Source organism: Prevotella heparinolytica (genome assembly GCF_004342845.1).
GTDB lineage: Bacteria > Bacteroidota > Bacteroidia > Bacteroidales > Bacteroidaceae > Bacteroides > Bacteroides heparinolyticus.
This window is the reverse complement of the sequence record NZ_SLXB01000019.1, coordinates 1-57,671: the sequence shown is the minus strand read 5'-3', so window position 1 is coordinate 57,671 and position 57,671 is coordinate 1. Positions and strand designations below refer to the sequence as shown.

Annotated in this window: 50 protein-coding genes (1 of these 50 running past the window's edge); 17 read left to right on the top strand and 33 right to left on the bottom strand. The window is 43.9% G+C overall.

What is annotated here, in order from left to right:
• On the bottom strand, positions 1-313 hold the beginning of the coding sequence (gene mutY, locus EV202_RS10180; protein WP_131926991.1) for an A/G-specific adenine glycosylase. 728 nt of this gene lie to the left of the window's left edge; only the first 313 of its 1,041 coding nucleotides appear in the window; the start codon lies at positions 311-313; its stop codon lies beyond the left edge, outside the window.
• A gap of 157 nt (positions 314-470) precedes the next feature.
• Between mutY and EV202_RS10175 the strand changes: the two genes are divergently transcribed.
• Positions 471-746, top strand: coding sequence for an HU family DNA-binding protein (locus tag EV202_RS10175; protein ID WP_106040605.1), 276 nt, complete (start codon positions 471-473; stop codon positions 744-746).
• Positions 747-980: 234 nt separating this feature from the next.
• A complete protein-coding gene (locus EV202_RS10170) occupies positions 981-2,555 on the top strand; it encodes an Rne/Rng family ribonuclease (RefSeq protein ID WP_131926990.1) in 1,575 nt (524 codons plus the stop codon).
• A gap of 100 nt (positions 2,556-2,655) precedes the next feature.
• Here EV202_RS10170 and EV202_RS10165 read toward each other — a convergent pair whose 3' ends face one another.
• From EV202_RS10165 to EV202_RS10075, 19 genes are all read right to left on the bottom strand, one after another.
• Positions 2,656-4,677: a RagB/SusD family nutrient uptake outer membrane protein gene (locus tag EV202_RS10165; RefSeq protein WP_131926989.1), complete on the bottom strand. Its 2,022-nt coding sequence runs from the start codon at positions 4,675-4,677 to the stop codon at positions 2,656-2,658.
• Between the two features lie 57 nt (positions 4,678-4,734).
• Complete coding sequence (locus tag EV202_RS10160) at positions 4,735-7,932, bottom strand: SusC/RagA family TonB-linked outer membrane protein (protein ID WP_234878282.1); 3,198 nt, start codon at positions 7,930-7,932, stop codon at positions 4,735-4,737.
• Positions 7,933-8,902: 970 nt separating this feature from the next.
• Positions 8,903-9,814, bottom strand: coding sequence for a phosphatase PAP2 family protein (locus EV202_RS10155; RefSeq protein WP_234878281.1), 912 nt, complete (start codon positions 9,812-9,814; stop codon positions 8,903-8,905).
• 23 nt (positions 9,815-9,837) lie between these two features.
• Positions 9,838-10,488, bottom strand: coding sequence for a CDP-alcohol phosphatidyltransferase family protein (locus EV202_RS10150; RefSeq protein ID WP_106068406.1), 651 nt, complete (start codon positions 10,486-10,488; stop codon positions 9,838-9,840).
• Positions 10,478-11,005, bottom strand: coding sequence for a GtrA family protein (locus EV202_RS10145; RefSeq protein ID WP_131926987.1), 528 nt, complete (start codon positions 11,003-11,005; stop codon positions 10,478-10,480). Before EV202_RS10145 ends, EV202_RS10150 begins: the two co-directional genes overlap by 11 nt.
• Complete coding sequence (locus EV202_RS10140) at positions 10,990-11,463, bottom strand: phosphatidylglycerophosphatase A family protein (protein ID WP_106070413.1); 474 nt, start codon at positions 11,461-11,463, stop codon at positions 10,990-10,992. The genes EV202_RS10145 and EV202_RS10140 overlap by 16 nt, the downstream gene beginning before the upstream one ends.
• A 95-nt stretch (positions 11,464-11,558) precedes the next feature.
• On the bottom strand, positions 11,559-12,848 hold the full coding sequence (locus EV202_RS10135) for an inositol-3-phosphate synthase (protein WP_106070412.1): 1,290 nt from the start codon (positions 12,846-12,848) through the stop codon (positions 11,559-11,561).
• 727 nt (positions 12,849-13,575) lie between these two features.
• Positions 13,576-13,926, bottom strand: coding sequence for a 50S ribosomal protein L20 (rplT, locus tag EV202_RS10130; protein WP_087340825.1), 351 nt, complete (start codon positions 13,924-13,926; stop codon positions 13,576-13,578).
• 99 nt (positions 13,927-14,025) lie between these two features.
• Positions 14,026-14,223 (bottom strand): 50S ribosomal protein L35, encoded by a 198-nt coding sequence (gene rpmI, locus EV202_RS10125; RefSeq protein WP_106068404.1) that lies wholly within the window; start codon positions 14,221-14,223, stop codon positions 14,026-14,028.
• 70 nt (positions 14,224-14,293) lie between these two features.
• Positions 14,294-14,881, bottom strand: a complete 588-nt coding sequence (infC, locus tag EV202_RS10120) for a translation initiation factor IF-3 (RefSeq protein WP_106070411.1) — start codon at positions 14,879-14,881, stop codon at positions 14,294-14,296.
• 122 nt (positions 14,882-15,003) lie between these two features.
• Positions 15,004-16,944, bottom strand: coding sequence for a threonine--tRNA ligase (gene thrS / locus EV202_RS10115; protein WP_131926986.1), 1,941 nt, complete (start codon positions 16,942-16,944; stop codon positions 15,004-15,006).
• A gap of 80 nt (positions 16,945-17,024) precedes the next feature.
• Entirely contained in the window at positions 17,025-19,079 is a 2,055-nt protein-coding gene (locus EV202_RS10110) for a tetratricopeptide repeat protein (protein WP_131926985.1), read from the bottom strand.
• A gap of 68 nt (positions 19,080-19,147) precedes the next feature.
• Complete coding sequence (gene def / locus EV202_RS10105; protein WP_131926984.1) at positions 19,148-19,705, bottom strand: peptide deformylase; 558 nt, start codon at positions 19,703-19,705, stop codon at positions 19,148-19,150.
• A gap of 43 nt (positions 19,706-19,748) precedes the next feature.
• A complete protein-coding gene (gene ruvX / locus EV202_RS10100) occupies positions 19,749-20,174 on the bottom strand; it encodes a Holliday junction resolvase RuvX (protein ID WP_131926983.1) in 426 nt (141 codons plus the stop codon).
• Between the two features lie 148 nt (positions 20,175-20,322).
• Positions 20,323-21,075 carry a YjbH domain-containing protein gene (locus EV202_RS10095; RefSeq protein ID WP_131926982.1) on the bottom strand — a complete coding sequence of 251 codons (753 nt, stop codon included), beginning with the start codon at positions 21,073-21,075 and terminating at the stop codon, positions 20,323-20,325.
• Between the two features lie 118 nt (positions 21,076-21,193).
• Positions 21,194-22,330 (bottom strand): OmpA family protein, encoded by a 1,137-nt coding sequence (locus EV202_RS10090; protein ID WP_131926981.1) that lies wholly within the window; start codon positions 22,328-22,330, stop codon positions 21,194-21,196.
• 39 nt (positions 22,331-22,369) lie between these two features.
• Positions 22,370-23,260: a DUF3869 domain-containing protein gene (locus EV202_RS10085; protein WP_131926980.1), complete on the bottom strand. Its 891-nt coding sequence runs from the start codon at positions 23,258-23,260 to the stop codon at positions 22,370-22,372.
• 13 nt (positions 23,261-23,273) lie between these two features.
• Positions 23,274-24,521 (bottom strand): hypothetical protein, encoded by a 1,248-nt coding sequence (locus EV202_RS10080; RefSeq protein WP_131926979.1) that lies wholly within the window; start codon positions 24,519-24,521, stop codon positions 23,274-23,276.
• Positions 24,522-24,771: 250 nt separating this feature from the next.
• Entirely contained in the window at positions 24,772-25,272 is a 501-nt protein-coding gene (locus EV202_RS10075) for an SPOR domain-containing protein (RefSeq protein ID WP_106068396.1), read from the bottom strand.
• Between the two features lie 287 nt (positions 25,273-25,559).
• On the opposite strand from EV202_RS10075, the gene EV202_RS10070 reads away from it, so the two are divergent.
• From EV202_RS10070 to EV202_RS10055, 4 genes are all read left to right on the top strand, one after another.
• Positions 25,560-26,813, top strand: a complete 1,254-nt coding sequence (locus tag EV202_RS10070) for a DEAD/DEAH box helicase (RefSeq protein WP_106068395.1) — start codon at positions 25,560-25,562, stop codon at positions 26,811-26,813.
• A gap of 552 nt (positions 26,814-27,365) precedes the next feature.
• On the top strand, positions 27,366-27,575 hold the full coding sequence (locus tag EV202_RS10065; protein ID WP_106068394.1) for a YtxH domain-containing protein: 210 nt from the start codon (positions 27,366-27,368) through the stop codon (positions 27,573-27,575).
• 21 nt (positions 27,576-27,596) lie between these two features.
• Positions 27,597-27,959 carry a phage holin family protein gene (locus EV202_RS10060; RefSeq protein WP_106068393.1) on the top strand — a complete coding sequence of 121 codons (363 nt, stop codon included), beginning with the start codon at positions 27,597-27,599 and terminating at the stop codon, positions 27,957-27,959.
• Between the two features lie 8 nt (positions 27,960-27,967).
• Positions 27,968-28,228, top strand: a complete 261-nt coding sequence (locus EV202_RS10055) for a hypothetical protein (RefSeq protein WP_106068392.1) — start codon at positions 27,968-27,970, stop codon at positions 28,226-28,228.
• A 49-nt stretch (positions 28,229-28,277) separates the two neighbouring features.
• Here the strand turns inward: EV202_RS10055 and EV202_RS10050 are convergent, their stop codons facing one another.
• Both EV202_RS10050 and EV202_RS10045 read right to left on the bottom strand, forming a co-directional pair.
• Positions 28,278-29,402, bottom strand: coding sequence for an HpaII family restriction endonuclease (locus tag EV202_RS10050; protein WP_106068391.1), 1,125 nt, complete (start codon positions 29,400-29,402; stop codon positions 28,278-28,280).
• A gap of 74 nt (positions 29,403-29,476) precedes the next feature.
• The gene (locus EV202_RS10045) at positions 29,477-30,073 is read right to left on the bottom strand and encodes an IMPACT family protein (RefSeq protein WP_106068390.1); all 597 of its coding nucleotides are present in this window, start codon (positions 30,071-30,073) and stop codon (positions 29,477-29,479) included.
• 193 nt (positions 30,074-30,266) lie between these two features.
• On the opposite strand from EV202_RS10045, the gene EV202_RS10040 reads away from it, so the two are divergent.
• Positions 30,267-31,427: a glycerate kinase gene (locus EV202_RS10040; RefSeq protein WP_131926978.1), complete on the top strand. Its 1,161-nt coding sequence runs from the start codon at positions 30,267-30,269 to the stop codon at positions 31,425-31,427.
• 556 nt (positions 31,428-31,983) lie between these two features.
• Here the strand turns inward: EV202_RS10040 and EV202_RS10035 are convergent.
• The 4 genes from EV202_RS10035 to EV202_RS10020 form a co-directional block, all read right to left on the bottom strand.
• Positions 31,984-33,231: a DUF1015 domain-containing protein gene (locus EV202_RS10035; protein ID WP_131926977.1), complete on the bottom strand. Its 1,248-nt coding sequence runs from the start codon at positions 33,229-33,231 to the stop codon at positions 31,984-31,986.
• A gap of 26 nt (positions 33,232-33,257) precedes the next feature.
• On the bottom strand, positions 33,258-34,178 hold the full coding sequence (locus EV202_RS10030; protein WP_131926976.1) for an NAD(P)-dependent oxidoreductase: 921 nt from the start codon (positions 34,176-34,178) through the stop codon (positions 33,258-33,260).
• Between the two features lie 108 nt (positions 34,179-34,286).
• Complete coding sequence (gene serC, locus EV202_RS10025) at positions 34,287-35,354, bottom strand: 3-phosphoserine/phosphohydroxythreonine transaminase (protein WP_131926975.1); 1,068 nt, start codon at positions 35,352-35,354, stop codon at positions 34,287-34,289.
• Positions 35,355-35,641: 287 nt separating this feature from the next.
• On the bottom strand, positions 35,642-36,970 hold the full coding sequence (locus tag EV202_RS10020; RefSeq protein WP_394364519.1) for a DEAD/DEAH box helicase: 1,329 nt from the start codon (positions 36,968-36,970) through the stop codon (positions 35,642-35,644).
• A 446-nt stretch (positions 36,971-37,416) separates the two neighbouring features.
• On the opposite strand from EV202_RS10020, the gene EV202_RS10015 reads away from it, so the two are divergent.
• A complete protein-coding gene (locus EV202_RS10015) occupies positions 37,417-37,563 on the top strand; it encodes a hypothetical protein (RefSeq protein ID WP_207903442.1) in 147 nt (48 codons plus the stop codon).
• Positions 37,564-37,701: 138 nt separating this feature from the next.
• Here the strand turns inward: EV202_RS10015 and nqrF are convergent, their stop codons facing one another.
• From nqrF to EV202_RS09985, 6 genes are read right to left on the bottom strand one after another with little or no spacing between them, the layout of a single operon-like run.
• The gene (gene nqrF / locus EV202_RS10010; protein ID WP_131926974.1) at positions 37,702-38,970 is read right to left on the bottom strand and encodes an NADH:ubiquinone reductase (Na(+)-transporting) subunit F; all 1,269 of its coding nucleotides are present in this window, start codon (positions 38,968-38,970) and stop codon (positions 37,702-37,704) included.
• A gap of 18 nt (positions 38,971-38,988) precedes the next feature.
• Positions 38,989-39,615, bottom strand: a complete 627-nt coding sequence (nqrE, locus tag EV202_RS10005; RefSeq protein WP_106068383.1) for an NADH:ubiquinone reductase (Na(+)-transporting) subunit E — start codon at positions 39,613-39,615, stop codon at positions 38,989-38,991.
• Positions 39,616-39,670: 55 nt separating this feature from the next.
• On the bottom strand, positions 39,671-40,309 hold the full coding sequence (locus EV202_RS10000) for an NADH:ubiquinone reductase (Na(+)-transporting) subunit D (protein WP_131926973.1): 639 nt from the start codon (positions 40,307-40,309) through the stop codon (positions 39,671-39,673).
• A gap of 4 nt (positions 40,310-40,313) precedes the next feature.
• Positions 40,314-41,006 (bottom strand): Na(+)-translocating NADH-quinone reductase subunit C, encoded by a 693-nt coding sequence (locus EV202_RS09995; RefSeq protein ID WP_106068381.1) that lies wholly within the window; start codon positions 41,004-41,006, stop codon positions 40,314-40,316.
• A gap of 14 nt (positions 41,007-41,020) precedes the next feature.
• Positions 41,021-42,190 carry an NADH:ubiquinone reductase (Na(+)-transporting) subunit B gene (locus EV202_RS09990; protein WP_131926972.1) on the bottom strand — a complete coding sequence of 390 codons (1,170 nt, stop codon included), beginning with the start codon at positions 42,188-42,190 and terminating at the stop codon, positions 41,021-41,023.
• Positions 42,191-42,230: 40 nt separating this feature from the next.
• Positions 42,231-43,580: a Na(+)-translocating NADH-quinone reductase subunit A gene (locus EV202_RS09985; RefSeq protein WP_131926971.1), complete on the bottom strand. Its 1,350-nt coding sequence runs from the start codon at positions 43,578-43,580 to the stop codon at positions 42,231-42,233.
• 335 nt (positions 43,581-43,915) lie between these two features.
• Here EV202_RS09985 and EV202_RS09980 point away from each other — a divergent pair, with 335 nt between their 5' ends.
• Positions 43,916-45,106: a glycosyltransferase family 2 protein gene (locus EV202_RS09980; protein WP_106068378.1), complete on the top strand. Its 1,191-nt coding sequence runs from the start codon at positions 43,916-43,918 to the stop codon at positions 45,104-45,106.
• Positions 45,107-45,122: 16 nt separating this feature from the next.
• The gene (locus EV202_RS09975) at positions 45,123-47,810 is read left to right on the top strand and encodes an ATP-binding protein (protein ID WP_131926970.1); all 2,688 of its coding nucleotides are present in this window, start codon (positions 45,123-45,125) and stop codon (positions 47,808-47,810) included.
• Between the two features lie 743 nt (positions 47,811-48,553).
• Here the strand turns inward: EV202_RS09975 and EV202_RS09970 are convergent.
• Entirely contained in the window at positions 48,554-49,525 is a 972-nt protein-coding gene (locus EV202_RS09970; RefSeq protein WP_106068376.1) for a type I phosphomannose isomerase catalytic subunit, read from the bottom strand.
• A gap of 196 nt (positions 49,526-49,721) precedes the next feature.
• On the opposite strand from EV202_RS09970, the gene EV202_RS09965 reads away from it, so the two are divergent.
• The 7 genes from EV202_RS09965 (at position 49,722) to EV202_RS09940 (ending at position 57,208) form a co-directional block, all read left to right on the top strand.
• Entirely contained in the window at positions 49,722-50,816 is a 1,095-nt protein-coding gene (locus tag EV202_RS09965) for an aldose epimerase family protein (RefSeq protein ID WP_131927000.1), read from the top strand.
• Positions 50,817-50,858: 42 nt separating this feature from the next.
• Complete coding sequence (locus tag EV202_RS09960) at positions 50,859-52,169, top strand: MFS transporter (protein ID WP_106040096.1); 1,311 nt, start codon at positions 50,859-50,861, stop codon at positions 52,167-52,169.
• A 40-nt stretch (positions 52,170-52,209) separates the two neighbouring features.
• The gene (gene galK, locus EV202_RS09955; RefSeq protein WP_106068375.1) at positions 52,210-53,364 is read left to right on the top strand and encodes a galactokinase; all 1,155 of its coding nucleotides are present in this window, start codon (positions 52,210-52,212) and stop codon (positions 53,362-53,364) included.
• A 279-nt stretch (positions 53,365-53,643) separates the two neighbouring features.
• Positions 53,644-54,435, top strand: a complete 792-nt coding sequence (locus EV202_RS09950; RefSeq protein ID WP_131926969.1) for a M48 family metallopeptidase — start codon at positions 53,644-53,646, stop codon at positions 54,433-54,435.
• Between the two features lie 76 nt (positions 54,436-54,511).
• On the top strand, positions 54,512-55,195 hold the full coding sequence (locus EV202_RS09945) for a COG1361 family protein (RefSeq protein ID WP_207903441.1): 684 nt from the start codon (positions 54,512-54,514) through the stop codon (positions 55,193-55,195).
• Between the two features lie 185 nt (positions 55,196-55,380).
• Positions 55,381-55,539 carry a hypothetical protein gene (locus tag EV202_RS15075; RefSeq protein ID WP_165899418.1) on the top strand — a complete coding sequence of 53 codons (159 nt, stop codon included), beginning with the start codon at positions 55,381-55,383 and terminating at the stop codon, positions 55,537-55,539.
• A 43-nt stretch (positions 55,540-55,582) separates the two neighbouring features.
• Positions 55,583-57,208, top strand: coding sequence for an RluA family pseudouridine synthase (locus EV202_RS09940; RefSeq protein WP_131926968.1), 1,626 nt, complete (start codon positions 55,583-55,585; stop codon positions 57,206-57,208).
• Positions 57,209-57,671 lie beyond the last annotated feature (463 nt).

Sequence of the window (57,671 nt, the reverse complement as noted above, 5' to 3'; positions counted from 1 at the left end):
GTACATGTTCGTATGTTTTTGGAAATACCCCATTCATACTTTTGGCTGCCGCATGCAAATTTCTCGCACGGGAATAGTAGCCCAGCCCCTGCCAATACTTCATCACCTCATCCTCCGAAGCCGAGGCTAACGCCACTACATCGGGAAAACGATTCACAAAACGAAGAAAATAGTCATACCCTTGCCCCACCCTTGTCTGTTGCAATATGATTTCAGAGATCCATATCACATAAGGATCTGACGTACTCCTCCATGGGAGATGCCGCTTGTTCTCCGCATACCAATTCAATAATATCTCACTAAAAAAAATCATGCAGCAAAATTACTTCATTTTCAACCTAACAAAGCTTAACCCCAAGACTTTTTTAGAAAAATGTCCGAAATATATTTTTTAGAGCCGCTAAAAAGCTATATATTTGCAGTCCAAAAAATTAGGAAAACTATAGTAATAATATTTTTTTTAAAGAAAAATGACTAAAGCTGATATTGTAAACGAAATTACAAAGAACACCGGAATTGATAAGGCCACTGTACTTACAACCGTTGAAGCATTCATGGACGCAGTAAAAGCATCCCTATCTAAAGACGAGAATGTTTATCTCCGCGGGTTTGGTAGTTTTGTAGTGAAGAAGAGAGCGCAGAAAACAGCTCGTAACATCTCTAAAAACACTACCATTATTATTCCGGAACATAATATTCCGGCATTTAAACCTGCAAAAACATTCACTTTATCAGTGAAAAAATAACAAACAATAGTATTAACCCATAAAAATTGAAGCTATGCCAAGCGGAAAGAAGAAAAAAAGACATAAAATGTCTACGCATAAGCGTAAAAAAAGACTAAGAAAGAACAGACATAAAAGCAAAAAGTAATTTTTAGTCTGAAAGACAAAATAAAGAACAAACTTGTGAAGCAAAATGTCTCGCGGGTTTGTTCTTTGTTTAAGTAGTAAATTGAATAATTATAAAAAACAACTATTGTGATAAGCGAACTCGTTGTAGACGTACAGCCCAAAGAAGTATCCATCGCTCTGCTTGAAGACAAACAGTTAGTGGAACTGCAAAGCGAAGGCAGAAGTCTCTCCTTTGCTGTGGGCAACATGTATTTAGGCCGCGTCAAGAAGTTGATGCCCGGACTGAATGCTTGCTTTGTGGATGTAGGCTACGAGAAAGACGCTTTTCTTCATTACCAGGACTTAGGTCCTCAATTTAACTCCATTGCAAAGTACGTAAAGCAAACTTTAAGCAACAAAAAGAAACTAAACCCGATTGCGAAAGCATCCATACTTCCCGATCTTGAAAAGGATGGAACAGTATCCAACACCCTCAACGTAGGACAGGAAGTTGTGGTGCAAATCGTCAAAGAACCTATCTCGACCAAAGGCCCACGTCTAACTTCCGAATTGTCTTTTGCCGGAAGATATCTTGTGCTGATTCCTTTCAACGATAAGGTTTCCGTATCACAAAAAATTAAATCGAGCGAAGAACGTGCCCGCCTCAAGCAACTGCTGATGAGCATCAAACCGAAGAATTTCGGAGTCATCGTCCGCACTGTAGCTGAAGGAAAACGCGTTGCCGAACTTGATGGAGAGCTTAAAGTATTACTTAGACATTGGGAGGAAGCCATCGGCAAGGTACAAAAAGCAACTAAGTACCCTACCCTGATTTACGAAGAAACCAGCCGTGCCGTAGGACTGCTGCGCGACTTGTTTAATCCTTCATTCGAAAACATCTACATCAATGATGAAGCCGTGTTCCATGAAATAAAGGACTACGTAGTTCTCATCGCCCCTGAACGGGCCGGAATCGTAAAACAATATAAAGGGCAACTCCCTATTTACGACAATTTCGGTATCACCAAACAAATCAAGGCATCATTCGGCAAGACTGTTTCGTACAAGAGTGGCGCTTACCTGATTATTGAACATACCGAGGCACTCCATGTAGTAGATGTTAACAGCGGAAACCGCACCAAGAACGCCAACGGACAAGAAGGGAATGCATTAGAGGTAAATCTGGGTGCAGCCGATGAATTGGCCCGCCAGTTAAGGCTGAGAGATATGGGGGGAATCATTGTAGTAGATTTCATTGACATGAATGAAGCCGAAAACCGCCAGAAGCTCTATGAGCGCATGTGTGCCAATATGCAAAAAGACAGAGCACGCCATAACATCTTGCCACTAAGCAAATTCGGGCTGATGCAGATTACACGCCAGCGCGTACGCCCGGCTATGGATGTAAATACGATGGAAACATGCCCTACCTGCTTTGGAAAAGGTTCTATCAAATCATCCATCCTCTTTACAGACACTCTGGAGAATAAAATTGATTATCTGGTCAACAAACTGAAGATTAAGAAGTTCTCGTTACACATCCATCCGTACATTGCCGCCTACGTCAATCAGGGAATCGTTTCCTTGAAGCGAAAATGGCAAATGAAGTACGGATTCGGCATCAAGATTATTCCAAACCAAAAACTTGCGTTTCTGCAATATGTCTTCTATGACCCGCAAGGGGAAGAAATTGACATGAAGGAAGAAATTGAAATCAAATAAAAAAGAACGGCGGAAAGCATTAAAATCTCCGCTGTTCTTTTTTATTTGATATCAATTCAAAATATATGGAGAAACCAGCGCTCCTCCATATATCAGAGTGTTACTCTACGGAAACTGCTCCCTCACCGCTTACTTTTGGCCATCCCGGATTTTGATAAACCACCGATGTGTTCAAATCGGTTTTATCTCCGCCGGCCGTTTGACGGAATGTACTTTGCGGCAATGGGCTGAGGTAGTGTGCGGGTGTAAAGTTATAACCATTGAATACTGAATTGTTCACCTTACTGTTTTGATACGGGCGCATATAAACACCGCTTATGCTCTCAGAGGAAATGTTACCTTTGCCTCCTTCCACATCAACCAAAACCAAGTCTCTTCCTTCCTTATCAGTCAGTTTTCCCTGGTAAATACTTCCCCAGTAGCGCATACCCTCAATGTGGTAGTTTTTCACTTGATCGCATGCTCTCCAACGTTTCAAGTCGGCCCAGCGCATTCCTTCACCGATAAACTCGTTACGGCGTTCGCGGCGGATGTTATAGAGCGTGGCATCTATCAGTTGTCCGTGCGAATAAGCCCCAAAGTCACCTTTGGCTTCTTCGTTCATATCGGTAGCCGCAATGGTGGCTTGATAGTCTTCACTCACCTTTGCACGACGGCGAAGAGCTTTCCAATATTTGTCGGCAGTGGCATCCACGTTCTTGTTCTTTTCATAGCAAGCCTCCATATAGTTCAGCAGAGCTTCCGTACCACGGAAGATGATGCTTCCGGTAGTACCTTTGTGGTGCAATGTCTGCATGTAGTCATTGTAATGCTTGCCTTTCTTGAGGGCGAAACCTGTCACCATACGGGTCTCGTTGTTGCCTTTCACAATCCATGTGAAATCAACCTTGTTCTCTGTTCCATCGGCATTGTAATTGTCGATGTCGCCGTCTTTCTTTGTGAAGAGGCGAATGCGCGAATCACGGTTTTGCAGCGTTTTGGCTATGCCTTGTTTTTCCCATTCCACATCGTAACCCGATGCGGCTGCATATATGGGCAATCCGTTTTTCATAAGGAACGAATTGACCAGTCCGCGTGTCCATCCCGAACCACCTCCGTTGTTTTGCAACTGCATCTGAATGTTATGAGTCACCTGTTGGGATTCATTATAAGCGCGCCACATCAACACTTCGCTATACCCGTTCATATCTACGTCGCAGAACATGGTATAGTAAGGATTCAGACTGTTGAATTTTCCATCCATTCCTTCGGGGGTGTCGGTATTTTCAACCAGATTATCTACCAGTTTGTCACCGATAATCTTAGCCGAAGTCATCGCCTCCGTCAAGAAATAGTTTATTTCACTATCGATGTCGAATCCTTGCAAATCGGCACTATTGCCCGGCCAGCCTTTACCTCCCGGAACAAAAGCCGTTCCTTTGTGATGCTTCAACCATGTGCCTTCGTAGAGTGCCACACGCGAACGGAACAATTGGGCAGCGGCTTTAGTGATTCGGTTCTTACCACCGGGCCCCGTTTCAGACAGGAATTCAATTGCTTTGTCCAAATCAGACAGAATGAAACGCGCCACTTTGTGACGAGGTTGACGCGCAGACGCCTTTACCAGCGTCTCCTCCACGTCTTCCAAAGCAGTTTCTATGATCGGACAGTCGCCAATGGCCTGTAACTTATCGAAGTAGGCGTATGCACGCAACATGTACATTTCACCAATATAATGACGAATATTCGCTTCGGAACCGGATATTTTTTTGGCCTCGTATCTGGGCAGTACCTGATCGAAGAAATAGTTACAATCGCGTATCTGGAAGAAGTTCCAAGGTTGTTCCTTTTTCTTGGGGTCGGTAGTAGAAGGCACTTTCCACTCGCCCGGTACCCAGCGGGTAGAGTAATCTACGGATGCTTGGTTGTCCGTAGCATTGTCATTGCCGAAGACACTGATGCCGTAACTTCCGGGTTCGATACTCGTGAAATTATACAGATTGATGGCATAAGCCGCAAGATCAGCCTCTGCGGTGAAATAAGCATTGGGCGTGACCGAACTTTCGGGCATTTTGTCCAGAAAATCATTGCATGCGGTGAGTGAAGCACCCAGCAAAAGTATAGATAGATATTTTATTTTCATAATTTTATGATTTTGCTAATTAATAACGGGTTAATAAGTGAGTTCCTGTTTTTCCGTTTAGAAAGTGACGCTCAAACCTAACGACACGGTCTTAGCCAACGGATAAGTCTTACCGAACCCCCAGCCGGAGGCATCAATCAATTCCGGATCAGCCAGTTTCGTAAAATCGGTAATGGTCAGCAGGTTCTCACCCGATACAAACACGCGGAGATTTTCCACATAGAACTTCTTGGTAACCTCTTTAGGCAGTGTATATCCCAAAGTAACGTTCTTCAGACGTCCGTATGCGGCATTCTGCAGATACCTGGTCTGTACATGCTGGTTTTTGCTACTGCCCCATGCCACACGAGGATAATAGCTGTCGATATTCTGTCCCAACGGGTCGTTGGCATCCGGACGGAAATAATCCAAATGTTCTTTGAATCCCAAAGCCTGCCATTTGTTTACGCTTCCTCCCCAGAATACAGCATCGTTTTGTCCGATTGCGTAATCGCGCTTCAATGTGCCTTGGAAGAAAAGTTTCAAGTCAAATCCTTTGTAAGCTGCATCTATATTCAAACCGAAATTATATCGCGGATTGGAGTTACCGATGATACGATAGTCACCGGACTTATCTGCTCTATCTTCTCCTTTGTTCACTTTGCCATCTCCATCCAGGTCGGCATACATGATGTCGTCGGCTCCCCAATTACTGCCCAAAGAGCTTTGGTCTACCTTGGCCAAATGAGCATTCATCTCTTCGTCTGTTTTAGCAATACCTACAGTGGTATATCCCCAAATATCGCCTAAGTGTGCACCTTTGTAATATTTCAAGTTCAGGGCTTTCGAATCATTGGGATATTTATCTATCACTACTTCATTGTCGCTTAATGACAGAGTGACACCATAGCTCAAATCGTTAATCCGATCTCTCCAGCTTATCTGCAAGTCCCATCCTTTGGATGTCATATCCAAATTGTTCACCTTAGGGGCGTTAGCTCCAAGTACATCGGGCAATTCGGGTGCAGGACCTACCATGTCGTAAGTTTTACGCTGGAAGTAGCCGAACGAACCGGTCAGGCGGTTATTGAAAGCTCCCCAGTCCAGACCGATTTCCCATGTACGGCTCTTCTCCCATGTAAGCAGAGTAGATACAAGGGCAGGTTGCCAAGATTTATTAGGCTTAACACCGTTCACTAACCAGTTGCTATCTTTTGCCTTGTAACCGATGGTGGGATAGAACGGATACCAGTTTTCCGTATTTTGATTGCCCAATTGTCCCCACGAAGCACGTAACTTCAGCATATTTACAGTTCCTGACAGGTTTTCCCAGAATTTTTCTTGTGCAATGTTCCATCCGAGAGAGAAAGAGGGGAACCAATTCCAGCGATTGGCGCGTAGGAAACGTGACGAACCATCGTAGCGCAAATTGGCTTCAAACAAATAGCGTCCTTTGTAGTCGTAATTCAAGCGTCCGAAAAATCCGGCTGTAGCCCAGCTTTGGTATTCTCCTTTCACGCGGGCATTATCGCTGGTAGTATCCAGTGTGGGCAATCCGGAAAGGATACCGTCTTGTTGAGCCGTCACAGAGCGTTGGCGCAACCATTCGCTTTGGAAGCCGACCATGATTTTAGCATTGTGGTCGCCAAAAGAACGACTGTATTCGGTGAAGATGTTCGGGTTGAAATAATTGCTCTTATAAGTATACTCTTTCACACTCGACACGCCATTAAAGGCCACGTAAGGATTCTTATCCACATCATAAGCATTAACGGTGAGCCAGTCTGTATGCTGATTCTCGTTAATGATACGGTAATTCAGTTCGGCATTGACAATCCAACCTTTCATGGGAGTAAGTTGCAAACTGAGCTGTTGTGCCAAGACATCGTACTGCCTGTTGTATTTACCTCCGTCTTTCAGCAGCCCGACGAATGACTCGGGAACATAGTATCCATTAGGATCGGTCACCGGAACGATGGGCCAATAGCGACAGACATTATGATAAAACAAACCTCCATCGGTGCCGATGTTCGAAGGATTTTCAAAGTCCGTGCGGGTAAAGCGGATGCTGTATCCCATCTTCAGCCAATCGGCAAGGCCGGCATTGATTTTGCCCGTCACGCCATAGCGTTGTTTATTTTCGTCTCCATGACGCAGGATGCCCTCTTGAGCCAGATAATTGGCAGAGAAATAGTATTGCATGTTCTCGCTGCCACCGTTGACACTCAAGGTGTGTTCTTGTGAAAAGCTGTTGCCGAAATGTTCTTTCAACCAGTCGGTATTGGCCACCGGAAGCAAATCCATCGCGTCCCACACTTCCCAACGGTTGTTTTTATTGGCATACATCTTAGGAATGCTTGGATCGCTTTGCGCTTTCTTCATGAGTGCAAGTTTATTATCCGAGAACCAGATACCGTTTCCGGAATTTACGCTCGCCGCATTCATATAATTGGCCCAAGTATAGGAATCCATCATCTCAGGCATATTCAACGGAGAGTTGAAGCGGAAACTGTTGTTGTAATTGATGGAAGTTTTACCGGCACGTCCACTCTTGGTTGTCACCAGAATTACGCCTCCCGCTGCACGCGAACCGTAGATAGACGAGGCTGAAGCGTCTTTCAAGACGGAAATGTTTTCGATATCTTGTGGATTCAACATGTTCAAGTCTCCCTCCATACCGTCAATCAAAACCAAAGGAGAAACTGAAGAACCTTCGCCGATAGTACCTGTACCACGAATATTGAATTGTTTGTCCGAGTTCAAGGCACCGCCTTGTTTCCCTACGGAAAAATTCATACCCGGAACCGCACCCTGCAAAGCGTCGACAACCGAATTGACCGGACGTGAAGCAAGCGTTTTGGAATCCACCGTAGATACGGATCCTGTAAGGTTCACCTTTTTCTGTGTACCGAAGCCCACTACCACCACTTCTTCCAGCATTTTGCTGTCATCTTTCAAGATAATGTTCAATGGTGTTCCCGTCCATCTGACTTCCTGTGTCTGATAACCGACGAATGAGATTTGAATAATACTTCCTTGAGGAACATTTCTGAGTGAAAAATCGCCGTCGATACCGGTAATCGTTCCGTTGGAAGTTCCTTTGACTAAGACAGAAGCACCAATAATGGTTTCGCCTGTGCTGTCTTTTACAATACCGGTACATGTGCCGTTTTGTTGAACGACTTCATAACCTGCCGCATTTGCAGCAAACGAGGGTTGAACTCCCCCACACCAAAGAGAGAGAATCACCCCCCCCAATTTTAGATTTCTTAACACAACTGATTGGTTTTTGATTATCTTATCAAGGTTAACTCGACTTAAAGCAATCCGCAAAGAGTCTGAAACAAGAAACATGGCCTTTACAAAACCTCAATAAAAAATAAAATTAACGACACAAAGATAGAGTTTTTTTAAGCAAGCACAAACAGCAGGGGGTATTATTAATCATTTTGTCATAAATAAAGCCATTTCCCACAATTTTCCAGGAAAATCTTCCATTACATCCGGATTGAAATAATAAGAACTTTTAATATAATTATTCATTCAAGCCCGACAATCATCCGACATTGGAAAATCCTGCCAAAACCATCGTTTAAAAAGACTTCGATAAGCCGAAAAAAAAGACAAAGTCAGGTCGCTCTCATATCGAGGATGTCTCAGTCCTATACTTAGGGAGTCTCAGTAGTATACTATCTGAATTCGGGGCAGGTAGTTCCTTTTGCTAAAAATGAGGGGCTGCATTCTGTTATCGGACGGATATTTCCTGAATGCACCGGTTTACGGCGATTAGGCAGAAGAGGGCCTTTTACGCCGACCATCCTCCCCCTGTCTGACAGCTGCAATCCTTTGTCGTGACAGAGGCAAGTGTCCAAGCCGACAGACACTTGTGTTTGACGTGACAGACACAAGTGTTTGAGCCGTCAGAGGCAAGTGTCTGATAGGTCAAGGATAAACGATTGATAATCAAAGGTAATTTACTTTAAAACACAGGCCGCCGGGTGAGGTTATCGACCTGCTTCTTATCCCGAACCCGGGTAGTATACTTAAGTACCCCCTCGTCAGAAGGTCTTCTGAAGGGGGGGGAGGACTCTACTTCCGTCCTCTTCACCGAAGATTGCCTTGCGATAATAAATCATTATTACATTATCAGCATCCACCGCCAAGTCACGGATTCAAGTTTATAAAGGTTGCTCAAGCGAACGAGCGGAGTTATGAAAAGAAAATCTTTTGGAAATCGACACGTAAACTATCTGCCGATATAACGGGCATATCTCTCAAAGAAGCGTCTGAAAACCTCCCATCTCATCAACCCTTTTTCAAAGAGCAGAATGCCCAACATGGCACAGAGAATGCCCAGCAACACATCAATCAGGTAATGATGGCCTGAATAGACTGCCGTCCACCAGATACCGACCATGATGACGGCAAATAAAGCTATCAACCATTTTCTGCAATGATTGATAATAGAATAGACCAGAGTCACCACCATATAGGCTGCATGAAGCGAAGGCACTGCCGCAAAAACATTCGCATTCCGTCCATAGATGGAATCGAAGACAGCACACCCCAATAATTCGTCAAAGCGTCTCAAGCCGGCTACATTGCCCGGAGTGTCGAGCACAGGCTCAAAGCCATAATTCATAACATACCAAGGAGGAGCTGCCGGATGGATGTAGTACCCTGCAAAACCAATCAGATTGACCAACAGGAATGCCAATGCAAAACGCAGATACACGCTGCGGTATCCCTTTAAATACAACCATAGTCCGAAAGCTATGGGAACAGGTACCCAGCACAGATAGAATATTCCGGCAAAAAAGTCTGCCGCCGGACAATGGTTCAAAGCAAAATATTCGCAAGGAATAAGAGTAACACCGCCAAAGGATAAACCGAATAGGGATTTTTCGGCTTCATACAAACCTTTTATATCAATCGGACTGACCATATAGTTGGGATACACGCGCATCCAATCATACGAAATGCCGAATATAAAGAAAGGCAATAAGGCCACAACCAACTTACGAGAAGCCTTTCCTGCAAGGAACAGGACAAAAAACACGACTGTCATCAGGAGATGCTCCGGACGGAGTCCGATACAGAGCGCCGTCAGTATCAAGAAAAGCATTGTTACGACAACAGCCGGAACACTCTCTCTCATCAAAGAGAGGCATTTATTACCCATCACTTTCCTTGCAGCAGTTTGTAACAATGTGCCAAACGGGCAAATGCCGTAACATTTGCCAACAATGCAATCACCGCCATCGGCACAATCAATATCAGCATCGGGTCGAACGATGTACAATCGTCAAAAATGCCGCAGAAGATGGCTCCGAATGCAGTCAATACTACACGCTCAGGACGTTGCATAAAGCCGACCTTGCATTCCAGTCCCAGTCCTTCGGCACGGGCACGCACATAACTCACCATCAGCGAGCCGACCAAAGCAACAAACGTAATGATGGAGCCCCACAAATAGCCTTGCAGTACCAAATAGTAGAAGATACCGAATAGCGTCACAAGTTCGCTGTATCGGTCGAGCACCGAATCATATAATGCCCCAAAAGTAGAACTCATATTGCCTACGCGCGCCACACGCCCGTCCATCATATCAAACAACCCGGCAAAAAGCACAATGCCTCCTCCCCAGCCCACATAGGCAAGTTCACCGCCCTCATACACCCCTGCATATACAAACAAGGCCGCCGCCATGATGTTCAGCACCAATCCGGCAGTTGTAATGAAATTAGGCGTAATCCCTACCCTAATCATGCCACGCACTATCGGATTAATGATTTTGTAAATCAACTGTTGTAAATAGTCTCTATAATTCATATTCGTCTTTTTTATTCTCCAATCGATGTTTCAAGAAATCCCTAAGGCTATAATTCCGGTAAACAAAAACTCGTTGCAAATGATAATTCCAGAAGAAAGACACCAGTACTGCAACTATTATCTTTGACAAGATAAACACATTATCAACATAATAGCCAAGCAATCCGTTTACCCATGTCATGCCGGTGAGCCATTCTGTCAGAGCAAATGTTCCCCACGTATTGAGTACGATGCTACCTCCCCAAACAAAGAGGTATTTCAGGGCGACATGCGATTTCTTCACATTTCTCGCATGGAACACCCAGCTATAATTGACAGCACAATTCACAACGCCTCCTACCACCGAGCCTGTAAAAGTGGCATAAAGATAAAAAAGGCCAAATGCTTTTACTAAAAGAATGGTTATCAGAAAATCCAAGAAACTTGCAAGCTGCGCCGACAACTGAGCCTTAAAGAAAACCCAGACAACACGACGCCATACAACTCTTTTGTTTCTTTCTTTCATCCTATTACCCATCTCGCTGCAATCAGAACGATAAACCCATAAACGCCGGCCAAAATATCATCCATCATTACCCCCACTCCACCGGAAAGCTTTTCCATACGTCTGATTCCTAACGGCTTAAAAATATCGAATAAACGAAACAGTATAAACGCTCCCAATGCATACCACACATGTCCGGCAGGTGCGGCAAGCAGGGTAATCCACACGCCTACCATCTCATCGACCACCACACGCGAAGGATCTTCTCCCCAATATGCCTCCAAAGAGTCGGCAGCCCATATACCGGCAAGTGTAAACACTAAAATTAGAATTACTGTCAGCCATAACAAGCAAGCACTCGAAACCAAATATGACAAACCGAACCAGACAAGAGTAGCCAACAAAGCCCCCATAGTGCCCGGCGCTACAGGAGAAAAGCCGAAACCGAATCCCGAACCTACGATAACAGAAAGAAAGGAAGGTTTTTTCATACCATCATAATATATCAGAGCAACAAAAAATAAGATGGCAGAATGGTAAGATAAATCCGAAAGTCCTACCATTCCACCACTCTTATCATCCGTTCTTAATCCAAATAACTCGGCGCGGTTTCACCCACCATGTTTCGGAGTGTTTCTTTCACCATACGCCATTGCCGGAATAAATCATGTACAGGCTGATGTTCGAAGTCGTGCATCGGACTCTTACAGAAGAATGACAGCCAAGTCTGAATGCCGTACATACCTGCACGCATGGCCAAATCACTGAAGATAACCAAATCCAGTGCAATAGGAGCTGCCAGAATGGAATCCCGACACAGGAAGTTTACTTTGATTTCCATCGGATACCCCATCCAGCCGAAAATGTCGATATTATCCCAAGCCTCTTTGTTATCCTTGCGGGGAGGATAATAGTTGATACGCACCTTATGATATATATCGCCGTACAAATCAGGAAACTTCTCCGGTTCAAAGATGTTGTCGATAACCGACAGTTTGCTGACTTCTTTTGTCTTGAAGTTTTCCGGTTGGTCAAGTACCTCGCCGTCGCGATTACCCAATATATTGGTAGAAAACCAACCGCTCACGCCCAACATACGCGTTTTGAACATCGGAGCAAGCACCGTCTTCATCAAAGTCTGCCCGCTTTTGAAGTCCTTACCGGCAATAGGCACATTCATCTTCTTGGCGAACTCCCACATAGCCGGAATATCCACACACAGGTTAGGAGCTCCCATAATGAATGGGGTACCTTCGGCAATAGCGGCATAGGCATAGCACATGCTGGGAGCAATAACTTCAACATGATTCTCTTTCATAGCTTTCTCCAAAGCCGCCAAAGAGTTATGCTCGTCTGTCATAGGAACATAAATCTCCGTACTTGCAGCCCATAACACAACTATGCGTTCACAATTATTGGCCACTTTGAAGTTGCGGATGTCTTCACGCAACTGCTCCACCATGTCCCAGCGAGTATCAGCCTTTTTAATATATGTACCGTTCAGGCGTTTCGCGAAATTATGGTCGAAAGCGGCAGGCATCGGCTTGATGTTTTGCAACTCGTCTCTCACCAAATTCAAGTCTTTCTCCTTCAGAACCTCTGCATACATGGCAGCTTTGTAAACGTTGTCAGGAAAAATATCCCAACCGCCGAAAACGATGTCATTTAAATCAGCCAAAGGCACTATGTCTTTAATCAGTTTCTCACTACCGTCTTGCATGCGCATAGTAGCCATTTGTGTAATTGCACCTATGGGCTTAGCCAATCCCTTCCGAGCAGCTAAAGTTCCGGTAATCATGGTGGTTGAAACCGCACCGCCTACCCCGACCACCAACACGCCAAGACGTCCGGTTGCCGGTTTAATGTTCTCTTTCATTGCCATTGTATTATTTAGAGTTAAAAAAACGTTCAAAAATAGAGCTTTTCACCCAATTAATATTGTTTACTTTATCCGATTTTATGTCCCATTAGTAATATTCAATCAGGATATAATACGACAATTTGAATTTTAATCCGGTTTTATCAATATTCGGTGACTTCCGACAATTCAAATACCATACATAAGTTTAACGCGCCTTCTCCCGAAAATGTTCTCAATAGGGACTTCTGTTTTTTCCTATTTAACGTGAATTCTAAAACAAGGTTTATCCGGAATATGAATCGCCGATAGTTTTTTAGGGATCAGCCATAATAATGACAACAGGGATTGACAATAAAAGGAAAAGGAACGGTAATTTTAGTCAATTGCCGTTCCTTTTTTATAGAAAGCCGCACCGATGATGTGATGAAACTCCGTATGACATGATTTGAGCGTTCGTCCTCTTTGTAATCCACCGACTCAAAGGTTACCCCGAAGGGCGTGGCCCGCCATCAAGAAACGAAACTTGTCTCGGTATTTCATAAAACTTGATGAGTTTCCCGATCCAATCAATGCGGCTATTTTTTTTCATAACAAAGGTAGGAAGTTTCTATTAAAGAAACAAGCAAAAATAAAACTTTGTTTCAAAGCCTTGTCTCTTTCGCCTTTTCAAAATCTGCCGAGAAAGAAAAAGTGCCAACTACCGGATGGTAGTCAGCACCTTGAGTTTATCAGCATAACCGGCTTATGCAGCTTTTACTTTGGCTACAATAGCCTTGAAAGCTTCCGGATGGTTCATCGCTAAATCAGCCAACACCTTGCGGTTGATTTCGATTCCTGCTTTGTGCAAAGCACCCATCAACTTAGAATAAGACATACCTTCCAAACGAGCGGCTGCGTTGATACGTTGAATCCACAAAGCGCGGAAGTTTCTTTTCTTGTTTTTACGGTCACGGAACGCATAAGTCAAACCTTTTTCCCAAGTATTCTTGGCTACGGTCCAAACGTTCTTTCTTGCACCAAAGTAACCTCTGGTTAATTTCAAAATTTTCTTTCTTCTTGCTCTAGAAGCAACATGATTTACTGATCTTGGCATAGTTTTACTTGTTTTTGAATGTCAGCGCCGTTACTTCACGTAACAGTCTTAAAGCTAAAGCATTCGGTTAATAACTTTAATTTCTTTAGTACGCTTTAGTTACTTCATCGCTAAGAGCTCTTTCACTTGATTTACATCTGTCGGACTGACAAGTGTAGAATAGCACAAGTTTCTTTTTTGCTTCTTAGTTTTCTTAGTCAGGATATGACTATGAAAAGCGTGCTTTCTTTTGATTTTACCTGTTCCGGTAAGAGTGAATCTTTTTTTAGCACCGGAGTTAGTCTTGATCTTTGGCATCTTCTTTTAAAACTTTTAAATTATTAAATTATGGCAACGCACTATACCTATGGCGTTACTCATTTCTTCATTACTCTTCTGTTTCTACCGGAGCGGCTGTATCCTCCAGCTTCGAAACCGTCTTCTTCGGTGCAGCAGCCTTTTTCGGTGAAAGCTGAATGGTCATTCGTTTTCCCTCTAAAATAGGCATCTGATCCACCTTTGCATATTCCTCCAAGTCATTAGCAAATCGCAGAAGCAATACTTCTCCTTGCTCTTTAAACAAAATAGAACGTCCTTTAAAGAATACATATGCTTTTACTTTGTCTCCGTCTTCCAGAAAACCCTTGGCATGCTTCAACTTAAAGTTATAATCATGATCATCTGTCTGAGGACCAAATCGGATTTCCTTTACATTGACCTTAACCTGCTTGGCCTTTTGCTCCTTTTGACGTTTTTTTAATTGATACAGAAATTTGGAATAATCGATAATACGACAGACAGGAGGAATTGCATTCGGAGATATTTCCACGAGGTCTGCTTCATGTTCTTCGGCAAGTTTTAAAGCTTGTGCTATCGGGTAGACCTTTGGTTCTATTTCATCGCCCACGATGCGTACTTCTTTGGCGCGGATCTGTTCGTTAATCCGATGTTGCCCTTTTAAGCTGTCATTTTTCATTAAATAACGTTTACTTCCAGTTTGTTTCTTGTTTATTATTCCCAAATTTATGTTTTGTTATTAAGCAAAAGCCACCTTTAAAACATCTATTACATGCTATGCTTTTACAATTGGCGACAAAGTTACCACTTATTTATCATATTTTGAACCTCTTCATTCACTTTTTTTGCAAAATCCTCTATTTTTAGGGTTCCTTTATCCCCTTCTCCTTGCTTACGCACTGCAACTACTCTATTTTCAGCTTCTTTTTCGCCCACAACCAGCATATAAGGAATACGCTTCATCTCATTGTCGCGAATCTTACGACCGATTTTCTCATTACGTTCGTCTACAATAGCACGAATATCATATTTTTTCAGATATTGCTTTATCTCATAAGCGTAATCATTGAATTTCTCACTGATGGGCAAGATAGCCACTTGATCAGGAGTCAACCACAGCGGAAACTTGCCTGCCGTATGTTCAATCAGAACAGCAACAAAACGCTCCATCGAACCAAACGGAGCACGATGCACCATGACGGGACGATGCTTTTGATTGTCTGCACCGGTATATTCCAACTGAAATCGTTCCGGCAAATTGTAGTCCACCTGAATAGTGCCCAATTGCCAGTGACGCCCGATAGCATCCTTCACCATGAAGTCCAGCTTAGGCCCATAGAAAGCCGCTTCACCATATTCAACTCTCGCCTTCAGCCCTTTCTCTTCGCATGCTTCGATGATGGCCTGCTCCGCTTTCTCCCAATTCTCGTCGCTACCGATATACTTTTCGCGATTCACCTTGTCGCGCAAGGAAATCTGCGCTTCAAAATTCTCAAAGTTCATTGACTGGAATACAATGGAAATGATATCCATCACACGAAGGAACTCATCCTTCACCTGATCGGGACGGCAAAAGATATGTGCATCATCCTGCGTAAAACTGCGAACACGTGTCAACCCGTGCAGTTCACCGCTCTGTTCATAACGGCAAACCGTACCAAACTCTGCCAGACGCAAAGGAAGATCCTTATAGGAACGAGGTGTATTCTTATAAATCATACAGTGGTGAGGACAGTTCATCGGCTTCAGGAAATACTCTTCTCCCTCCTCCGGCGTATGGATAGGTTGAAATGAATCCTTGCCATATTTTGCATAATGTCCGGAGGTGATATAAAGTAACTTGTTACCGATGGGTGGACACATAACTTCCTGATAATCATATCGAGCTTGGATACGCCGCAGGAAATCTTGCAAACGGATACGCAGAGCAGTACCTTTCGGCAACCACATCGGCAACCCCTTACCCACCGTATCAGAGAACATGAATAAGTCCATCTCCTTGCCGATTTTACGGTGGTCGCGTTTCTTAGCTTCCTCCAACATAACCAAATATTCATCCAGCATCTTCTTCTTCGGGAATGTGATGCCATAGATGCGAGTCATCATTTTGCGGTCTTCACGACCACGCCAATAAGCACCAGCCACGGAAGTCAATTTTATGGCTTTGATAGGCGCGGTAGTCATCAAGTGAGGGCCACGGCACAAATCGGTAAATGCACCTTGTGTATAAGTCGTGATATGCCCGTCTTCCAGTTCCGAAATCAGCTCGCATTTATAAGTCTCTCCACGGTCACCAAACATCTTCAAAGCATCGTTCTTCGCAATACTCTTTCTGACAACCGCCTCTTTCTTCGCAACCAATTCCGCCATTTTCTTCTCAATAGCCGGAAGGTCGGCCTCCTTAATGGCTGTTTCTCCCGGATCCACATCATAATAGAAACCATTCTCAATGGCAGGGCCTATGCCGAACTGAATTCCGGGATACAATTCCTGCAAAGCTTCGGCCAACAAGTGAGCACTGGTATGCCAAAAAGCATGTTTTCCTTGCTCATCCTCCCATTTATAAAGTACAACTTCAGCGTCTTGCATGACAGGACGCCCCAAATCATAAGTTTCCCCGTTCACACCACATGCCAGTACATCCTGAGCCAACCGTGAACTGATGCTTTCTGCAATTTGCAGCCCCGTTACACCTTCGTTATATTCACGAACAGAGCCGTCTGGAAATGTTATCTTTATCATAATTCTTATGTATATTTCTTTTTTTAGAACGCAAAAATAGCTAATTCTTTTTGATATTCTGTTTTTTTAGCAAAAAAATGTTATTCTCTCACATCCGTAAACCTTTTTATGATATTATAGGCCGATACAATACCCAACTCTCCGGCTTTACTCAAATCGGAAATACCTTGTTTGTTATTGCCTAAGAAGATATGTGTCAATCCACGGTTAAAATACGCTTCGGCAAAATCCGGATTTAGTTCAATCACTTTATCATAATCCACCAAAGCTGCGCGATAATCTTTCAATAAAGAGGAAACATTACCCCTATTATAATAGGCATAAGCAAAGTCGGGAGCCAAACGGATGACATTATCTAAATCGCTCTTCACAATTTCATAATCTACTGCTGTAACTTCTGCCTTCTTCACGTCGGATGTACCGGAAGTGGCCCCTTCGCTCATTGCTGCTTCCGCTTTTCTATATTCCAGTTGCTTGCAACGCACCAAAGCACGCATGAAGTATGCAGGGAAAAAAGTATCGTCCAGCAAAATACTTTTTGTAAAGTCATCAATAGAACTTGTGAAGTCCTGAACAAGATAAAAGTCCAGACCGCGCATAAACCGTTTTTGGGCATTTGTATCATCAGCCACCACATCAGACGTATGGGTATCTATCAAAGCAAAATGATAATTCACCTGTTCTTGCGTCAACGGAGCCTCCATATTAGTGATGCGCAACGGTTTCGGGAAAAGCTTTTCATGATTCAAACCCTCTATGTATTTATGATAATGCACGATGCGTTTTACGTCACTCAGCTTCTCATAATAAGTCAGAGCATACATCGATTCAAGCTTGATTGTTACATTCCTATCTTGCACGCGCCCGCGGTAATCGCTCTTGTAGCGTTGCTCAGCTTCCGAATCATCCGCAATCACTATCTTACGATAGTTCTCCATGTTCCTGTCCGATTTCTTTCGGGTTTTCCCTTTATCCTCATCCGAATCATCAGAAGTATTGTCTGCCGTATCTTTGGCGTCATTGCCCCCCTTCTTGGAAATGATGTTGTTGCGCCTGTCTATCTGCATCTTCATAATCTTGAACTCATCCTGTTCAGCCCCTTTCATATCACCAATCTTTTTGCGGGCTTCCGCACGCTGATAGTAACCTGCCACAAAATTAGGATGTTCCTTTATCACTCTGGAATAGTCACTGACAGCTCCCCGATAATCACCGACCTGCGCACGCAGCACACCTCGGTTGAAAGTTGCCATCATATTATCCGGTTCAATCTTCAACACAAAGTCAAAGTCTTCTATTGCCCGGTTGTCATCGCCCACCTTGGCACGCAGCAAACCACGGTTATAGTGACCGAGGAAATTGTTCGGATCGATGTCCAACGCCAAATCATAATCACTCATGGCTCCCCGCAGGTTATTCTGATGAAAACGCGTCAAAGCACGATTGATGTAATTACCGGCATTTTTTGCACTCAAGCGTATTGCCTGATCCAAATCGGCCTCCGCATCTTTATACTTGGCCTGCTGAATGCGCACGATGGCCCTTGCACCCCATCCATCCGGGTCGTAACGATCCATCTCAATGGCTCTGTCAAAATCACGCAAGGCTTGTATCGTGTCATTCTGCTTCAAAAAGGCTTCCCCTCTCATCAGATAGGCACGGGTATATTTCGGAGCAATTGACAAAAGTTTGTCCAGCTCCTCTTTAGCCGCCTCGTACTCCTTCTTCTGAATGCGGCAAAGAGAAAGGTTATGCCAAAGCACCACATTCTCCGGGTCATACTTGATAGCCGTCTTATAATCTTCGATTGCCTCGTCAAACTTATTCTGCCTGATGCGCGCCAATCCCCTGATTTGGTAAGCGCCTACCACAAAGGGATTTCTCTGAATCGCAGCATCACAATCAGCTTCTGCACCCTGATAATCATCCAGATTTATTTTAGCCAGCCCTCGAAAGAAGTAGGGTTCATACAAATAAGGCTTGGCGTTGATTACCTGATTGAAATATTGAATGGAAAGCACATAATCCTCAAAATACAAAGCATTCCGAGCGATAGTCATTACCCTTTCCGTATTGATCTGCGCATACATCAATGTGGGTAGCAGCAAAATAACCGACAGTATTTTTTTTATCATCTTATTTCATAAACGCTTGTAACGAAGCAAAAATAATATTTTCCGCTTATTTGGCTATATACATCCCTCTATTTCTTTACAGTTTTCACCTTGTAGGTGCAATGTGCCTTACCTTTCAATATGGCATTCAGCTTTCCTTTAATCATCTGTTTGCGAAGCGGAGACAGGTGATCGATAAACATTTTTCCATCCAAATGATCGAACTCATGCTGCATGACCCGAGCCAAATATCCTTCTATCACTTCATCATGTTCTACCAGATTCTCATCCAGATACTTCACACGTATCCGATTAGCGCGCTTCACTGGTTCGTGGACTCCCGGAAGACTTAAACAGCCCTCATCCATAGAAACCTCTTCGCCTGAAACTTCCAAAATATGAGCATTGATATATGCCTTACGAAATCCCTTGTATTCAGGAAAATCATCCGACAACACATCCAAATCAATGGTAACTACCCGGACAGGAAGACCGATTTGCGGTGCAGCAAGCCCCACGCCTTCGGCATTATCCATTGTTTCAAACATATTATCTATCAACTCCTTCAAATTCGGATAGTCCGGAGTTATATCTTCAGCCACCTTTCTTAAAACAGGCTGACCATACACATAAACAGGTAAAATCATTCTCTTAAATCAGTTACAATTTTTTATTAGAAATTCTTTTTCATCATGACAGAGAGAAGCGTCTGTTCTCCAAGTAAGTCTGCAAGATAATGGTTGCACTGATCTCGTCAACCAGGGCCTTATTCTGACGATCTTTCTTTTTCAGCCCTCCTTCGAGCATCGTTCGATGTGCCAATACAGACGTAAAACGTTCGTCTGCATATTCTATTGGTATATCCGGCAGCTTCTTCCTTAAGGAACGCACAAAAGGTTCAATATGTTTCATATTTTCCGAAACCTCATTATTCATTTGTTTGGGAAGGCCTACTAAAATACGCTCCACCGGTTCTTTGGCCACATAATCAAGCAAAAAGGAGAGCAACTGATGCGTAGGCACCGTTGTCAATCCGTTGGCAATCATCTGTAGTGTATCACTCACGGCAATACCTGTACGTTTTCGACCGTAATCTATCGCTATTATTCTACTCATAATGGACTACAAAATTACGATTAAATTTGGATTATGCCTTCAATATTATATTTATATAGGCAAAATGGGAAATCTTTAGGAATTAAAAAACATGCGGATTATGCCACCCTGCATAACCCGCACGTTATTAAAAAGATAATCTTCCCGATTATTTCAAATGAATCTTATAAGCTAATCCACCGCTAAAATAGCGCATTTTCTGCATCTCCACTTGTATATGCAGATGGTTAAATAACAGATAAGAGGCTCCCAAAGCAAAATCTTTGGAATCATATTCTGCTACCAATCGCAACTGAGGATGGAAAGAGGGATTATAAGTGACTCCTAATGCCAGCCCGTTCAGTTTATACTCTTTGCGTTCATTATAAAGATAGGAAAGATGCACACCAATTTCTTCTTTACCAACTACCGGAATATGTGTGGAGGCGGCAATATAGAACCTGCTATAGTAGCCATTCCCTTGGGGAGAAGCTACTTCTCCTCCCCCAGAAGAAGTAAAAGGGTCTGACGTACCCAGTACTACCGAGGGCATATACTTCCAGAACTGCCCCTCCTTCAAAGCTTGCAACCGGATGGAGAAATAACGATCCTGGTTAGTAAATCCACTATATCCATAAGGTGCAAGTCCTAAAGCCTCTGCTTTGACAAGTGTACAAGTATAAGCCACTTCCAAAAAAGGCAATATGGTTACATTCAAGAAATAATTATAAGTATGATAATACCAAGTGGGAGGAGTCAATTCTTTGTTCAAGAAGTTTCCACCGAACATAAAAGTCTTATCTCGCTGCATTTCAGCAGAAGGAGCATGCAAGAGTCCGGTCACCCCATACGTCAATTGTGCAGAAGCAGAACTTACCAGAGAGCAGAAAAGAATAAAAAAGAACAGTTTAAACTTCATCATCACATAAAGATTCAGTCACTATAACAATAAATAATGCACGTGCCGGATTATTCATCAAAAAAAGGCGTCTGACTTCCAGACGCCTTCTATTTTTAGAGTCTCCTAAATCACAAGTATATTATTCCAGAATAACTACACGATTCAAGAAGTTCTTACCGAACATATTTTCAGTACCGCCGAAGCCTACGAGTTCGAGCTGATCTTTATCAACACCTTGAGCAATCAAAGCATCATAAACAGCCTGAGCACGTTTCTCGGACAACTTCTGGTTGAAAGGTGCACTACCGGTAGCCTTATCACAATAACCGGCAACTTTATACTTCTTATCAGGGTTAGCTTTCAGCGTCTTGGCAGCCAACTCAATGTTAACCTTACCATAGTCATCAATCTTAGCGCTACCGATTCTGAAGAAGATTGCACGCGGACCTGCCACTTCAATTTCCTTGGAAACTTCTCTCACTTCCGGTCTCACGTTAGCCAATGCGTTCTTGCAATTAGCCAAGTCGGCCTGTGCTTCTGCCAATTCTCTTCTATATCTGTTGATTTCAGCATTGATGGCATCCTCATCGACGTTAGAAGCAGGAACAAACTTCTTGCCACCGAAAGTATAAGCAAAGCCTAAGTTTACGCGAGCAGTTGCTTCCGCCTTGCGGCAGTCGCTTGCATCACCGAAGATAGAAGGAGTCACCCCAAAACGACCTTCAAGATTGATTGCCCACTTTTTATTGATGTTATATGCCAGTCCCAAACCTGCTGTTGCACCAAAACGAGCCTTCAGTCCGTCTTCGCTATATGCATAAGTTTGTTTGCCTGTACCTTGTTGAATTGAGATTTGCGTATCTACAGCCCTGCCCAAATTCATTGTAGGACCACCAAACAAGTAGAGGTCGAACACACGGTTGGGGTTATAGCCGCCGAAGAGATTGATCAAGTTGAGCATAGCGTCCAGATTCACTTCACCGAACTTTTTCTTGTCTTTTTGGTAGCCACTATCCTGCTTGTCAAGTGTCTGCCAAAAACCACCCACTTGTCCGCGCACACCCCACACCGGAGTGATATACTTGCCAAGTGAAACATTAAAGTTCATCGTCGGAGAATTAAAACCGTCATTGATAACGCTCATTCCCCCAACACCAACTCCTAAGAAAATATTATCCGAAGCCTTCTCGGTATAATATTTTGTTTTTTCTTGTGCACTCACCGTAGCACAAGCGCCTGCTAACAATAAAGAGGCTATTATTAATTTACTTTTCATCTTTCTCTTTAGTTTTAAGATAAATAACTACAACTAAAATTAGTCAGCGATTACAATACCACCACCTGCGTTAGGATCTGTGCCATGACCGTGACCATGACCTGCAGGTGCATGATTGTGACCCGGAATTTGCAAATCAGGGGTAACTGTAGCTGTAGAAGTTGCATAACTTGCCACCTTTGCTGTAGCAAGAACAGTTTCGCCATCTGCTTTTGTTACCGTAGTGGTTTTCTTAACAATCTTATACTCCGTAGTCACAACAGTATAAGTCACACTTACTTTTGTAAGCGAATGAGAGTGAACCGGCACATCTTTCTTCTCAACAAGCGTTTCTTTGTAAGTATCTTGAAGAGCGTTAAAGAAAGTACCAATAGCTGCCACTTCGTTCACATCCGTTGTATTAATATTCTTCTCCAAAATCTTGTTACCGGATTTTTCAAGATACTTCACAGTTGTTGAATACCAATAATCTGTTGTATTGGTTAATTCAGCCGACTTATTAGAAGGCTCTGGTACAGATGTATCTACAACCTGAGAAATCTCAATCTTAGTTTCAGGAGTCTTCTTCTGCAGAATAATAGTCGGAGTCAGAGTGGCAAACTGACCGGCCTGCAATGCAGGAACAGCAACTTTTACATCAGCACTTATTCCGTCATAAGAAACAGAAACAGTTGCAGTAGTAGCGGCCAAAGCCGGATTACCGGTAAAAGTAGAATTCGGATTGTACGAGATTTTAGCAGTCGATGTCACATCCGTAGTAACACCATCCGCAACATAAAGCACTATCGGGCTGATAGTTGCCTGTGCATTGATAGGATCAACTTTTACGTTGAATTCTTCTTTCTCACAAGAAGTAAAAGTTGTAGCCAAAGCTACTACGGCTAACGCAAACATTGCATTTATACCGTTTAAGAATTTAATCTTCTTCATCTCAACAAATAAATTAAAAATTTAACAATTCTGATTTAATAAAATATGGATTAAAACTATTCTGTTCCATTATATTGTCACTTGCCTCCGCTTTATACTGTTTATAATACAAACGTTCATTGCCCGAATTATAAACAAGCCCCATATTAGCAGAAACATTCATACGTGGTATATATCCTCTTCTTCTATACTTGTAGGGAGGTAAAGCCACCTGAAATCGAAAGCCTCCGTTTGCTCTTGCATTCCGGGCTTTCATTACATAAAAGCCAATTGAACAATAACGGAAATGTCTGATCATTTCAAATCTGACGCCTTTTTCTTTCATTAAATACTGTTCGGCTTTCAATGTAAACCGGGTATTAAACTGCTGCCAATAAAACCCACCTCCCAAAGACCATGTAGAAGTCCATGTAGAAGGGTCGTAATGCAATTTAAATCCATCCCAATAACCGATTCCCGTATAGCCTATCCTACCCAGCAAAAAAAAGCGTTCATCACTCAAAGGATGAAAGAATTCGGCATCCATTCCGTATTGATCAGCATTGAAAAAGCCTACCGCCACCTTACCAAACACATTGTACGGTAATCTGAAACTCTGTGAAACGGTGATATGCCCGAAATGAATTTTATCTTCATATTTTCCATACCCATCATTATATATAGGCAATTTTACTTGTGCAGTAAGCTTCATACCTTTCCACATCGAAACTTCAATGGCAGGGCTCAAATTGAACAAGACGTGATAAATCTGCGTAATCACCAAATTCTTGAAAGCCAACTGAGGATATACCAATACATCAATTTTAAACAAAGAACGATTTCTCAACTTCACATTCTTAGCTTCCTTCCATGTGTTACCTAATTCATAGCTGACATTCCAGTCATTACGTTCTACCCGCGACAAAGTATCACCTATAAGAGGATGATAGCTAAGAGATATTTGAGGTATATTATTATTCAGAACAACAATCCTACATTTTTTATTTTCCGGCAAGCCCATATCTTGAATAACATCCACAGCCTTACTTATGCCGACTCCCTGCAAACGATAAGTCGTATTTTGCAGGATATATACACGTTCATCATCATCTTCCGCCCATCCCACATTTTCAAAACCCATTCTAACCAAAGCATTCACAGTTTCCTGTCCCGTCTGGCCATACCCTATCATTGGAAACAAACAGAATAAAAAGAACGTTACATATTGTGCTACTACTTCCGCTTCTAAGCACTTTGCCATACCAGAGTTTATATACCTCATTACTTCAACCTTTTTACATCTGTCACGATGTAAAATACGGTACAAAAATAGGTACATTTTTAATAATACCAAAGCTTTTTATATGAAAAAACAACATTAATGTTGTTTTTTTTGGAAAAGACAAGATGAAAAAGGGGTAATAATCCACTTTTCTAATAGAAAGAAAAAAGGCGGTAGCTTCCCAGCTACCGCCTATCAGGAAAGAGCATTCTCTCTTTCTTTATAAATTACCAAAAAGAATTCTACTTAATTAGTCGAGGCGATACAGCAACCAAGATGCTTGAAAATCCTGACGGTTGGAGTATCTGGCCTTAAACGCATCACGAGCATCAGCCGCAGAAGCTCTGTCCGCAAAAGTTGAAACAATGACACGATACATAGCAGCTTCAGCATTGAATACTATAATCGCATTATATCCTTCTTTATCCAAGAAAGATTTCAGGCTTTCAGCATTTGCCTTTACTCCAAAGCTACCGCACACCACGCTATAATTTTTCAAACCATTGGTTCCGGATACTACGGTGACCTTTTCCTGACGAACACCAACCGGAGCACTTTCCACTACTTTTCTGGATACAGGAGCTTCTACTACCGGAGCTACATCCTCTGCAGCAACAGCAGTCTGCGGTTCAGCCAATTCTTGTTGTTTGGCTTTTTCATATGCTTTTTTGTAAGCACTTTCGCTCGATTTACAAGAAGAGAATGCCAGAGCAATGCATGCCCCCATTCCTAATAAGGCTAATTTTTTCATCTTTTCTTATCGTTTTTTTGTTAATAATATTTTCGTCTATTCTTATCCGAATGTCAGTCAAAATTTTCAAGTAATAAAGCAAGAAGGACCTCGATTTCTATCAAGAAACAGTTTGTTTTTCCGACTATAGCTTATTTTGGGAAACAAAGGTACGCCATAACGCGCAATTATTCTTCCGCTTCGTTAGTTAAATATAATTAAACCACGCAATAAAGAGGGATTTACCTAAAGAGTTAACGTATCTTTGTCGTAAATAAACAGAGCGCGAGGCTCATTTAATCAATTACATGACATTTGAAAATTTAAATTTGATACAGCCTATACTGAAGGCTCTTCAAGAAGAGGGGTACTCCGCCCCTACTCCCATCCAGGAGAAATCAATCCCCATATTATTACAAGGAAAAGACCTATTAGGATGTGCTCAAACCGGAACAGGAAAAACTGCTGCTTTTTCTATTCCAATTCTGCAAAAGCTATATAAAACGGATAACCGTAAAAGAATCAAAGCTTTGATTCTGACGCCTACCCGCGAATTGGCCATACAAATCGGCGAAAGTTTCAGCGCATACGGCAAGTACACCGGTTTAAGACATGCCGTCATTTTTGGTGGCGTGGGACAAAAGCCACAGACTGACGAATTGAAACGCGGAGTACAAATACTGATCGCAACCCCCGGACGCCTGCAAGACCTCGTGAATCAAGGATTCATCAACCTCAAGACACTTGATTTTTTTGTTTTGGATGAGGCAGACCGCATGCTTGACATGGGATTCATACATGATATTCGGCGCATCCTGAAACTTCTACCTGCCCAACGGCAAACTCTTTTTTTCTCGGCAACGATGCCACCTGAAATTGAGGCTTTGGCAAATTCCATGCTGACACAACCGGAAAAGGTAGAAGTCACTCCTGTATCATCTACCGCAGATAAGATATCACAATCAGTCTATTTTGTTGAGAAGAAAGAGAAAAAAGACCTATTGCTCCATTTGTTGAGAAGCACAGAGATAGAATCTGTACTCATTTTTACCAGAACCAAATATGGAGCGGACAAACTCGCACGTATCCTCAACAAATCTGGAATAAAGGCAGAAGCTATTCATGGCAACAAATCCCAGAATGCCCGTCAACGTGCCTTGACGGGTTTCAAGAGCCATAGCCTGCGTGTATTGATCGCCACTGACATCGCGTCGCGCGGAATTGACGTAGAGCAATTGTCACACGTCATCAATTACGAACTACCCAACATTCCGGAAACGTACGTACATCGCATTGGGCGAACCGGAAGAGCCGGACGTAACGGCGTTGCCGTCTCATTCTGTGAATCGGAAGAACTCCCCTATCTGAGAGACATCCAGAAACTGATCGGAAAGAAAATCCATGTAATAGAAGATCATCCTTTCATCACGACCCATGAAGTGAAAACACAAGATGTGCCAACACAAAAAGCCGAAATCAAAGAGAAGAAGGGTAAGGTACAATTAGAAAGGCACTCCAATAACATTTCCCGAAGAAGACAAAGGAAGCCGCAAAACCCGTAGCAAACCAAAGCCGTATCTGTTCCGTACCATCTCCGTATTATCTCTGTAGGTATTATATACGGACTTGATACGGAAATGGTACAGAAGAATCGATTAAACAAGTCCCTCACTCTCAAAGTAAAATAACCTGAGTCGGGATAAGAAGCTGGTCGATAACCTCACCCGGCGGCTTGTGTTTTAAAGTCAAAGTATATTGGTTATCAGACGTTTGCCCCTGACCTGTCAGACACTTGTGTCCGACGGCTCAAACACTTGTGTCTGTCACGTCAAACACAAGTGCCTGTCGGCTTGAACACTTGCCTCTGCCACGACAAAGGATTGCAGCTGTCAAACAGGGAGAGGAAAGGTCGGCGTAAAAGGCTCTCTTCTGCCTGACCGCTGTAAACCAATACATTCAAGAAATATCTGCCCGATAGGATGCAGCCCCTAATCTTTAGCAAAAGGAACCGCCTGTTCCAAACTCAGGCTAAAATAAAAAAGAGAATCAGCTCTTTTTCAAAAAATAATACTAACTTTGTAACTGAGAACCTCTTAAAAAGAAAGGATAGAATCATGAAAGGACTGAATGTTTTAGCAGCTTTCTTGGGTGGTGCCGCAGTAGGCGCGGCCCTTGGAATTTTATTTGCTCCTGAAAAAGGAGAGGACACGCGTAATAAAATAGCAGAAATTCTCCGCAAAAAAGGTATCCGGCTTAGTCGGAATGACATGGAGAATCTGGTAGATGAAATTGCAGCAGAAATCAAAGGTGAATCTGCTGAATAAAACGAACAAAACAGAGCCACTATGTTTGCCGACGATCAAAGTTTTGAGAAAATTCAGCAATTATTCGTTGAGTTCAGAAAGTATCTTGAGCTACAAAAAGAATATACCCTACTGGAAATCACGGAAAAACTATCAAAGTTGCTCTCTATGCTTTTATTGGTCATACTTGTCATTATCCTCTGCGTAGTGGTTCTGTTCTATCTGTCATTCACCTTGGTCTATGCAATAGCCCCCTTAGTTGGTGGACTTACAATAAGCTATGCTATTGTTGCCGGATTTCATATCCTGCTCATCCTCTTAGTTGTTCTCTTTCGTAGAAAACTAATTATCAACCCCACGGTAAAGTTCATCGCCGGATTGTTTTTAGAAAAATCCAATAAATAAGAGACAGCATGAACCACGATTCGAATTCCTTCCCTCATACATTGGAAAGCATAGCTCAGCGAAAAACGGCTGTATTACAGCAAATTCGTACGCAAAAAGGAGTCATGACCGATCTTACAAGAGACATATTGGCTCCTATCGCCCCTGCCACCAATAAAGCCAATGCAATCATGAGAGCTTTCAATACCGGCATGGCTGTTTTCGACGGTGTAAGATTGGGGCTTAAGGTTATGAGAAAATTCAGGAATTACTTTGGAAGGACACACTAATTATTGTAATCCTAAGAAAGATAAACACAGAAGAAGGCCGTAGCGAAAGTCATCTTTTCATCAATCCGATCTTCACATTCAGCTTGAAGTACCAGACTCCGTTTTCACGCTCAAGAAAACCATATTTGTCCTTATCCACGGAACCTTTCTCCAGGCGGGTATTCCGATAGAGGAAATTTGCAAAGACGGCACGCTCCGACTTATGATAGCATAATACTTCGCCATCGACTGTGACCAGAAGCATGCCTTCCACCGCAGAATCTGTGCCGTTATATATTTTAGCCGGACGCATTCCAAGAGCAAGTGCCAGCAAAAACTGCTTCATCTTAAACTCATAGAAGCCATGTTTATTTATCAGTTCATCTTTTATTTTCAGCGGATTCATAGCCTTGATGTGTTCTGTCAGTTCACTGACACGGACAATGCCATCCAGATGCATTGCGCGAACCATCTCTGCCAACATACGGGGAAAGTGGAGGTCAATCATCTGTAGATTGCAACGGAACACACGGTCGGCCACATCAGCGTACTTCAAGATACCTCCCAGACGTTCAATAAGCAACATCCGTTCGGCAACTTCAGTAGGAGACTCAGGTAAGGCGTTCACCTTGTTTACTGTGGGAACGGCAAACTTCACACCACTTTGTTCCAGCTTCAAGTTGGCAGTGCGCCCTCCGTCAAGCAACGGATTCATCGGGGCAAGACGGCAACGCACCGTAAACCCCGTCAATGGTGCATCGGGATGATGGAAAGCCACGTAAAAGTCTGTGCGATCGTCTGTTTTCGCCTCCAAATCGTAGATGCCGACAGCATCCAGAAAAGCTTCCAGTCCCTCGGTCACCTCTATTTCATCCCCGGAAGCCGTCTTCAGCAAATGGAGAATAAACTCTGCCGCATCCTTGAAATCTTCGCGAGGAAAGCATTGTTCTTCTTTGCCACCGGGAGTGAAAGCGCCATCCTTACCTACTGTTCCACCAACCAGCCGTACCTTTTCTTCCTCTATGTAATAACGACGCGTACCATCGTGCTCTTCTCTCTGCACCAAGGCAACAGGCCAAGACTTTGCCATATTCTTCCGCACATCCGGTGTGCCTAATGCCACGGTCCCGTCGGCCAGCAGACGAAAAAAAGCGTACAGTTCGCCCAGCTCTCTTTTGGTTGCACTAAATCCCATCTTTTCTTATTTTCTTGTTAACGTGATTATTTCGGATAAATGTTTAAAGACGTTGCTTTAAACTCCCCGACTCTTTACTCAAACCTCAGAGTCTCTACTTTTTCGAGCCGTACTCGCAGCTTCTGCATCATGGACTGACGGATACGAAGGGTCATGCGGCAGTCCATGTCATACGATTGTTCCAATATCTCCGGTTCTTCTTCTTTCACAATGCGCATCACGTCATTCATGAAAGGATATTCAAACAAGAAGGTCACTGTTTCGTCCACGGTTTTCTCTATAATGGTTGCGGCAGCAATAGCTTCGGCGGCAGCGGCTTTATATGCCACGATCAACCCGCTTGTCCCCAACTTGATACCTCCGAAATAACGAACCACAACAACAAGAATATCCGTCAGCTCATTAGAGTTGATTTGTCCTAAGATAGGCTTACCTGCCGTACCGGAAGGCTCACCGTTATCATTGGAACGAAAATCCTTGCGCTCATGTCCCAGCATATAGGCATAGCACACGTGACGGGCATCATAGTATTTTTTCTGATAAATATCCAGATACGACTTCACTTCTTCCAATGTACGCACCGGCAAGGCAATAGCGATAAATTTGCTACGCTTCTCTGTGTAAATGCCCTCGGAAGGGGCTGAAATCGTTTTATACCTATCTTCGCTCATGTTGCAAAGATACAATTCTTTTAATTTTCATCATCAACAATATTACCAACAATTAACAAAATCAGTCAAAATACACTATCTTTGGCTCAGGCAACGAGACCGATATCCTAACCTCTAACCAGTCATTATTCATCTCTATGTCAGAATTATAGATTATAGTTTTATTAATTGACAGACAAATACACAACCGCCAATGAAAATAATCATCGCCCTCGATTCATTCAAAGAATGCCTTACCTCCAAAGAAGCAGGAGAAGCCGCCGCTAAAGGAGTACGCAAGATCTTTCCATCATGCGATGTCGTTCAGTTCCCTGTTGCCGATGGAGGAGAAGGAATGCTGGATGCCCTAATCGTCGCCACCGGAGGAAAGCGCATCTTTCTGCGAGCCCACAACCCGATGATGGAAATACACGATACCTGCTACGGCATCTCGGGCGACCGACAAACGGCCTTTATCGAAATGGCTGCCATCAGCGGTTTGCCACTCATACCTAAAGAGAAGCGCAATCCAATGCTGACCACCTCTTACGGAACCGGTGAACTGATATGTCACGCTTTGGACTTGGGATGTAGGAACTTTATAATCGGATTAGGTGGCAGTGCAACAAACGATGCCGGTTTGGGAATGTTGCAGGCATTGGGCTTCCGTTTTCTCGATAAAACGGGAGCAGACATCATCCATACAATCGCTCCAAATGTTCCGAAGCGTGGTATGTGTGGGGAACTGTTGGCCGAAGTAGCTTCAATCGACTCCTCTGCTGCCCATCCGGCACTCAAAGACACACATTTTGTCGCTGCATGCGACGTTAAGAACCCTTTCATCGGTCCGAAAGGCGCATCATTCGTCTTTGCTCCGCAAAAAGGAGCTGACTGGGAAATGGCAACAAAATTAGATGCCAATATGAAGAAACTGGCCGGCGTCATCTGCCAATACACCGGAAAAGACATATCTAATATCTCCGGTTCCGGTGCTGCCGGTGGCATGGGTGGTGGCCTACAGGCTTTCCTGAATGCAGAACTGAAATCCGGCATACAACTACTACTTGACTTACTTCACTTTGCAGAAAGAATCAAAGGTGCTGATCTCATCATCACCGGAGAAGGGAAGGCCGACCGACAGACCATTATGGGAAAAGTGCCTTCGGGCATCCTGCAAGAAGCCCAAAAACAACAAATCCCCGTCATTCTGTTGGCAGGAAAGATAGAAGATAAAGAGATTCTGGACAAAGCTGGTTTCAAAGAAGTACTTTCCATCAATTCCCCTTCCATTTCGCCGAAAAAAGCCATGGAACCTGCATATGCAAAAGCCAATATCCAGCGAATAGTGGAAGAGATTTGCCGGAGGAATATATAACAATCGCTTCAGAAAACCCGATTGCCCATTTGACGGTAATGATCATCCACACTCCTTCCGAGTGGTCAGCTTACACATTTCAACTTACGACATTCTCTTCACTTTTTTATTCTCGAAGGTTTGTCCACAATGTGCGAATGTCTGTTCGCACGGTGCGAACGTATATCCGCGCCTTGCGAATTTGTGTTCGCAAGGCGCGAACAGAGATTTATTCAGGCAGAGAACAAGTTTACTCTTTGCTGCATACAATTTTATTCTATGAATTCAATCTGAAAAATTAATTTGCTGTTTACACTCATACGTACTAATCTTAAACTTGGACAAGTATAAAACACTAAAGTTCTTCAGATTATTAAAACGAGATTTCTCCATGTCTTTTCAGATTGCTCCCTTTTTCAGATGCAGACGATGCAAAAAAAGATGCAGACAATACAGTTCTTGAATAAAGAAACCTGCATTGCCTGCGTCAAAAGATTAAAAGCATGAAACTCTCGGACTCTGTTTTTATCCTCCGAAGAAAAGATGCTTTTTTGATGTCAAATCTGTTTCTGTTTTTTTAGTCCAGTTTATGGATGATCAAGCCCGAACGCAACTTAGGTTCAAACCAAGTTGTTTTGGGCGGCATAATGTTACCTGTATCGGCAATGTCCATCAACTGCTTCATGCTGACAGGATAAAGAGCCAATGCTACTTTCATCTCTCCGTTGTCCACCCGTTTCTTCAGTTCGCCCAAGCCACGGATGCCACCTACAAAGTCAATACGTTTGTCGGAACGCAGATCCTTAATGCCCAACACTTCATCTAATATCAGATTGGAAGAGATGGTGACATCCAACACACCGATGGGGTCGTTGTCGTTGTAAGTACCCGGCTTGGCTGTCAGACTATACCATTTACCGGCCAGATAAAGAGAGAAGTTATGCAAACCGGAAGGTTTGTAGATTTCCGTACCTCGCTCTTCCACCGTGAAATTCTTGCCCACAGCGGCCAAGAACTCTTCCACTGTCAGACCGTTCAGGTCTTTTACCACACGGTTGTAGTCGATAATGGTCAGTTGGTTGGCAGGAAAACAAACAGCCATGAAGTAGTTATACTCCTCATCTCCACGATGATTGGGATTTTGCTTGGCTTTCTCTGCACCTACCAAAGCTGCGGCGGCACTGCGGTGATGACCGTCGGCAATATAGAGGGCAGGCATCTTGGCAAATGCACCGGTGATGGCATCTATGTCCTGCTGCTTATCGATAATCCAGAAAGTATGACCGAAACCATCATCCGGAGCAACAAAGTCATATACCGGTTTTTCAGCCGTATAGCGTGCAATGATACTATCCAGCAAGGCATTGTCGGGATAAGCAAAAAATACCGGTTCGATGTTGGCATTGTTCACGCGAACATGCTTCATGCGGTCTTCTTCTTTATCGCGGCGAGTCAACTCATGTTTCTTAATGACACCGTTCATATAATCAGGCACGTAAGCACCCACCACAAGACCGTATTGAGTCTTGCCATTCATGGTCTGAGCATACACGTAATAATTCTCCTTGTCGTCCTGCACCAACCATCCCTTGTCTTGAAACATCCGGAAATTCTCGGCTGCTTTCTGATAAACACGTTCGTCATGTTCATCGGTACCTACCGGGAAGTCTATTTCGGGCTTAATGATATGGTATAAGGATTTCTCATTCCCAGCCGCTTCTTCGCGTGCTTCGGCGGAGTTCAACACATCGTAAGGACGGGAAGCCACTTGTTCTACCAATCCTTGTGGAGGACGAATACCTTTAAAAGGTTTAATGATTGCCATAGGATATTATTTTTTTTTGAATGCCATTATTTGTTTACACGGAATTTCTCGCAACCGTCTTTCAGGAAACCGACAATCTGGCAGGCGGCCGCAATGCCGGCATTGATGTTGGCCTCTGCAGTCTGTGCACCCATCTTCTTCGGTGTGGAGAAATAACGTCCTGCGAATCGAGAAGCAAAGGTTTCGTTTGCAGCAGGCATAATATCGGTCACATACTTCAAATCTCCACGCTCTTCCAACAGTTGAATCAGTTCGGCTTCGTTGATCACTTCCTTACGGGCAGTATTTACCAACAGACCGCCTTTAGGCATCCGGTTCACCAAAGCATGATTAATGGAGTTTTTTGTTTCAGCGGTTGCCGGAATGTGCAGTGAAATGACATCGCAAATGGAGTACAATTCTTCGGCGGAAGCCACAGCTTTCACACCATCCTTCTCAATCACTTCTTTAGGGCAGAAGGCATCGAATGCATAGATGTCCATACCGAAACCTTTGGCTATGCGGGCCACGTTGCGCCCCACGTTGCCATAAGCATGGATACCCAACTTCTTGCCCATCAATTCGGTTCCTGAAGTTCCATTGTACATATTGCGAACAGCCATGACCATGAGACCGAATGCCAGTTCGGCTACAGCGTTGGAGTTCTGCCCCGGAGTATTCATCACGCAAACGTTATGAGCGGTAGCGGCTTCCAAATCCACGTTGTCATAACCGGCACCTGCACGCACTACGATTTTCAGTTTTTGAGCAGCATCCAGCACTTCGGCATCTATGATGTCACTACGAATGATAATGGCTTCGACATCCTTCACAGCTTCCAGCAGTTTGGTTTTCTCACCATATTTTTCCAGCAGTACGAGTTCATAACCGGCTGCTTCAATCTCTTTGCGAATGCCGTCTACAGCTACTTTAGCAAACGGCTTGTCTGTTGCGACTAATACTTTCATGATTCTACTATGATTAGAAAAGAAATCGCCACAGATTGCATAGGGCACACTCTTTTTTTTCAGAAAAACGACTTGTGCAAACCCGTGCAGTCTGTGGCGAAGATATTATTAATGAAGTTTTTCAAACTCTTGCATGCAATCAATCAAAGCCTGCACGCTTTCTTTCGGCATAGCATTGTAGCAGGATGCACGGAATCCACCTACCGAGCGGTGTCCCTTGATGCCCACCATACCTCTTTCGGTAGCGAACTTCTGGAAATCGGCCTCCAATTCTTTATATTCGGGACTCATTACGAAACAGATATTCATGCGAGAACGATCTTCCTTAGCTGCCGTACCCACGAACATCTTGTTGCGGTCTATTTCAGCATACAGCATATCAGCCTTCTCAATGGCACGACGCTCCATTTCTTTTACACCGCCTTGTGCTTTGATCCAACGCAGAGTGAGCATTGCGGAATAGATAGGAAGAACAGGAGGTGTATTGAACATGGAACCTCCATCGATATGTGTCTGATAATTCAACATGGTAGGGATGTAGCGAGAAACTTTACCCAGTGCGTCGTTCTTCACAATAACAAACGTTACACCGGCAGGAGCCAGATTTTTCTGTGCACCACCGTAAATGCAGATGTATTTGGATACATCAATGGAGCGTGAGAATATATCGGAAGACATATCGGCAATCATCGGAACGTTTACATTCAAATCTTCTTTCAGTTCCGTACCGTAAATCGTATTGTTGGTCGTTATGTGGAAATAATCCGCATCGGCCGGTATGGTATAATCTTTGGGAATGTACGTATAAGTAGACTCAGCAGAAGAAGCCACTTCAACCACTTCGCCGAATCCTTTAGCCTCTTTCATGGCTTTCTTTGCCCATACACCCGTGTTCAAGTAAGCAGCTTTCTTTTCCAGGAAGTTGAAAGGAATCATACAGAATTCCAGGCTGGCACCACCTCCCAAGAACAGAACCGAATATCCTTCGGGGATATTAAGTAATTCTTTGAATAATGCCACAGCTTCGTCCACAACAGGTTGGAAGTCTTTAGCACGGTGGCTGATTTCCATCAGTGAGAGGCCTGAACCATTGAAATCAAGAACAGCTTTTGCTGTATCTTCAATCACCTCACGAGGAAGAATAGAAGGTCCTGCATTGAAATTATGCTTTTTCATTTGAAGTTTGTTTTGGTTATACAATTCGTTAATTGATGTCTTTCGACATGGCGAAATTACGGATTTATTTCTGCATTGCAAATCTTTCTTTATGAAATTCCGGTTTTTCTCCGCATTTACCTTACTTTTTATTGGTATATACAAGAATTATACGCCAATTTGTTATATAAAAATATCAATCCCTGCAGCCAACAACGAATCTGAAAGAACAATTCAACAAGAAACGTTTGTTTGTTATAAAAAGTGAAATAAAAGCTATAAACTATCAAAACGTCAGAATATAGTTCCTATTTTGCTTCTTCAACGATGGTTTTCATACCTTTTATCTTTTCCCCTTTAATTAAAGTAAGCAACTGCTGCAGCTTGGAACGGCGCACGGCCACAAAAGCATAATGTTCTTTCACGTCCACTTGTCCCACATCCTCGCGCGTCAGTCCACCTTTCTTATATAAAAAGCCCACAATATCTATCTTATTGAGCTTATCTTTCTTGCCTTTACCTATATAGAGCGTAGCCCAACGAGGCTTTATGGGCTTTGTTGCCTGCGATGAAAGTTCAAAAACAGGAATTTCCGTGAATATGTAATCGGGCAGCCGCTCTTCGGCATGAAGTATTAAAAAAGAAGAGCCGCTTGCCTGCCAGCGCGCGGTGCGTCCGTTGCGATGGGTAAAAGCCTCTTCGTTGACCGGCAAATGATAATGCACCACATTGTCCATGCCCGGAATATCCAGCCCACGGGCGGCCAAGTCAGTAGATATAAGGACGGGGCACGTTCCGTTTCGGAATTTATAAAGTGCCCGTTCACGGTCTTGTTGCTCCATACCACCGTGGAAGATGTCGCAAGGAAACTTCTTTGCCGATAGATAGCCTGCCACTCGCTCCACGCTCTCCCGATAGTTGACAAAAACCAGCGTAGAGGCGTCACCCAAAGTACAAAGCAACCGATAAAGCGTTTCCAGTTTGTCTTTCTCAGGCGAAACCACCTGCAACAAGTTCAGGCGTCCCGACAAAGAATCATCTTCGGAAAGGAAATTCAGTTTGATATAGGCTATCCCCTCTCTCACCCCCACAAATTGCGGAATCTCTTCGGCATCCGTGGCCGAAAGAAGGACACGTTTCTTCACCCGGGGCAGTTGCCCGATGACTTCTGCCATTTCGTCCTGAAAACCAAATTCCAAGGATTTGTCAAACTCATCGATTACCAGCGTATGAACGGTATCGACATCGAAGTTTCCTTTTCTCAAATGGTCATTCATCCGTCCTGGCGTACCAATGATAATAGCAGGGCTTACTCCTTTCATGGTGCGATGTTCCTCCATTGCCGGACGACCGCCGTAACAACTGATGGCTTTAAATGGAGTGTTCATCTGCTTAAAAACGTTTTCCGTCTGCAATGCCAACTCGCGCGAAGGCACCAGTACCACAGCCTGTACACCTTTTATTTCATTCTTTAACTTTTGCACCAACGGCAAGAGAAAAGCCAATGTCTTTCCACTCCCGGTGGGCGAAAGCAGTACCATGTCTTTGGGTTCTTCATAAGCTCGGCAGGCTGCCTGCTGCATCGGGTTGAGTTTCTCTATTTTCAGGTTACGGAGTATCTCCTCTCTATTCACCATATTTTTGTTTATTAAAGAAGTGTGAGTATTCAAAAGTGATTTTAAATTTATAAGACGGACGATTCCGCCTGAACTTTCGGTAATAATATTAAACAACAAAACAACCACAAATCAGTCTGAAAATCAACGCTATCCGGTTTTACTAAAAACACACCGAATTTTTAGTAAAAATCCCGGGAAAATTTAGTAAAAATCCGGTGAACTTTTAGTAAAAATCCAGCCGACGTTTTTCTGAAGAATTTTTCTGCATAAAAAAATCATACAAAGGCGTGAGTAGAATCACCGGTGATTCCAGAAGAGCAGTTCCTCTTTTTTGTAGCTTTGTTACTTCCTTTTTTAATATATACCTTATTCCGAATTCACGTATCACTCTGCAAATATAAGAAAAAGGTTTATCCCGACAATGCACCGTCTGTTTTTGAAAAAGCAGGCGAAGGGGCAGCATTATGCCGGTAGGACAAATGGAAGGCTATGATGCCATGAAGCAAGGTTTGTTGGAATCACCCCACATGCCTCATTGCGAGACCTTGTGCATGATGCGTATCATGGATGAATTAAGAAAGAAATGGAATGTAGTCTATCCTAACGACTGAAAACTTACACACAGACAAGTGTACAATAATAAAAAGAGGCGCGGACTACATGGAATCAGCACGGTTTCGATATGTTAAATCCGTGAATTCCGCGTAATCCGCGTCTTTTAAAGATTATATCTTCTTTCTCTATTGGGATTAACCTCCAAAGTTATCGAACAAGATGGATTGTTCTTCTACTCCGAGGTCGGTAAGCATGGCAACCACAGCTTTCGACATCGGGCCAGGACCACACATGTAGTATTCGATGTCTTCGGGAGCCTCGTGGTCTTTCAGGTAAGTATTCAGCATCACCTGATGAACAAAACCGGCGGTGTACTTCACGCCCGCTGCATCGGCTGCAGGATCCGGACGGTCGAGTGCCAGATGGAAGTGGAAATTGGGGAACTCTTTCTCGATACCGAGGAAGTCGTCCAGATAGAACACTTCGTTCAATGCACGAGCACCATAGAAATAGTGCATCTCGCGGTCGGTAGTGTGCAGTGTCTTGGTCATGTGCATAATCTGGGCACGGAGCGGAGCCATACCGGCACCACCGCCTACCCAAATCATTTCACGCTTGGAGTCGAAGTGCGGATGGAAATCACCGTAAGGACCACTCATCATTACCTTGTCGCCCGGTTTCAACGTAAAGATATAAGAAGAAGCGATGCCCGGATTGACATCCATAAAACCACTACGGTCTGCCTTGAAAGGCGGAGTGGCAATACGCACAGTCAGCATGAACACGTCTCCCTCGGCGGGATAGTTGGCCATGGAGTAAGCGCGAACTGTAGGCTCGTCATTGACACACTTCAGCGAGAAGAGGCCGTTTTTCTCCCACGCCGGCAGGTATTCTTCGCCAATCAGGCTCTTATCAATATCCTTGCCATAATCCATGGAGAATGCGGGAATCTTGATCTGGGCATAAGAACCCGGAATAAAATCCATATGGGCACCGGCAGGCAACTGAACCTTGAACTCCTTGATAAAGGTAGCCACGTTCTTGTTGCTGATAACCGTACATTCGTATTCCTTGACGCCCATCACCGATTCGGGAACCTTGATACCCAAATCGCCTTTTACTTTACATTGGCAAGCCAGACGCCAATTGTCTTTTATCTGTTTGCGGGTGAAATGTCCCTTTTCGGAGTCAAGAATTTCACCTCCGCCTTCGGGCACTTGACATTTGCACTGTCCGCAAGAACCCTTACCACCGCAAGCCGAAGAAAGATAAATGCCTTGTTCCGACAGTGTCCCCAGCAGGGTTCCGCCCTGCGGCACCGTAAGCACATCCTTGTCATTGATGGTGATGTTCACATTTCCCGAAGGTATCAAGAATTTCTTGGCAACCAACAGGATGACTACAAGCAGCAAAATAACCACGAGGAATACTCCAATGCTTGCTAATATCATATTCGTATCCATTGTCTTATTCCTTTCTTTTTAGATTTTCAAACCGGAGAAACACATAAATGCCATAGCCATCAGGCCTACGGTAATGAACGTAATGCCCAACCCCCGCAACGGTGCAGGCACGTCGGAGTAAGCCATCTTCTCGCGAATGGCAGCCAGACCGACAATGGCCAGCAACCAGCCGATGCCCGAACCCAATGCATAGGAAACGGCGTCGGCAATATCGCCGATGTACTTGGGATCGCTCTCGCCCACCGTGATGCGTTGCTGCATAAAGAGCGAAGCTCCCATGATGGCACAGTTTACAGCAATCAGCGGCAAAAAGATACCCAGCGAAGCGTAGAGCGAAGGACTGAAACGTTCAACCACCATTTCCACCAACTGCACAATACCGGCAATAACGGCTATGAAAAGGATAAAACTCAGGAAACTGAGATCGACACCTTCGATAATGGCATCGGGTCCCAGCACTTTGGTCTGCAACAGATAATTGACCGGAAGCGTCACCACCAGCACAAAAGTAACGGCGACACCCAATCCCAAGGCTGTCTTCACGTTCTTCGATACGGCCAAATAGGAGCACATACCGAGGAAAAACGCGAATATCATGTTGTCCACAAAGATAGAGCGGACAAATAAACTTAATAAATGTTCCATGTTTTTTAATTAAAAATGAAAATGAAAAATTCTTTATTTTTAATTATTCATTTAATTACTGTTTTTCTTGCAATTCCTTATTACGGGCACGCTGATACCAGATGATACAAGCCACGATGATGAGCGCCATGGAAGGCATCAACATCAAACCGTTGTTCACATAACCGAGGTTTGTCAGGCAATCGTGGTTCAGGATATTGAAACCGAGCAGAGTTCCCGATCCCAGCAACTCACGGAAGAAAGCCACGATGACCAGAATCTTGGCATAGCCCAAACCGTTTCCGATGCCGTCGAGACAAGATTCCCAGGGACCGTTCTGCATGGCAAATGCTTCCAGACGTCCCATCAGGATACAGTTGGTAATAATTAACCCCACATAAACGGAAAGCTGCACGCTCACGTCGTAAGCAAACGCTTTCAGTACCTCGCTCACGATAGTCACCAAAGCAGCAACAACCACCAGCTGCACGATGATGCGGATGCGGTTAGGGATGGTCTTGCGCAGTAACGAAATCACTACATTGGAGAAGGCCGTGATTATCGTCACCGAAAGTCCCATCACGATGGCAGGCTCCAGCTTGGCAGTAACAGCCAAAGCCGAACAGATACCCAGCACCTGCACGGTGACAGGATTATTCATTCCCAGCGGAGTAGTGAATACTTCTTTATTCTTCTTTGAAAACAATGATGCCATATTCTTATTCCTCCTCCTTATTATTACTGGTTAAAAAAATCTTGTAGTTGCTCAAGCAATTTTTCAGCATGTCATTCACACCTACCGAGGTGATAGTACCGCCCGAAATGCCGTCCACCTGATATTCAGGTTTCTCCACCTTACCGTTCTTCACAACGCCGAGAGCAATTTCACCGTTCTCCAGCGTTTTCTTGCCGGTAAACTCGCCTTGGAAGTGAGGCGTGGCAATTTCGGCACCCAGCCCCGGTGTTTCGCTGGCGTGAGAGAAATAGACACCAAACACCGTGTCCTTGTCACCATTCAATGCAACATACCCCCAAATAGCGCCCCAAAGACCTGCACCGTAAACGGGGAACACATACTTGGTCTCACCGTTCACTTCGGCCACAAACACATGCAGACGATTTTTCTCTTTCGCCTCTTTCTCGTAAGCGGTGGCGAATGCACCGGTATTCTCTGTCAGCGTACCATTGGCATTCATCAACATGTCACTCTTTATATATTTATTATATTCCGCATCGGCATCTTTCACGTCTTTCACACCCAAAGCGGCCAGAATCTGCTTCTTCGTGTCCAGCTCCACGTTCTTGTTCTGCGTCTCGCGCAAAGACGAACTTACGAATGCCAGCAGGAATGCTACGATAACAACCATTACCGAAGCATAAACGATAGTATAACTGTTACTATTGGTATTCATTTCTTTTCCGGTATTTAATTGTTAGACTTCATTGCACGTTTTTCGCGACGATTGATATTGCTTTGTACCACGAAATAGTCAATCAGCGGAGCGAAGATGTTCATCAACAGGATGGCGAGCATCATGCCTTCGGGATAACCAGGGTTCAGCACACGGATAACGATGGCCATGACACCAATCAGAAAACCGAAGATGTACTTACCAGTCTCCGTACGGGCCGAAGTCACAGGGTCGGTAGCCATGAACACGGCACCGAAACAGAAACCACCCAGCACAAGGTGTTCATACCAAGGCATCTGAGCCATCGCCGTATCAGGGCCGATTGCGTTGAATACACAAGCCATAAAAGCACCGCCCACAAATACCGAGAACATCGTCTTCCAACTGGCAATACCTGTCCAAAGCAGCAAAGCAGCACCCAATGCAATGGCAATGACGCTCGTCTCGCCGATGGAACCCGGAATAAGGCCGTAAATCATATCCATGGAGAAGTCAGGCGCAGCACCCGTAGTGGCTGCCACCCCCAACGGAGTAGCCACCGTCAGGCCGTCTACCTGCTGTCCCAAGCCGAAGATGGAATTTCCGGACACCCAAACGGCATCGCCCGACATCTTCGTAGGATAGGCAAAGAACAAGAATACACGCGTAACCAAAGCAACATTGAATACATTCATGCCTGTACCTCCGAAGACTTCCTTCGCGAAAATCACGGAAAAAGCAATGGCAACCGCCAACATCCACAACGGGCAGTCTACGGGGACAATCATCGGAATCAGGATACCGGAAACCAAGAAACCTTCCTGAATTTCCTCCTTTTTCCATTGAGCCACCACGAACTCAATGCCGAGACCCACTACATAAGATACAATGATTTTAGGCAATACTGCCAGAAAACCGTAAGCAAACATTTCGATGAAGCTTCCGGAAGCACCGGTAGCATGGAAATGCTGGTAACCTACGTTGTACATACCGAACAGCAAGGCCGGTATCAACGCAATGACCACCATCGACATGATGCGTTTGCTATCGATGGTGTCGTGAATATGCGTTCCCGATTTCGCTGTGGTGTTCGGCACGAACAAGAATGTTCCGAATCCATCGAACACCGAACGGAATGCGTGGAGTTTGCCGCCCTCTTCAAAGTTCGGCTTTATCTTATCGAGATAATTTTTTAACGCTTTCATTAATTATATTTGATTTTTAAATATTAAACCATAACCCAAATTACGCCATTTCAGCACGAAGCATGTCCAATCCGGCACGCACAATGCGTTGAACCTCCACTTTACTGGAGTCTACAAACTCGCAAAGTGCGAAATCTTCGGGAGCCACCTCGTAGATGCCTAAAGCCTCCATGCGGTCGATGTCGCCGGCAATGATTGCCTTCACCAGATATTCGGGAAAAATGTCCATAGGGAACACTTTGTCGTATTCGCCGGACATAATCATATGGCGTTCGCCCCCCTTGATTCGGGCATCGAACACGTATGCTTTCTTGCCCATCAGCCAACTGAAATATGAGCGATTGACACTGAACTGATTGAAGCGAGGTGCAATCCAGCCAAGCATTTCATGGGTTTCGTCTCCTTCGGGAATTACGGTCAGCTGCGTGTCGAAAGCACCCAGAAAACCGTTCGAAGAGACTTTTTTTCCGGTCAGCACATTGCCGCTGATGTAGCGAAGCGTCTTGCCTGTCGTCACATTGTCTTCGAACACATTTGTCAGCAACGCACCCACACGCAATTTGCAGTAAGCCGGCTTCAATACTTCACTGCCTGTCACGGTCACCGTACGGGTCATGTCTACACGTCCCGTATTCATCAACCGCCCGATGAAGAGAACGGTTTCGGGAGCAATGGTCCACACCGTTTCACCCTTCACTATGGGAGCTATGTGATTGATTTGCACACCCACGTTACCTGCCGGATGGGGACCGTCGAAAGCCGTAACGATAACATTCTTGGCTTGTAGCAAAGCGGCAGCTTTTTGTTTTACACTCACACTCAGATAGGTCTTTGCCATCTTTGACAAAGCGTCGAGTCCTGTCTGGAAATTCGTTTCCTCTCCTTTCAAAGCAACTTCAAAATCGGGAGCCAACGGATTGCTGTCGAAAGCGGAAATGAAGATGGCTCTCGGAGTCACCGTAGGGTCAGCGATTACGTCATACGGACGTTGGCGGATGAAAGCGAACATACCGGCTTGCAGAAGCGCTTCCTTCACCTGCTGCCCGCTCATCTCAGAGGGATCCATCTTGCCGAATTCTTCATAATCTTGTTCGGCAGCAGCTTCTACAACAATGTTCATCACCTTCCGGCGTGCACCGCGCTCCACGCTTGTCACTACACCACTGACGGGCGAAACAAATTTCAATTCGGGATGATTCTTGTCGATAAACAAGGTTCCCCCAGCCATCACATATTCCTGTTCTTTGACCACCACTTTCGGAATAACGCCCGTAAAATCATCAGGAACCAACGAATAAAATCCCGGTTCTTTGACGGACATAATCTCTGCGGAAGCCTTGCCCTTCAGGTTGATATCGAGGCCTTTACGTAACTTTATTACATTTGCCATGCGTTTATTAAAATAATGGTTTCATTAATTTGCCGCAAAAGTAGCAAAAAAGAATGTGAATAAAGCGCAAAAGAGAAAAGAATTAAGGATAAATTTCCGTAATTCATCACGTTAACAAACGAGCTATTATCAAAATCCGATAAACTGCAGTAAACAAGCACTCTTTTGCAAACCTAAACAAAAGCCCGAGAAATATAAAGGAACGCTGCAATCATTGCTTTTACCTGTTTTTATCTTTTTTTCTTGTATCAATAAAAGTTTATTTCTATTTTTGGCAAGTAAACTTCTTTCACAGAAGAAAGAAACAAAATAAACAGAGAAGACAATCTGATACAATGAAATTCTTGGAGATATTTTTTTGGATAAGTTTAGGTCTGGTATTCTATACCTATATAGGTTATGGGATAGTGCTGTATTTCCTTGTCAGAATAAAAGAACTTTTCAAACGAAAAGCCGACTACGTTGCCACCGACGATGGCACTTTACCGGAATTGACTTTATTCATTGCCGCTTATAATGAAGAAGAAGTGGTGGATGAAAAGATGCGTAACTGCCTTGAGCTGGACTACCCTACCGACAAACTACATATTCTTTGGGTAACCGACGGCAGTAACGACCGCACCAACGAACGGCTTTCGCACTGGCCGCAAGCCACCGTGCTTCATCGTCCTGAGCGTTTGGGGAAAACCTCTGCTCTGAACCGAGGTATACACTTTGTAGAAACTCCTCTTGTAATATTCACAGATGCCAATACCAATCTCAACCGCGAAGCACTACGCAAAATAGCATACGCTTTCAACAACCCCAAAGTGGGTTGTGTGGCAGGCGAAAAACGTATAACTACTCAAGACAAGAATAATGCTGCTTCCGGTGGAGAAGGCTTGTATTGGAGGTATGAATCGACTCTCAAAGCTCTTGATTCGCGACTCTATTCGGCAGTAGGTGCTGCGGGCGAGTTATTTGCCATTCGCCGCGAACTTTTCGAAGAAATGGAACCCGACACTTTACTCGATGACTTTATCCTATCTCTGCGCATCGTCATGCGAGGTCACATCATAGCCTATTGCGCCGATGCCTATGCTGTTGAAAATGGGTCAGCCGACATGAACGAAGAACAAAAACGCAAAATACGCATTGCAGCCGGTGGGTTACAATCTATCTGGCGGATGCGTCCGTTACTGAATCCTTTTCGTTACGGAGTTTTCAGCTTTCAGTATGTCTCTCACCGCGTACTGCGATGGTCGCTCACTCCTATTTTATTGTTTCTGCTGTTACCCCTCAATGCCATTTTGCTCTTTACAGACAATCAACCTGTTCTATATAGTTTCATCGGGGTGCTGCAAATATTGTTCTACCTCATGGGAGGATGGGGCTATTATCTATCGACCAAGCATATAAAAAACAAACTACTCTTCATCCCTTACTATTTTCTCTTCATGAACATCAATGTCATAAGAGGGTTCAGATATTTGCTGAAGCGCAAGAACAGAACAAACGGCACATGGGAAAAGGCACGAAGAGCATGACCTAAATACTACAAAAATGAAAGACATTCTACGAAGACCAGACAATGCCGAAAGGTTGCTGAAGATGACATCGGACACCATGCTTATCCTGGATAAAAAGGGCACTTGCGTTGACATGGCTGTATACAACATCGATCTCTGGTTTATAAAAGAGGATGTGTTGTTGGGGAAAAACTTATTCAAACTGATCCCGGCATCCACCCGTGACCAAATCTATCCGGATTTTAAGAAAGTACTGAGGTATAAGGTGTGTTCCAATAGCAATTATGCAATCACATTGAAAGGCCTTACCTACTATTTTAAGTGCATCATGTATCCGTTTGATGGCATGGTGCTCTGTCAATACCGGGATATCACCGAGCGCAGCCAACGAAAACTGGAACTTGAAAAAAGAAATCATGAACTGAATGAAATCCAAAAAGCCGCCCTCATCGGAAGCTGGCAATACGATTCGGACACCTCCTTGTTTTATTATAACGGACATACCGGTGTCATGTGCTCGGAAGAATTGCAATATATCCACCAAGAACATTATCTGGAACTGATTATACCCGAAGATCGAGAAAGCTTCAAGCATTGGCTGAGGGACAACCTGAAAGGCAAGATGGAGAATAGTGTGGACTATCGCATCCTCTTTAAAAAGAGCATCTACTATATACGCCTCAAGGCTTTTGCACGCGAACGCCATAAAGATGGGAACATCACATTAGAAGGTTATATACAAAACATTACCGACATACAGAAACGACGCAACGACATCAATCTATTGACGCATGCCATCAATAATTCTACAGAGGATATTTATTCTGCTCATGAAGATGGGACACTGATATTCTGTAACCGTTGTTTTAAAGAACGGCATCACATCGATGAAAGCCAAGATATATCGACCCTGAAAATATACGATTTACCCACATACAAAAGGGATGAAAAATCATGGAAAGCATTTGCTGCCAGCGTGAAACGTGGAGAAGTGGCACATGGATATATCGTACATAATCCGATACCTCAACATCCAGAAATACTTGCTATGGAGGGAAATGCTTATTGGGTGACCAGTGACAAGGGAGAAGGAACAGTATGGACTTTCGGAAGAGACGTGAGTACACGCATCCGTCAGGAGCAACAAATCAAGCAGTTTAACTTGATTCTGGATAAAATCATTGAGAACCTGCCGGCAGGAATCGTTGTAAAGGATATCAATAACGATTTCAAGTACATCTATCGTAACAGAGAGTCGTATAACCGCGTCATCACGGCACAAGATGCATCAGGAAAAGACGATTTTGACTTCTATCCGCAGGTAGTGGCGCAAAAAAAGAGAGAAGAAGACATCGAAATAGCTCAAACCGGTAAAGAAAAACATTGGATTACCGAGATACAAGATGCAAAAGGCTCTGCCATTTATCTGGATAAACGGAAAATAAAAGTCGAAAGCAAAGACTTCTCTCCGCTTTTGTTGGACATCGAATGGGATATCACTGAAATGGAACAGATGAAACGGGAACTGATGGTGGCTAAGGAAAAAGCCGAAACCTCCGATCAGCTTAAATCAGCTTTCCTTGCCAACATGAGCCACGAAATACGTACACCGCTCAATGCTATCATAGGTTTCTCGCGCATCATTGCCGAAAGTTCCAACGCCGAAGAGCGACACGATTATTACAAAATAGTAGAAGCGAACAATGAGCGTCTGCTCCAACTCATCAACGAAATCCTTGACTTGTCAAAGGTAGAATCGGGCTTTGTTGAGTTTACCATTGCCCCCATACACCTTCATAATCTTTGTAAGGAGTTACACGAAGCACTCACATTCCGCTGCCCACCGGAGGTACAACTCATTTTCGAGGAATCGGATGCAAGCATTGTGATAGATGGAGATAAGAATCGACTTTTCCAAGTGATATCCAACCTCATAAGCAATGCTTTTAAGTTCACGACCAATGGAAGTATTACTTACGGCTACCGCAGAGAAGGCGATGAGGTCAGATTCTACGTCACCGACACAGGCCTGGGCATTGCACCGGACAAGGTGGATCAGGTATTCGATCGTTTTGTGAAAGCAAATAATTTTGCCCAAGGCACAGGGTTGGGACTCTCTATATGCAAAACTATTATTGAGCGGTTAGGTGGACGTATTTCCGTATCTTCCGTACTTGGCAAGGGAACAACTTTCACGTTCTTCCTCCCCATAGAATCGGCCGACAAAACAAGAACGGGAGAAGAAGCAGTTTCCGATTGCAGAATAGTTGAGCACATAATTCCTACGGAAGAGGTCACTGCACAAGCACCTCTCCCCCTTTCCCAAAAGGATATGCCCACAACAAAAGTGCAAAACAACAAATACCCCTCTTCCATTATTCTAGTGGCCGAAGATACAGAAAGCAACTACATCTTAATTAAAGCCATATTAGAGCATACCTATCAACTGGAACATGCCAAAGATGGAATGGAAGCTGTCACCATGTTCGAGAATGTACATCCCGATCTCATTCTGATGGATATCAAAATGCCCAACCTCGATGGATTGGATGCCACCCGCATCATTCGTGAAATATCACCGGATATACCCATCATTGCACTTACATCGTATGCCTACGAAAACGAACGCCAAGCCGCTTTTGATGCAGGTTGTAGCGATTTTCTCGCAAAACCTTTCAAGATAGAAGCGCTAAAGGAACTTATCAAGAAATGGCTGAAGTAAGTGCCGGGAAAAGAGAGCAATATCCCCTACCGGAGTCTGGAATAGGAGTCTGAAAGCAGGCTATTCCAGAGTTCTGGCAGTCTTTTTTCTATTTTGAAAAATATCACCATTTCTGTCTCTTAAAGAGTCGAAAAAGAAGAAGTGGAATATTCAGTTCCGTACGGAGGGTACATCAGTCCTATACTGATCCTGCATCAGTCGTATACTGAAGGTACATCAGTCGTATACTGATCCCACCCCCTCTCAGAAGTACTTCCTGAGGGGATATATTAATCTCTGAACTTGTTACAAAAGACGGACGGCAAAGAGTAACTTATTATTACACATACAATATTCTGGCTATCAATTTATATAAATGCTCCTTCAAAGACAGATGAGGAAAGGAGTGATTGGCCCGAATCCGTGTGTTCTTCCCTAATTCATTTTACTCAAAGCGTAAGCTACAATTCTTGAAATAGGAGTGCAGCCCCCCCTGTGGTCAAGCAAGGTAATCTAAAAAAGAAGTATAACTGTTTTATTTCCTTTCGATTATGCGCATATATAAAAATTACGCTTGCACAAGCATAAATTCCTACTTGTACAAGCGTAATTATTTACTGTCGCACATGCAAACTGGCTCAAACGCAGGTTTACATTTACACAATTGCAAAAGGGGACACGTTGAATGATCCGAAAGACCGACTTCTTAAGAACCCTATGTCCTCCAACTCATCAACACAAAAACAATACAGCATCTAATAAACTCAGACATACGTCTCAAGCATCTTCACTGTACCTTCAGGAATAATTGTTACTTCTTGCGTAGTAGCCGGAAGCAAAACCGTTTCACCGGCCTGCATGAAAAGTTCATTCTTTTCATCGTCCACAATGCGGCAAGCACCTTCCACGCATATGAATATGACAAATGAGTCTAATTCAGAATAATCACAAGTAATTTCTTCTGTCATATCATATACAGAGGTCGTGAAGTATGGGCTTGCCACTATTTCTACCGGTTCATTCTGCCCCAATTCGTATTCCGTACGAAAATCGTCTTGCACATCTGCAAAATTGATGGCATCCATAGCCTGTCCGGTGTGCAACTCCCTTAAATTACCGTCTTTATCCTTGCGATTATAATCAAAAATACGATAAGTTATATCAGACGTCTGCTGAATTTCAGCCACAAAAGCTCCCGCTCCTATTCCATGCACACGGCCAGCCGGAACATAAAAAACATCGCCGGGTTTAATAGCACAAGTCTGCAGCACCTCGGCAAATGTACCGTTATACACTCTCTCCTTATATTCTTTCGGGGTGATTTGTTCGGAGAAACCTGAAATCAATTTCGCATCCTTGTCCGCGGAAATGACATACCACATTTCATTTTTACCAAAGCTATTGTGACGTTTCTTTGCCAATTCATCACCCGGATGTACCTGAATTGACAAGTCCAGCTTAGCATCAATAAACTTTATCAACAAAGGAAATTTAGAACCAAAACGAGCATAGTTGGCTTCACCAACCAATTCTTCCTTATACTTTCTGACCATTTCAGATAGTGTCAGCCCCTTGTCGGCGCCATTAGCCACTATTGACTCACTACCTTCTACCGCCGAAACTTCCCAACTCTCACCTACATTAGCGAGGTTATCATTCAAATGTTTGAATGGAATAATCTTGTCGCCCCCCCAAAGTGTTTGCTTCAGAATAGGCTCAAATTTAAGAGGATACATTTGTTGTTATAATTAAAACATTCTGTTAATGATGTGTTTTTTAGATTACGGGGACAAATTTACAAAAAAATACCGAATTGCATTCTATTAACAAAACGCTAAACTTTCCTAAAATGCTTTCTATATTTCCTCTCAATTACTTGGGAGAACAAAAGAATTTCTTTTTATTTGCAAGAAATTTAAATCAGCCATGAATATGATGAACACTCCAACAGAAAACAATCTGTCCGGTCTGGACAGAAATAAATTTCAAAAAAATATCAATAGCAAAAAAACCGATTTGTTCATCCTGAAAAATGCGCAGGGCATGGAAGTAGCAGTGACCAATTACGGCTGTGCAATACTTTCCATTATGGTTCCCGACAAAGCAGGGAAATATGCCAACGTAGTTTTAGGACACGATAGCATCGAGCACGTAGTCAATAGTCCGGAACCTTTTTTGAACACTACCATCGGCCGCTACGGCAATCGCATAGCTAAAGGTAAGTTTACATTGTATGGTGAGGAACACCAATTGACAATCAACAACGGTCCCAACTCATTGCATGGTGGACCAACCGGTTTCCATACTCGTGTATGGGATGCCGTACAACCCGATCAGTCTACTGTTATCTTTAATTACACCTCTGTGGACGGAGAAGAAGATTTTCCCGGCAATTTGAAAGTAGAAATGACATATCGTCTCGAAGACGAAACCAATGCTTTGGTAATAGAATACCGAGCCACTACGGACAAAGCCACCATCGTGAATCTGACCAATCATGCTTTCTTCAATCTTGCCGGCATAGCCACCCCCTCTCCTACCGTTCTGAATCATATCATCACCATCAACGCCGATTTTTATGTTCCTATCGACGAAGTATCTATTCCTACGGGAGAGATATTAAAGGTCGAAGATACGCCTATGGATTTCCGCACTCCTCATGCCATTGGAGAAAGGATTGATGGAAAATTCGGGCAATTGGTAAATGGCAGCGGCTACGACCATTGCTATGTTCTGAATAAAACAGAAAGCGGAGAATTGAGTTTGGCAGCCACCTGTACCGACCCCGATAGCGGACGAACGATGGAAGTATATACAACGGAAAACGGTGTCCAACTCTATACCGGCAACTGGCTTAATGGGTTCGAAGGCGCCCACAGAGCTACATTCCCTGCCAGAAGTGCCGTTTGCTTTGAAGCTCAATGCTTCCCCGACACACCCAACAAGGCCCATTTCCCATCAGCCATCTTGCTGCCGGGCGATGAATACCAACAGGTAACCATCTACAAATTCGGCGTACAAGAATGAAATAACTAACCTAATTTATAAACTTATAATTTTAAAGAAACCATGACACAACAAAAACAGAATGGTAAACTCATCGCAATTATCACGATGATCTTCCTTTTTGGTATGATCTCATTTGTTACCAACCTTGCCGCCCCTATGGGAATTGTACTGAAAAATCAGTTTTCAGTATCCAACGCATTAGGAATGTTGGGTAACTTCGGTAACTTCATCGCATATGCAGTGATGGGAATACCAAGCGGCATTTTATTACAACGAGTAGGATATAAGAAAACAGCATTGATAGCAGTAGCTGTCGGCTTTATCGGTGTAGGTGTTCAATATTTGTCCGGCCATGCCAGCCCTGAGGCAGCGTTCGCAGTATATCTGATCGGTGCATTCATTGCCGGTTTCTCCATGTGCTTGCTCAATACGGTGGTCAACCCAATGTTGAACAAACTCGGCGGTGAAGGCAAAAAAGGAAACCAGCTTATCCAAGTTGGTGGATCTTTCAACTCTGTAATGGCCACTATCACTCCTATGTTTGTAGGTATCCTGATCGCCGGTTCCATCGAAAAAGCCACAATCTCTCAGATATTCCCTGTAATGTATACTGCAATGGCTGTATTTGCTTTTGCATTCTTTGTTCTCTTGTTCGTACCCATACCGGAACCCAATGCTGCAACAACCACTGAACCTATCGGCAAACTAATGGCCGGAGCGTTGAAGTTCCGCCATTTCGTATTGGGCGCTATCGCAATCTTTGTATATGTAGGTGTTGAGGTAGGCGTACCGGGTACGTTGAACCTGTTCCTGACCGACCCTATTGAAAAAGGAGGAGCCGGCATTCCTTCCACTATCTCCGGTTTTGTTGTAGGAACATATTGGTTTCTTATGTTGATCGGTCGCTTGGCAGGTGTTTCATTGGGTGCAAAAGTATCCAGTAGAGCCATGCTCATTTTCACATCTGCATTAGGTCTGATTTTAGTATTTCTTGCCATCTTCTCATCAATAGGTTCGTTTGTCAATCTGCCGGTACTTCAACAAAGTGAAACCGGAGGTTTGTCTTTCGGACTTGCAGAAGTACCCATCAACGCCATGTATTTAGTACTAGTGGGTCTTTGCACTTCTATCATGTGGGGCGGAATCTTCAATCTTGCAGTAGAAGGGTTAGGTAAATATCTGGCCGCTGCTTCCGGTCTGTTCATGGTATTGGTATGTGGTGGAGGTATCTTGCCTGTCATTCAGAATTGGGTGGCCGATATAGCAGGTTTCATGCCTAGCTATTGGGTTATCATTGCCGCTCTGGCATATCTACTGTTCTACGGTTTGATAGGTTGCAAGAATGTCAATAAAGACATTCCGGTGGAATAAGTGAAAAGAAAAAATATTCACCTTATAAAATATAAATATCATGGATATAGAATACGTAAGAAGTCGTTTCATCAAGCATTTTGACGGAACAACAGGAGCTGTCTATGCATCTCCGGGTCGCATCAACCTTATCGGTGAGCACACAGATTATAACGGTGGGTTTGTATTCCCCGGAGCTATTGACAAGGGAATGATTGCAGAATTAAAGCCCAATGGCACCAATACGGTGAAGGCTTACTCCATCGACTTGAAAGATTATGTAGAGTTTGGTCTGAACGAAGAGGATATACCTCGTGCAAGTTGGGCAAGATATATTTTCGGTGTATGTCGGGAAATGATAAAGAGAGGTGTAGACGTTAAAGGTTTCAATACAGCCTTTGCCGGTGATGTACCTTTGGGTGCAGGAATGTCCTCTTCTGCTGCTTTGGAAAGCACATACGCTTTTGCATTGAACGATTTATTCGGTGAAAACAAAATCGATAAATTCGAATTGGCAAAAGTGGGACAAGCCACCGAGCACAACTACTGTGGCGTGAATTGCGGCATCATGGATCAATTTGCTTCTGTATTCGGAAAAAAAGGCAGCCTCATCCGTTTAGATTGCCGTTCATTGGAATATCAATATTTCCCATTTGACCCACAAGGCTACCGTCTGGTACTTGTCGATTCTGTGGTGAAACACGAATTGGCATCTTCTGCCTACAATAAACGTCGCCAAAGTTGCGAAGCAGCCGTTGCCGTAGTCCAAAAAAAACATCCGCACGTAGAGTTCCTGCGTGACGTAACGATGGAAATGCTCCAAGAGTCGAAAGAAGACATCAGTGCAGAAGATTACATGCGCGCAGAATATGTCATAGAAGAGATTCAACGTGTACTTGATGTATGCGATGCTTTGGAAAAAGGTGATTACGAAACCGTAGGCCAGAAGATGTATGAAACCCACCAAGGCATGAGTAAATTGTATGAAGTGAGCTGCGAAGAACTCGATTTCTTGAACAACCTTGCCTTTGACTGCGGTGTCACCGGTTCACGCGTAATGGGTGGCGGATTCGGCGGTTGCACCATCAACTTGGTGAAAAATGAATTGTACACCACATTCATCGAGAAAGCCAAAGAAGAATTCAAGAAGAAATTCGGCAGAAGTCCGAAGATCTATGATGTGGTCATCAGCGATGGTGCTCGCAGATTGGAATAAAAGATTTATTTAATCTTCGATAATAAAGGTGCGTCAAAAACACCTTATCACTTCTTTTCAGGTGCAGATTACGCCGGATTCACGGAGCTTATTTAGAGAAAGCGTGATAATCGGTGGAATCTGCACCTGAATATTATAATCTCCTCTCCCTTTCACTTTCGACATATCCTGTTATTTTCAATATTCTATCTGCTCCGGAGGAAAGAAGTTACGAAAAACAGAACAACCTTTCCAATACTTTCTCTACCTTTGCATCATCAAACAACAAAGACAAATGATATGAAGAAACAAATCTCTTTAATAATCGTTTCTCTGCTCATGTTGGCAGGATGCGGTTCTGTCCCTGTGACCGGGCGGAAGCAGGTACTTTTGGTATCGGATCAGGAAGTGTTGACTTCCAGCCTGACCCAATATAAGGATTATATGAAAACCGCCCCGAAGTCGGCATCGGTCCAACAAGCGGCAATGGTGACACGCGTGGGAAAAAGGATTGCAGCAGCTACCGAGCAATACTTGAGACAGAACGGATTGGCTGAAGAAGTGAAAAATTTTGCATGGGAATTTAATCTGGTAAGGGACGGACAGATAAACGCTTTCTGCATGCCAGGCGGAAAGATTGTGGTATATGAGGGATTGATGAAAATAGTTTCCTCCGATGACGAACTGGCCGTGGTTATCGGCCATGAGGTGGCCCACGCCGTGGCAAAACACAGCAATGAACGCATGAGCCAACAGATATTGGCACAATATGGCTCACAAATACTTAGCCTGTCACTCTCGCAAAAGAGTGCCGCCATACAAACAATTGCCAATCAGGTGTACGGTGTAGGTGCACAATATGGAGTCATGTTGCCTTTCTCCCGTAAACACGAATTGGAAGCAGACTATATGGGACTGATTTTTATGCGAATGGCCGGCTACAATCCGGATGTTGCCGTCAAGTTTTGGCAGAAAATGTCCTCAGGCAGCACTGCCAAAGTGCCAGAACTGATGAGTACCCACCCCAGTGACGCCCGCCGAATCAGCGATATACAGAAAGCATTGCCAGAAATCAAGGCAAAATACAAATAAGCGTCTATCTTCATGGAAGAATGCGGCTTTGAAACACGTTCTTCTTAATTATAACAAAACAGGAAGAGATATCTATATGAACAAGTTTTTTATAGGAGTACTGGCATTAATCGTGATATGTAGCGGATGCGAAACAAGCCGGACGGCAACCGGCAACCCTAATGCCGTATTGACCGGAGCTGCCATTGGAGGAAATGTAGGTGGTGCCATCGGCGGACTAATAGGTGAAAGCAGTGGAGGATGGAGGGGCAGTTATCGAGGTTCGGCCATTGGAACCATTATCGGAACCATTGCCGGAGCTGCCATTGCCAATGCCGCCACTGCTCCCCAAAGACAAGAGGAATATGCATATAGGATAGAAAGGACGCAACCGGACTCTCCACAATCTGAAATATACCGGAAACCCATAGCCGACAAGTATCTGAAGATACGAAACATACGCTTCATTGATGACAGCCGTGACCACATCATCCATTCGGGCGAGAGCAGTAAAGTGATTTTTGAAATCATGAACGAAGGTACTGAAACCGCCTACAATGTGGTTCCGCTGGTGACTGAAGTATCCGGAATGAAACGCATCTACATTTCCCCTTCCGTCATGATAGAGCAAATTACACCTCGTAACGGAGTGAAGTACACGGCGACCATCCGTGCCGGAGAGCGTATAAAGACAGGAAATATTACCCTGCACATTGCCGTGGCCAATGAATATGGAGAAGAGTATGACTGGCAGGAATTTTCATTACCCACGCAACGATAAGGGTGTGACAAAAAAAAGTATCCTGTGTTATGATATAATATCAGACACGGCTCCTTGGATTAATGCGGTTTCCACTGACAAAACCCGCAAGAGACAGATAATTCGTGTCTAAAAGAATATCATGAAGAATGTTGACACCCCCTTTGCTGTTTCAACTGTAAACTTTTAAAAAATCAAGAAGTCTTATGGCAGACAATTACCTCGAAAAGCAGATGGAGCAATATCAGGCCCGAAAATCCGCATGGGAAAAGGAACGCAAATACGGAAAAAAGAAAGCACGTATCCTATCTGCCCTAAAACCACGGCAACAAGAGATTTCCTCTACTAAAAAGAAACAAGAATAGAAAAATCATTCCCTGCACAGAGGCAGTCTTTTTATATATCGTTATGCTCCATTCTTTCTCTACCCCCATCGCCAACATTCCGCTTCCGGAAAGGTTTACCTATCCTTTCTGCTACACACCGCACCCTTTATGCATACTGGCCGCGCAAGAAGTACAGAGTTATCTCAACGGACAGTCTGAATGGCAGGAAGAGTTGAGCAAAGGTAAAATGTTCGGTGTGCTTGTCGTGCAAACCAAGGAAAACGAGATCGGCTTTTTAGCAGCCTTTTCGGGCATATTGGCCGGACGGAACCAACACTCCTACTTCGTGCCGCCTATATATGATTTTCTGCAACCGCAAGGATTCTTCAGAATAGAAGAAGAAAACATCTCTGCCATTAATCGAAACATCAAGTTGCTGGAAGAGGATGAAAGCTACACCCGGTTGCTGGCTGAGCTGAACCAGAACATTCAAGCCGGGCAAAAGGCATTGACTCAGGCAAAGGCAGAACTAAAAGAAGCCAAAGCAAAAAGAGAGCATCGCAGGAAATCAGGCATGACGGACGCACAGGAAGAAGCCTCACTGATACGTGAAAGTCAATTCCAAAAAGCTGAATACAAACGGTTGGAACGTGCTTGGAAAGAAAGAACAGCCATTTTGCAAACACAGGCCGAAAGTCAATTAAAACAGATACGGAATTTAAAAGCGGAACGCAAAAGGCGTTCCGCCATATTGCAGCAAGAGCTATTCGCACAATTCAAGATATTGAACCGGCGTGGAGAGTATAAGAACCTCTGCGAGATATTCGAAGAAACCGTACATAAGACTCCTCCGGCCGGTGCGGGCGAATGCGCTGCCCCCAAATTATTGCAGCAAGCCTATCTGCATGGATGGAAGCCGCTCGCTATGGCTGAATTCTGGTGGGGAGATTCCCCGAAGACAGAAATACGCCATCATGGTCAATACTACCCTGCATGCAAAGGGAAATGCGAACCCATTCTGAACCACATGTTGCAAGGATTACAGGTTGAGGAGAACCCCATGTTGAAAGAGATGCAGGCACAAGATAAAAATCCGGAGATTGTTTACGAGGACCAGTGGCTACTGGTAGTAGACAAACCGGCAGGCATGTTGTCCGTACCGGGTAAGGAAGACGTTTCCTCCATATTCAGCCTGATACGCAAACAATATCCGGATGCCGACGGTCCCTTGCTGGTTCACCGACTCGACATGGCTACCTCAGGCTTGTTGTTAATTGCCAAAACCAAACATATACATCGGGATTTGCAGGCTCAATTCAAGAACCGCCTCATCAACAAGCGTTATATCGCTTTGCTTGACGGGACAGTGCGAACAGACCGCGGAACCATTGAGCTTCCTCTTTGTTTGAACCCTTTTGACCGCCCCCGGCAAATGGTACATGCACAACACGGCAAGCCTGCCATTACAGACTTCGAGGTCTTGGAGCGCACCGACAAACAAACCCGTATTGCCTTCTATCCACGTACCGGCCGTACTCACCAACTCCGTGTACATGCCGCTCATCCGCTTGGCCTGAATTGTCCCATCATCGGAGACGAACTGTATGGGAAAAAGGCCGAACGATTGTATCTGCACGCCGAAACCTTAGAGTTTACACATCCCGCAACCGGGGAAACAATGAAAATAAGCCAAAAAGCGACATTTTAAAGAATAGACTCGTGAAGCGGACAAAAGAATTCTCGGACGAAAGCACAAAAATTCTCTCAAAGAATATATCACGGAAGAAGTACAGGCCATAAGTGAGTAACCTTGCCGGCGTCTTGCTCCTTATCAAAAAATCATTGAAAATCAAACGACTGCATCTATTCTGTCAGACACTTGTGTTTGACGCGACAGACACTTGTGTCTGACAGCTTGAACACTTGTGTCTGGTACAACAAAGGATTATACCTGTCAAACGAAGGATTGGGCGGTTGGTGTGAAAGGCGGCAAAGTGGAAATTTAAATCAAGTGGAAGTGGAACAATAAACAATGTTCAGATTAATATCTACCCCTAATCTGCGAGAAAAGTATTATGAGACCTCTGCAAAACCTTACCCCATTCTCTATCATTCTTGTTTTTGAGCAATATTGGCTCACCTGCAGTCTATATTTTTGATTTTTAGGCTGT

Bases quoted from the DNA above. Each gene is read 5' to 3' on its own strand.
- EV202_RS10135 (WP_106070412.1), bottom strand. From the start codon at position 12,848: ATGAAAGAGAACATTAAACCGGCAACCGGACGTCTTGGCGTGTTGGTG.
- EV202_RS10070 (WP_106068395.1), top strand. From the start codon at position 25,560: ATGACATTTGAAAATTTAAATTTGATACAGCCTATACTGAAGGCTCTT.
- EV202_RS10140 (WP_106070413.1), bottom strand. From the start codon at position 11,463: ATGAAAAAACCTTCCTTTCTTTCTGTTATCGTAGGTTCGGGATTCGGT.
- EV202_RS09985 (WP_131926971.1), bottom strand. From the start codon at position 43,580: ATGGCAAATGTAATAAAGTTACGTAAAGGCCTCGATATCAACCTGAAG.
- thrS (WP_131926986.1), bottom strand. From the start codon at position 16,944: ATGATAAAGATAACATTTCCAGACGGCTCTGTTCGTGAATATAACGAA.
- galK (WP_106068375.1), top strand. From the start codon at position 52,210: ATGGATATAGAATACGTAAGAAGTCGTTTCATCAAGCATTTTGACGGA.
- EV202_RS10150 (WP_106068406.1), bottom strand. From the start codon at position 10,488: ATGAATTATAGAGACTATTTACAACAGTTGATTTACAAAATCATTAAT.
- EV202_RS10040 (WP_131926978.1), top strand. From the start codon at position 30,267: ATGAAAATAATCATCGCCCTCGATTCATTCAAAGAATGCCTTACCTCC.
- nqrE (WP_106068383.1), bottom strand. From the start codon at position 39,615: ATGGAACATTTATTAAGTTTATTTGTCCGCTCTATCTTTGTGGACAAC.
- nqrF (WP_131926974.1), bottom strand. From the start codon at position 38,970: ATGGATACGAATATGATATTAGCAAGCATTGGAGTATTCCTCGTGGTT.
- EV202_RS10020 (WP_394364519.1), bottom strand. From the start codon at position 36,970: ATGGTGAATAGAGAGGAGATACTCCGTAACCTGAAAATAGAGAAACTC.
- EV202_RS10155 (WP_234878281.1), bottom strand. From the start codon at position 9,814: ATGAGAGAGAGTGTTCCGGCTGTTGTCGTAACAATGCTTTTCTTGATA.
- EV202_RS10065 (WP_106068394.1), top strand. From the start codon at position 27,366: ATGAAAGGACTGAATGTTTTAGCAGCTTTCTTGGGTGGTGCCGCAGTA.
- EV202_RS09940 (WP_131926968.1), top strand. From the start codon at position 55,583: ATGCTCCATTCTTTCTCTACCCCCATCGCCAACATTCCGCTTCCGGAA.
- rplT (WP_087340825.1), bottom strand. From the start codon at position 13,926: ATGCCAAGATCAGTAAATCATGTTGCTTCTAGAGCAAGAAGAAAGAAA.
- EV202_RS09975 (WP_131926970.1), top strand. From the start codon at position 45,123: ATGAAAGACATTCTACGAAGACCAGACAATGCCGAAAGGTTGCTGAAG.
- EV202_RS09990 (WP_131926972.1), bottom strand. From the start codon at position 42,190: ATGAAAGCGTTAAAAAATTATCTCGATAAGATAAAGCCGAACTTTGAA.
- EV202_RS09950 (WP_131926969.1), top strand. From the start codon at position 53,644: ATGAAGAAACAAATCTCTTTAATAATCGTTTCTCTGCTCATGTTGGCA.
- EV202_RS10030 (WP_131926976.1), bottom strand. From the start codon at position 34,178: ATGAAAGTATTAGTCGCAACAGACAAGCCGTTTGCTAAAGTAGCTGTA.
- EV202_RS10055 (WP_106068392.1), top strand. From the start codon at position 27,968: ATGAACCACGATTCGAATTCCTTCCCTCATACATTGGAAAGCATAGCT.
- serC (WP_131926975.1), bottom strand. From the start codon at position 35,354: ATGAAAAAGCATAATTTCAATGCAGGACCTTCTATTCTTCCTCGTGAG.
- ruvX (WP_131926983.1), bottom strand. From the start codon at position 20,174: ATGAGTAGAATAATAGCGATAGATTACGGTCGAAAACGTACAGGTATT.
- EV202_RS09960 (WP_106040096.1), top strand. From the start codon at position 50,859: ATGACACAACAAAAACAGAATGGTAAACTCATCGCAATTATCACGATG.
- EV202_RS10035 (WP_131926977.1), bottom strand. From the start codon at position 33,231: ATGGCAATCATTAAACCTTTTAAAGGTATTCGTCCTCCACAAGGATTG.
- EV202_RS10090 (WP_131926981.1), bottom strand. From the start codon at position 22,330: ATGAAAAGTAAATTAATAATAGCCTCTTTATTGTTAGCAGGCGCTTGT.
- EV202_RS10050 (WP_106068391.1), bottom strand. From the start codon at position 29,402: ATGGGATTTAGTGCAACCAAAAGAGAGCTGGGCGAACTGTACGCTTTT.
- EV202_RS10175 (WP_106040605.1), top strand. From the start codon at position 471: ATGACTAAAGCTGATATTGTAAACGAAATTACAAAGAACACCGGAATT.
- EV202_RS10000 (WP_131926973.1), bottom strand. From the start codon at position 40,309: ATGGCATCATTGTTTTCAAAGAAGAATAAAGAAGTATTCACTACTCCG.
- EV202_RS10085 (WP_131926980.1), bottom strand. From the start codon at position 23,260: ATGAAGAAGATTAAATTCTTAAACGGTATAAATGCAATGTTTGCGTTA.
- EV202_RS09980 (WP_106068378.1), top strand. From the start codon at position 43,916: ATGAAATTCTTGGAGATATTTTTTTGGATAAGTTTAGGTCTGGTATTC.
- EV202_RS10080 (WP_131926979.1), bottom strand. From the start codon at position 24,521: ATGAGGTATATAAACTCTGGTATGGCAAAGTGCTTAGAAGCGGAAGTA.
- EV202_RS10110 (WP_131926985.1), bottom strand. From the start codon at position 19,079: ATGATAAAAAAAATACTGTCGGTTATTTTGCTGCTACCCACATTGATG.
- EV202_RS10060 (WP_106068393.1), top strand. From the start codon at position 27,597: ATGTTTGCCGACGATCAAAGTTTTGAGAAAATTCAGCAATTATTCGTT.
- EV202_RS10145 (WP_131926987.1), bottom strand. From the start codon at position 11,005: ATGGGTAATAGGATGAAAGAAAGAAACAAAAGAGTTGTATGGCGTCGT.
- EV202_RS09965 (WP_131927000.1), top strand. From the start codon at position 49,722: ATGATGAACACTCCAACAGAAAACAATCTGTCCGGTCTGGACAGAAAT.
- EV202_RS10165 (WP_131926989.1), bottom strand. From the start codon at position 4,677: ATGAAAATAAAATATCTATCTATACTTTTGCTGGGTGCTTCACTCACC.
- def (WP_131926984.1), bottom strand. From the start codon at position 19,705: ATGATTTTACCTGTTTATGTGTATGGTCAGCCTGTTTTAAGAAAGGTG.
- EV202_RS09970 (WP_106068376.1), bottom strand. From the start codon at position 49,525: ATGTATCCTCTTAAATTTGAGCCTATTCTGAAGCAAACACTTTGGGGG.
- EV202_RS10095 (WP_131926982.1), bottom strand. From the start codon at position 21,075: ATGATGAAGTTTAAACTGTTCTTTTTTATTCTTTTCTGCTCTCTGGTA.
- EV202_RS09995 (WP_106068381.1), bottom strand. From the start codon at position 41,006: ATGAATACCAATAGTAACAGTTATACTATCGTTTATGCTTCGGTAATG.
- EV202_RS15075 (WP_165899418.1), top strand. From the start codon at position 55,381: ATGGCAGACAATTACCTCGAAAAGCAGATGGAGCAATATCAGGCCCGA.
- rpmI (WP_106068404.1), bottom strand. From the start codon at position 14,223: ATGCCAAAGATCAAGACTAACTCCGGTGCTAAAAAAAGATTCACTCTT.
- EV202_RS10075 (WP_106068396.1), bottom strand. From the start codon at position 25,272: ATGAAAAAATTAGCCTTATTAGGAATGGGGGCATGCATTGCTCTGGCA.
- EV202_RS10015 (WP_207903442.1), top strand. From the start codon at position 37,417: ATGCCGGTAGGACAAATGGAAGGCTATGATGCCATGAAGCAAGGTTTG.
- EV202_RS10045 (WP_106068390.1), bottom strand. From the start codon at position 30,073: ATGAGCGAAGATAGGTATAAAACGATTTCAGCCCCTTCCGAGGGCATT.
- infC (WP_106070411.1), bottom strand. From the start codon at position 14,881: ATGAAAAATGACAGCTTAAAAGGGCAACATCGGATTAACGAACAGATC.
- EV202_RS09945 (WP_207903441.1), top strand. From the start codon at position 54,512: ATGAACAAGTTTTTTATAGGAGTACTGGCATTAATCGTGATATGTAGC.